At 42.5% G+C, this 57671-nt stretch carries 48 protein-coding genes, 3 tRNA genes and 2 pseudogenes (1 of these 53 running past the window's edge); 30 read left to right on the top strand and 23 right to left on the bottom strand.

Features of this window, described 5'->3' with window-relative positions; genetic code table 11:
• Nucleotides 1-626 carry the 5' portion of a sterol desaturase family protein gene (locus L1D60_RS16255; protein WP_239842033.1) on the bottom strand. 223 nt of this gene lie to the left of the window's left edge, so only the first 626 of its 849 coding nucleotides appear in the window; the start codon lies at nucleotides 624-626; its stop codon lies off the left edge, out of view.
• Nucleotides 627-690: 64 nt separating this feature from the next.
• Nucleotides 691-1728: a DUF2804 domain-containing protein gene (locus L1D60_RS16250; RefSeq protein WP_239842032.1), complete on the bottom strand. Its 1038-nt coding sequence runs from the start codon at nucleotides 1726-1728 to the stop codon at nucleotides 691-693.
• A 196-nt stretch (nucleotides 1729-1924) separates the two neighbouring features.
• On the opposite strand from L1D60_RS16250, the gene L1D60_RS16245 reads away from it, so the two are divergent.
• The 3 genes from L1D60_RS16245 to L1D60_RS16235 all read left to right on the top strand — a co-directional run bounded on the left by L1D60_RS16245 (nucleotide 1925) and on the right by L1D60_RS16235 (nucleotide 5646).
• A complete protein-coding gene (locus L1D60_RS16245; protein WP_239842031.1) occupies nucleotides 1925-2986 on the top strand; it encodes an AraC family transcriptional regulator in 1062 nt (353 codons plus the stop codon).
• 108 nt (nucleotides 2987-3094) lie between these two features.
• A complete protein-coding gene (locus L1D60_RS16240; RefSeq protein ID WP_239842030.1) occupies nucleotides 3095-3616 on the top strand; it encodes a DUF2058 domain-containing protein in 522 nt (173 codons plus the stop codon).
• Nucleotides 3617-4041: 425 nt separating this feature from the next.
• The gene (locus L1D60_RS16235) at nucleotides 4042-5646 is read left to right on the top strand and encodes a BCCT family transporter (protein WP_239842029.1); all 1605 of its coding nucleotides are present in this window, start codon (nucleotides 4042-4044) and stop codon (nucleotides 5644-5646) included.
• Between the two features lie 208 nt (nucleotides 5647-5854).
• Here the strand turns inward: L1D60_RS16235 and L1D60_RS16230 are convergent, their stop codons facing one another.
• Entirely contained in the window at nucleotides 5855-6052 is a 198-nt protein-coding gene (locus tag L1D60_RS16230; RefSeq protein WP_239842028.1) for a hypothetical protein, read from the bottom strand.
• Between the two features lie 280 nt (nucleotides 6053-6332).
• The gene (locus L1D60_RS16225; RefSeq protein ID WP_239842027.1) at nucleotides 6333-7223 is read right to left on the bottom strand and encodes a LysR family transcriptional regulator; all 891 of its coding nucleotides are present in this window, start codon (nucleotides 7221-7223) and stop codon (nucleotides 6333-6335) included.
• Between the two features lie 101 nt (nucleotides 7224-7324).
• On the opposite strand from L1D60_RS16225, the pseudogene L1D60_RS16220 reads away from it, so the two are divergent.
• Nucleotides 7325-8318, top strand: a pseudogene (locus tag L1D60_RS16220) (aldo/keto reductase).
• A gap of 9 nt (nucleotides 8319-8327) precedes the next feature.
• Entirely contained in the window at nucleotides 8328-8723 is a 396-nt protein-coding gene (locus L1D60_RS16215; protein ID WP_239842026.1) for a heme-binding protein, read from the top strand.
• Nucleotides 8724-8830: 107 nt separating this feature from the next.
• Here L1D60_RS16215 and L1D60_RS16210 read toward each other — a convergent pair whose 3' ends face one another.
• Together L1D60_RS16210 and L1D60_RS16205 are read right to left on the bottom strand one after the other, a co-directional pair.
• Nucleotides 8831-10204 carry an L-cystine transporter gene (locus L1D60_RS16210; RefSeq protein ID WP_239842025.1) on the bottom strand — a complete coding sequence of 458 codons (1374 nt, stop codon included), beginning with the start codon at nucleotides 10202-10204 and terminating at the stop codon, nucleotides 8831-8833.
• 185 nt (nucleotides 10205-10389) lie between these two features.
• On the bottom strand, nucleotides 10390-11085 hold the full coding sequence (locus L1D60_RS16205; RefSeq protein WP_239842024.1) for an NAD(P)H-binding protein: 696 nt from the start codon (nucleotides 11083-11085) through the stop codon (nucleotides 10390-10392).
• Nucleotides 11086-11761: 676 nt separating this feature from the next.
• Here L1D60_RS16205 and L1D60_RS16200 point away from each other — a divergent pair.
• From L1D60_RS16200 to L1D60_RS16155, 10 genes are all read left to right on the top strand, one after another.
• Complete coding sequence (locus tag L1D60_RS16200) at nucleotides 11762-12373, top strand: flavin reductase family protein (RefSeq protein WP_239842023.1); 612 nt, start codon at nucleotides 11762-11764, stop codon at nucleotides 12371-12373.
• Nucleotides 12374-12495: 122 nt separating this feature from the next.
• Nucleotides 12496-13542, top strand: coding sequence for a nicotinate-nucleotide--dimethylbenzimidazole phosphoribosyltransferase (gene cobT / locus L1D60_RS16195; RefSeq protein ID WP_239842022.1), 1047 nt, complete (start codon nucleotides 12496-12498; stop codon nucleotides 13540-13542).
• The gene (locus tag L1D60_RS16190; protein WP_239842021.1) at nucleotides 13542-14351 is read left to right on the top strand and encodes an adenosylcobinamide-GDP ribazoletransferase; all 810 of its coding nucleotides are present in this window, start codon (nucleotides 13542-13544) and stop codon (nucleotides 14349-14351) included. The genes cobT and L1D60_RS16190 overlap by 1 nt, the downstream gene beginning before the upstream one ends.
• A gap of 9 nt (nucleotides 14352-14360) precedes the next feature.
• The gene (gene cobU / locus L1D60_RS16185; protein ID WP_239842020.1) at nucleotides 14361-14915 is read left to right on the top strand and encodes a bifunctional adenosylcobinamide kinase/adenosylcobinamide-phosphate guanylyltransferase; all 555 of its coding nucleotides are present in this window, start codon (nucleotides 14361-14363) and stop codon (nucleotides 14913-14915) included.
• Between the two features lie 10 nt (nucleotides 14916-14925).
• Nucleotides 14926-15549 carry an alpha-ribazole phosphatase family protein gene (gene cobC / locus L1D60_RS16180; RefSeq protein WP_239842019.1) on the top strand — a complete coding sequence of 208 codons (624 nt, stop codon included), beginning with the start codon at nucleotides 14926-14928 and terminating at the stop codon, nucleotides 15547-15549.
• Nucleotides 15550-15625: 76 nt separating this feature from the next.
• Nucleotides 15626-17422, top strand: coding sequence for a M3 family oligoendopeptidase (locus tag L1D60_RS16175; protein ID WP_239842018.1), 1797 nt, complete (start codon nucleotides 15626-15628; stop codon nucleotides 17420-17422).
• Between the two features lie 240 nt (nucleotides 17423-17662).
• Nucleotides 17663-18691: a succinylglutamate desuccinylase gene (locus L1D60_RS16170; protein WP_239842017.1), complete on the top strand. Its 1029-nt coding sequence runs from the start codon at nucleotides 17663-17665 to the stop codon at nucleotides 18689-18691.
• Between the two features lie 117 nt (nucleotides 18692-18808).
• The gene (gene btuC / locus L1D60_RS16165) at nucleotides 18809-19804 is read left to right on the top strand and encodes a vitamin B12 ABC transporter permease BtuC (RefSeq protein ID WP_239842016.1); all 996 of its coding nucleotides are present in this window, start codon (nucleotides 18809-18811) and stop codon (nucleotides 19802-19804) included.
• The gene (gene btuD, locus L1D60_RS16160; RefSeq protein WP_239842015.1) at nucleotides 19791-20549 is read left to right on the top strand and encodes a vitamin B12 ABC transporter ATP-binding protein BtuD; all 759 of its coding nucleotides are present in this window, start codon (nucleotides 19791-19793) and stop codon (nucleotides 20547-20549) included. Before btuC ends, btuD begins: the two co-directional genes overlap by 14 nt.
• A gap of 243 nt (nucleotides 20550-20792) precedes the next feature.
• A complete protein-coding gene (locus L1D60_RS16155; protein ID WP_239842014.1) occupies nucleotides 20793-21287 on the top strand; it encodes a GNAT family N-acetyltransferase in 495 nt (164 codons plus the stop codon).
• 91 nt (nucleotides 21288-21378) lie between these two features.
• On the opposite strand, the gene L1D60_RS16150 is transcribed toward L1D60_RS16155, so the two are convergent.
• A complete protein-coding gene (locus tag L1D60_RS16150) occupies nucleotides 21379-21954 on the bottom strand; it encodes a nucleoside triphosphate pyrophosphohydrolase family protein (RefSeq protein ID WP_239842013.1) in 576 nt (191 codons plus the stop codon).
• Between the two features lie 210 nt (nucleotides 21955-22164).
• Here L1D60_RS16150 and L1D60_RS16145 point away from each other — a divergent pair, with 210 nt between their 5' ends.
• Complete coding sequence (locus L1D60_RS16145) at nucleotides 22165-23244, top strand: sensor domain-containing diguanylate cyclase (RefSeq protein WP_239842012.1); 1080 nt, start codon at nucleotides 22165-22167, stop codon at nucleotides 23242-23244.
• Here L1D60_RS16145 and L1D60_RS16140 read toward each other — a convergent pair.
• Nucleotides 23237-23809, bottom strand: a complete 573-nt coding sequence (locus tag L1D60_RS16140) for a DUF1415 domain-containing protein (protein ID WP_239842011.1) — start codon at nucleotides 23807-23809, stop codon at nucleotides 23237-23239. The genes L1D60_RS16145 and L1D60_RS16140 overlap by 8 nt on opposite strands.
• Before the next feature lie 95 nt (nucleotides 23810-23904).
• On the bottom strand, nucleotides 23905-25110 hold the full coding sequence (locus tag L1D60_RS16135) for an MFS transporter (protein WP_239842010.1): 1206 nt from the start codon (nucleotides 25108-25110) through the stop codon (nucleotides 23905-23907).
• A 108-nt stretch (nucleotides 25111-25218) separates the two neighbouring features.
• Between L1D60_RS16135 and L1D60_RS16130 the strand changes: the two genes are divergently transcribed.
• Nucleotides 25219-26091: a LysR family transcriptional regulator gene (locus L1D60_RS16130; protein WP_239842009.1), complete on the top strand. Its 873-nt coding sequence runs from the start codon at nucleotides 25219-25221 to the stop codon at nucleotides 26089-26091.
• Nucleotides 26092-26542: 451 nt separating this feature from the next.
• On the opposite strand, the gene L1D60_RS16125 is transcribed toward L1D60_RS16130, so the two are convergent.
• Nucleotides 26543-26779: a glutaredoxin family protein gene (locus L1D60_RS16125; protein WP_032549688.1), complete on the bottom strand. Its 237-nt coding sequence runs from the start codon at nucleotides 26777-26779 to the stop codon at nucleotides 26543-26545.
• A 127-nt stretch (nucleotides 26780-26906) separates the two neighbouring features.
• Here L1D60_RS16125 and L1D60_RS16120 point away from each other — a divergent pair, with 127 nt between their 5' ends.
• Nucleotides 26907-27404: a M48 family metallopeptidase gene (locus L1D60_RS16120; RefSeq protein ID WP_239842008.1), complete on the top strand. Its 498-nt coding sequence runs from the start codon at nucleotides 26907-26909 to the stop codon at nucleotides 27402-27404.
• Between the two features lie 3 nt (nucleotides 27405-27407).
• Nucleotides 27408-28592, top strand: a complete 1185-nt coding sequence (gene rlmF / locus L1D60_RS16115; RefSeq protein WP_239842007.1) for a 23S rRNA (adenine(1618)-N(6))-methyltransferase RlmF — start codon at nucleotides 27408-27410, stop codon at nucleotides 28590-28592.
• 124 nt (nucleotides 28593-28716) lie between these two features.
• Here rlmF and pilW read toward each other — a convergent pair whose 3' ends face one another.
• Together pilW and metA are read right to left on the bottom strand one after the other, a co-directional pair.
• Nucleotides 28717-29451, bottom strand: coding sequence for a type IV pilus biogenesis/stability protein PilW (gene pilW, locus L1D60_RS16110; RefSeq protein WP_239842006.1), 735 nt, complete (start codon nucleotides 29449-29451; stop codon nucleotides 28717-28719).
• 175 nt (nucleotides 29452-29626) lie between these two features.
• Nucleotides 29627-30568 carry a homoserine O-succinyltransferase gene (metA, locus tag L1D60_RS16105; RefSeq protein WP_239842005.1) on the bottom strand — a complete coding sequence of 314 codons (942 nt, stop codon included), beginning with the start codon at nucleotides 30566-30568 and terminating at the stop codon, nucleotides 29627-29629.
• A gap of 286 nt (nucleotides 30569-30854) precedes the next feature.
• On the opposite strand from metA, the gene L1D60_RS16100 reads away from it, so the two are divergent.
• From L1D60_RS16100 to L1D60_RS16085, 4 genes are all read left to right on the top strand, one after another.
• Nucleotides 30855-31223, top strand: coding sequence for an ATP-binding protein (locus L1D60_RS16100; protein WP_239842004.1), 369 nt, complete (start codon nucleotides 30855-30857; stop codon nucleotides 31221-31223).
• Nucleotides 31224-31309: 86 nt separating this feature from the next.
• A complete protein-coding gene (locus L1D60_RS16095) occupies nucleotides 31310-31732 on the top strand; it encodes a DUF3859 domain-containing protein (protein WP_239842003.1) in 423 nt (140 codons plus the stop codon).
• Between the two features lie 623 nt (nucleotides 31733-32355).
• The gene (locus L1D60_RS16090; RefSeq protein WP_239842002.1) at nucleotides 32356-32613 is read left to right on the top strand and encodes a hypothetical protein; all 258 of its coding nucleotides are present in this window, start codon (nucleotides 32356-32358) and stop codon (nucleotides 32611-32613) included.
• Between the two features lie 250 nt (nucleotides 32614-32863).
• The gene (locus tag L1D60_RS16085) at nucleotides 32864-33883 is read left to right on the top strand and encodes a DUF4382 domain-containing protein (protein ID WP_239842001.1); all 1020 of its coding nucleotides are present in this window, start codon (nucleotides 32864-32866) and stop codon (nucleotides 33881-33883) included.
• Between the two features lie 74 nt (nucleotides 33884-33957).
• On the opposite strand, the gene L1D60_RS16080 is transcribed toward L1D60_RS16085, so the two are convergent.
• Together L1D60_RS16080 and L1D60_RS16075 are read right to left on the bottom strand one after the other, a co-directional pair.
• Nucleotides 33958-35067, bottom strand: a complete 1110-nt coding sequence (locus L1D60_RS16080) for a M20/M25/M40 family metallo-hydrolase (RefSeq protein ID WP_239842000.1) — start codon at nucleotides 35065-35067, stop codon at nucleotides 33958-33960.
• A gap of 431 nt (nucleotides 35068-35498) precedes the next feature.
• Entirely contained in the window at nucleotides 35499-35684 is a 186-nt protein-coding gene (locus L1D60_RS16075) for a hypothetical protein (RefSeq protein WP_239841999.1), read from the bottom strand.
• Nucleotides 35685-35934: 250 nt separating this feature from the next.
• On the opposite strand from L1D60_RS16075, the gene L1D60_RS16070 reads away from it, so the two are divergent.
• The 5 genes from L1D60_RS16070 to L1D60_RS16050 all read left to right on the top strand — a co-directional run bounded on the left by L1D60_RS16070 (nucleotide 35935) and on the right by L1D60_RS16050 (nucleotide 38616).
• On the top strand, nucleotides 35935-36597 hold the full coding sequence (locus L1D60_RS16070; RefSeq protein WP_239841998.1) for a DUF2726 domain-containing protein: 663 nt from the start codon (nucleotides 35935-35937) through the stop codon (nucleotides 36595-36597).
• Nucleotides 36598-37464: 867 nt separating this feature from the next.
• Nucleotides 37465-37965 carry a hypothetical protein gene (locus L1D60_RS16065; RefSeq protein WP_239841997.1) on the top strand — a complete coding sequence of 167 codons (501 nt, stop codon included), beginning with the start codon at nucleotides 37465-37467 and terminating at the stop codon, nucleotides 37963-37965.
• A gap of 308 nt (nucleotides 37966-38273) precedes the next feature.
• Nucleotides 38274-38350 (top strand) — tRNA-Val (locus L1D60_RS16060).
• Between the two features lie 75 nt (nucleotides 38351-38425).
• A tRNA-Val gene (locus L1D60_RS16055) sits at nucleotides 38426-38502 on the top strand.
• A 37-nt stretch (nucleotides 38503-38539) separates the two neighbouring features.
• Nucleotides 38540-38616, top strand: a tRNA-Val gene (locus L1D60_RS16050).
• Nucleotides 38617-39183: 567 nt separating this feature from the next.
• Here L1D60_RS16050 and L1D60_RS23600 read toward each other — a convergent pair.
• The 9 genes and pseudogenes from L1D60_RS23600 to L1D60_RS16000 all read right to left on the bottom strand — a co-directional run.
• Nucleotides 39184-39849 (bottom strand): annotated as a pseudogene (locus L1D60_RS23600) (transposase); the annotation flags it as partial.
• A gap of 192 nt (nucleotides 39850-40041) precedes the next feature.
• On the bottom strand, nucleotides 40042-42222 hold the full coding sequence (locus tag L1D60_RS23555) for a hypothetical protein (RefSeq protein ID WP_275665717.1): 2181 nt from the start codon (nucleotides 42220-42222) through the stop codon (nucleotides 40042-40044).
• Nucleotides 42223-42834: 612 nt separating this feature from the next.
• A complete protein-coding gene (locus tag L1D60_RS16030) occupies nucleotides 42835-43818 on the bottom strand; it encodes an FHA domain-containing protein (RefSeq protein ID WP_239841994.1) in 984 nt (327 codons plus the stop codon).
• 41 nt (nucleotides 43819-43859) lie between these two features.
• Nucleotides 43860-44204, bottom strand: coding sequence for a hypothetical protein (locus tag L1D60_RS16025; RefSeq protein WP_239841993.1), 345 nt, complete (start codon nucleotides 44202-44204; stop codon nucleotides 43860-43862).
• Complete coding sequence (locus L1D60_RS16020; protein ID WP_239841992.1) at nucleotides 44204-45541, bottom strand: TfuA-like protein; 1338 nt, start codon at nucleotides 45539-45541, stop codon at nucleotides 44204-44206. The genes L1D60_RS16025 and L1D60_RS16020 overlap by 1 nt, the downstream gene beginning before the upstream one ends.
• Nucleotides 45538-46764, bottom strand: a complete 1227-nt coding sequence (locus tag L1D60_RS16015) for a YcaO-like family protein (RefSeq protein ID WP_239841991.1) — start codon at nucleotides 46762-46764, stop codon at nucleotides 45538-45540. Before L1D60_RS16015 ends, L1D60_RS16020 begins: the two co-directional genes overlap by 4 nt.
• A gap of 69 nt (nucleotides 46765-46833) precedes the next feature.
• Complete coding sequence (locus L1D60_RS16010; protein WP_239841990.1) at nucleotides 46834-47751, bottom strand: hypothetical protein; 918 nt, start codon at nucleotides 47749-47751, stop codon at nucleotides 46834-46836.
• A gap of 14 nt (nucleotides 47752-47765) precedes the next feature.
• A complete protein-coding gene (locus tag L1D60_RS16005; protein WP_239841989.1) occupies nucleotides 47766-51839 on the bottom strand; it encodes a protein kinase in 4074 nt (1357 codons plus the stop codon).
• A gap of 381 nt (nucleotides 51840-52220) precedes the next feature.
• Entirely contained in the window at nucleotides 52221-53960 is a 1740-nt protein-coding gene (locus L1D60_RS16000; RefSeq protein WP_239841988.1) for an FAD-dependent oxidoreductase, read from the bottom strand.
• A 481-nt stretch (nucleotides 53961-54441) separates the two neighbouring features.
• Between L1D60_RS16000 and L1D60_RS15995 the strand changes: the two genes are divergently transcribed.
• Nucleotides 54442-55188 carry a tail fiber protein gene (locus L1D60_RS15995; protein WP_239841987.1) on the top strand — a complete coding sequence of 249 codons (747 nt, stop codon included), beginning with the start codon at nucleotides 54442-54444 and terminating at the stop codon, nucleotides 55186-55188.
• A gap of 707 nt (nucleotides 55189-55895) precedes the next feature.
• Nucleotides 55896-56984 carry a hypothetical protein gene (locus L1D60_RS15990; RefSeq protein WP_239841986.1) on the top strand — a complete coding sequence of 363 codons (1089 nt, stop codon included), beginning with the start codon at nucleotides 55896-55898 and terminating at the stop codon, nucleotides 56982-56984.
• Nucleotides 56985-57671: the final 687 nt, after the last annotated feature.

Raw genomic sequence — 57671 nt, 5'->3', positions numbered from 1 at the left:
ATGTATTGTGGATTACGACCATGATGAACACGATGGTGAGAAGGCGTGTTGAACACCCACTCTAAGGGACCTAATGTGCGTATCCATTGTGTATGAACGAAAAACTGTAAACCAAGGTTGAGAAGTACGACGAATACTACCCACTTAGGCTCAAATCCGATGATCACTAATGGTAGCCAGAAGACCCACATGCCAGAGATTGGGTACATCAAACTCTGGCGAAACGCAGTGCTGAAGTTCATTCGTTCAGAGCTATGGTGTGCCACATGTGAAGCCCACATCCAGCGTGTTCGATGACTGGCTCGGTGGAACCAGTAATAGCAAAAGTCTTGCAGTACCATTAATAATAGGAAGCTAGCTAGCCCCATTTCTATATCCATTAACCTCCAACCAAAGAGCCAAAGGTAGAAGTGTGCGACCAATAAACCTGTGAGCAAATCCGATAGTTGATGCATTCCAGCTAGCGTAAAATTGCAGGCAACTTCTGGAAGGGTGTAGCGAGAGTTTTCCGGTAGATGGTTTTGTTTTTGTCCAATGAAATACTCTGCCAGCATACAAACGATAAAAAGTGGTGCAAGTACCACGAGCAACCATTCTGGATTATTAATGAGTGACTCTATATTCATCTGATGCCTCAGTGTGTAGTAGTAACAGTTGGGTTATTGCGTGGGTTAGTGAATTGATATGGGCTTACCAACGAGCAAAGTGGTCTTCGGTTAAACCAAGCACATGATCAAGCTGGTGGATGACTCCATTGTTGTCTTTTATTGAACCTGAAAAGTGGCCGATGAACTGACGAAAATTGCTCTTGAGTACGAGGAAGTTCAGTTTTTCGCTGCGTTTATTGCAAGGCGTGAAAGTGAGATCAATTCGGCGATCTTCAGAGTGAACCTGCCAAGGTTGCGTGATGTCATCGCGATCAAATTCAAAGTAGACCGAAGGAAGTAGGTGCTTAATACCATTCACCCACAGTGCGTTCTCGCAGGTTCCGGTTTCATTAACTCCTGCAGCCAGGTTCAACCCTAAACGAGTGGATTGAGAAGATTCATCGAAAAGGTGTGTGTTTATGCTCGCCCAGCGCCAACTGGTTTCTCTGCGCATATAACCAGCAGAAAAGTCATACCCTCCCAATGCGTTGTCGAGATTTACGTCATTCCCATCAACGATTAGCTTTCCTCTGACTGCAAGGGCATTGTGTTTCTGGGTATAGGTCCAACCTGAGTAACCCGTTGGCGTTGTCATTGAGAGTGGGTGGCTATTGTTTTCGGATAAAAATTCGAGGCTAGCTTGTACCTGTTTGGTCTTTATCTCTGCCGTCCATTTACCTTGGTTAATGCTGAATAGAATCTGACCGCATGCTATGTGAGTGTCGCCTTGAAAGGGAGAAGAGGTCGTAACTTTGTCGAATGACAATGGTCGAAGCCAAGACTGCTCTTCGATTCGGTTCTCTTTGATGTTGTATACATAGCAGAAGGCTGAACCTAGATAACGAATGTCAGCAATGGCAACACCAATGACATGGCTTGATGTCACTACGCTAACGAATTGAAACTGCTTGTAATGAAAGTAGCGCTGTAACTTATTGGCACGATTATCCATGGCGTTACGATAATCGAACCTCTCTATGTTCAGTTGGTGAGGGATCGTATCAAACTGACCAAAAACAGGTTTGCCATGAGCGTCAATAATACTGGTGGGTGCGTGTCGGATGATTTCAGGTTTAATCATGATGATATTTACATGGTATTAACATAATAGCTATTCTAGTTAGCCGAAAAGCCCAACGTTAGGTCATTAACGGACATTAGAGGATTTGTTGTCACGCTTTTGCCTCAAACTGGAAATACACAAATTGAGTGAAACACAATAAACCGACTTATGTTGTGGATGAGAAAAGCAGTGGAAAAGTGATTAAGGAAGAGCAATGACAAAAGAGAAAATACTCGCTGCTTATGAGCCGAGTAGTGTCCATCAACCATTGGGGACATTAGACATTGCACTATTGTTTGATGGTTTGGAGTTGCGTGGTATCGACTGTAAAGCGTTGTTGTCTTCGCTTGGTTTGTCCAACATTGATTGGCAAAATCCTAATACCCAACTGAGTTTCGCCGACAAACTGATGGTGTTTAAGGCAGTAAATCGTCTATTACCACAGGAAGGGTTGGGGTTATGGCTTGGTCAACAGGCAAAGCTTAGCCATTTTGGGGTGCTTGGCTACGTGCTAGCGACGAGCGAAAACGTTCTGGAAGCGATAAAAAGTGGCTTTAAATATCTTCGTCTAAATGGCCCTATCTTCTCTGTCGTACTTATCCAAGATTCAGATGAAGCCGTTATCCGAATTGAGAACTCCTTAGATATCGGCGAAATGCTGCCATTTTGTTGTGAGTACTTCTTTAGCTCATTGGTTTCTCTGTTTTATCAGTTAACCCGCCAAAATTTACAGCTCAATGACCTGTGTTTTTCTTACCTTGAGCCCACGTACTCTTTACCAGTAAATGGGGATAAGTATCGGCAGCGCTTTGGTTGTAATGTGACGTTTGCTCAAACGTTTTGTGAACTGCGTTTTAGCAGTGCAGTACTTTTTGAACCACTACCTAGCCATGATGCGACAACCCTGGAGCATTATTTGGCGTCCTGTCATAGCATTATGGCAAGTTTAGGCTCTTCTTCTGTTCTCAGTAATCAAGTGAAAGCGATGCTTTATCGAGAATTGGGTCAATTTCCTTCGATTGAGCAATTAGCTCACGAGTTTGGTTGTTCTTCACGAACATTGCGTCGTGACTTATCCAAAGAGAAGACCAGTTATCATGAACTGCTTGCGGAAGTTCGCAAAGAGCTTGCCAAAGAGCTGTTACTGAGCAGCGATATGAGCGTAGAAGATATAGGAGAGCGTCTTGGTTACAGTGATTCCGCCAACTTTAGACGAGCATTCAAGCGTTGGATGAATCAGTCCCCAGCCGAGTTTCGCCAGCGCTTGTCGAATTAGTTTGGCATTTTCACCGTTTATCCTTGTCATAAACCCGCTCTGAGATATAAACAGAGTGACAAAAAACAGGTATGATAGTGCCGTTTTTAATCCTGAACTGGGAAAGTCATGGCAAAGTTAACACTCCAAGAGCAGATGCTAAAAGCTGGCTTGGTTAATGAGAAAAAGCTGAAAAAAGCAAAGAAAGGCTCTAAAAAATCACGCGTTCAAGCTCGTGAAGCAAAAGCAGCTGCGGAAGAGAATCGTCTAGCGCAGCAGGCGAAAGACAAAGAGCTTAATCAACAGATGAAAGAGAAACAGCTGAGCAAAGAGATCAAAGCTCAGGTGAAACAGTTGATAGCAATGAACAAGATCGAGCAAAAAGATGGCGAGATCAAATATAACTTTACTGATGGTACGTTAGTTAAGCACCTGTACGTTGAAGAGTTGACTCAAAAGCAGCTGAGCAAAGGTATTTTAAGTATCGCCCGTGACGGTGAAGGGTATGTGATTATCCCAACCAGCGTTGCAAACAAGATTGCGATGCGTGACGAAGAGTCGATCGTGGATACTCAGGCAGCATCGGAAGAAGCGGTTGATGAAGATGATCCGTACAAAGATTTCGTAGTACCAGATGATTTGATGTGGTAACACGGTAATAAGCCAATTACGAATAAAAAATGCAGTTGCACTCGAATGAGTCAACTGCATTTTTTTTATGCCTCGGCTAAGGTAATCGTTCCAAATGCGATGACATCATTAACCGCTTACTGAGGTGATTTTGAGCAAGAAATTTAATTTGTACTCTAACTATTTTTCAAAAAAGTAACTACTATTTAGTTCTTTATAATCAGTTGGTTATGCTGTTGTTGGTGAGATTGTGCGCAGAGGTTGCCAAAAAAGTATTTTATTTTGTGTTATAATAGCGCCCTCGGGATTGAGTAAGACGTCATAAGTGATTGATTAAATTCACTTATTTTTAACCATGTATATGGTATGGCGCGCTGATCAAATTTTAATTGGATATGGAGTTGGTCCTTATATTCGGATTGTCGAATATGTGTACATCATAATTTATGAGTTTTAAGTCAAAAAAATACAGTATAGATTCAACAGATTATCAAGTCGGTCAAGACAACATCAATAAGTGGGGCATGGATGTCCACAACACGGTTTTCACTGCTTCGGCAGGCCTTTCAATTCTCTTCATTGTAACTCTTCTCGCAATGGCACCCGGCGATGCAAAAGCGGCTATCGACGCGGTGAAAGGCGCAGTGCTCGCGAATTTCGATTTCCTATTCATGTGGGGCGCGAACCTTTTCCTTATTTTCGCTATTGGCTTAGCATTCTCTCCACTAGGTAAAATTCGCTTAGGTGGTGAAAACGCAACGGCTGACTACACTATGGCATCTTGGATTGCGATGCTGTTTGCTGCAGGCATGGGTATCGGCCTTATCTTTTGGGGTGTAGCCGAGCCAACAGCGTTCTTTACCAACTGGTATGGAACACCGCTAAACGCAGAAGCTTACACTGCTGCAGGTCGTGAAGCTGCGCTGGGCGCGACTGTTTTTCACTGGGGTTTGCACGCATGGGCTATCTACGGCATGGCGGCGCTGTGTCTTGCTTACTTTGTTTACAACAAAGGTTTACCGCTATCAATGCGTTCGGTGTTTTATCCAATTCTTGGAGACAAAGTTTGGGGTAAAACAGGTGACGTTATCGATGTAATGACGGTACTAGTAACACTGTTCGGCTTAGCGACATCGCTTGGTCTAGGTGGTACGCAAGCAGCAAGTGGTATTAGTCATGTATTTGGTTTAGAGAACAATCTGTTCTTACAACAGCTAATTATTGTACTGATCATGGTACTGGCTATTGTATCTGTACTGCGTGGTATGGACGGTGGTGTAAAACTGTTGAGTAACCTAAACATGGTTATCGCGTTTGTTTTCCTTGGTCTGATTGCGGTACTTAACTTCACCACTGTTTTGGATTCGCTTGCGACAGCGGTAACGGGTTATGTGAAGAACATTATCCCGCTGAGCCAAACTACAGGTCGTGAAGACACAACTTGGTTGCATGGTTGGACAGTATTCTACTGGGCATGGTGGGTAGCATACGCACCGTTTTTCGGTATGTTTGTTGCGCGTATATCTAAGGGGCGTACGGTTCGTGAGTTCCTATTGTGTGTGCTGATTATTCCTACGTTAGTAACGACGGCTTGGATGTCTATTTTCGGTGGTGTCGCTATTGAGCAAGTGATCGACAAGGTCGGTCAGTTGGGAATTGATCAAGGCATTGCAGACGTATCTCTGAGCTTGTTCTACATGCTAGATGCTTACCCTCTAGGTAACATTCTATCGGTTATTGCTGTGGCGCTGATTATCGTATTCTTTGTAACGACGCTCGACTCAGGCTCTATCGTTATCGATGGCATGACTGCTGGTGGCAAACTAGAAGTTCCAGTTCGTCAAAAGGTTATCTGGGCAGTCATCTCAGGTGCAATCGCAATGGTAATGCTATGGATTGGTGGTACGCAGTCGATTCAAGCACTGCAATCGATCACCATCATTGCGGCACTTCCGTTCACAATTATCCTGCTATTGGGCTGTGTTAGCTTAATTAAAGGTCTTTTGACTGAAGTGGATCAGCCAACGGTGGCTGCTGATACTGCGAAATAATGACGAGTGGGTGCTTAGGCGACTATTTGTCGTCTTAAGTGACACTATTAAAAATCGTAACATCACATAGATGACAAACGCCCTTGTTTCTGCAAGGGCGTTTTTATTTGTCTAGCCATCGCTATCAAGTATGTCTAAAAGGGCGATGGTCAATCGAAAATGTCAGTGGCACTAAGCTTGAACCTTATGGGAGGGCTTTAGCGGAGAGTTACCTTTCAGGGACTCGACTGTAGACATTGTTATTCACGTTAAGGCTGTCAGACGAGAGTTCGGCCAACACACGCTGTTCGTACTGTTCGTACTGTTCATAGCCATCGAAGCGGCATTCGCCAATCTCATTTCGTGGGCACACCTGCACATGGTGTCTTTCGATTAACTCGGTCGAGCAGAACGGGCAGTATTTCATACATCCTCCTGATTGTACTCATTGTCTCAATGGGTAACTCCAGTAACGCAAATTGATATTTCGATTTGATGGCACTTTTAAGTCACAACTTAATCTAGTGATGTGCATTCAAATGTATACATATCTACTTTGGCTATCGTTAGTTTATTCGCTACTGGGAGAACAGGCGATCACTTCAGTCCGATTGCAAAGGTAACAAAGTATGTCTTTATGATTGTTGTGTCCAAGTTCGATAAGGCTTCAGGGGGCAATCGAGCCTATGTCTGATGCGCTATATAAGCTAATCTCCGCCTTGAAGTTGTTCGAAGTAGTCTTGCACGAACTGTACAAACGCTTTGTGTTTTCTGGCTGGATAGATCATTTGAGGATAGAACAGGTAGATGGAATTGCCGTTTGCAATACACTCATCGGTGAGCAGCGGTGTTAGGTGACCTTGTTTTATCTCTTCAGCGACATAGTAACTTGCGATACGAATGATGCCACTGCCGCGCATAGCCTGCTGCTTTAATAGGTGGTTTTCATTGCTCGATAGCCAACCCGAAACATGCACATTGCCACTCTTAAAAGGCCATTCATGTTGATGCAAAGTTGCAAGACACTGGTGATTTTGAAGATCGTCTAAAGAGGTAGGCAAACCGAACTTATCAATATAGCTCGGCGCTGCGACCAAATCATGCTGATACGAAAACAGTTTTTTGGCCACCATGTTTTCTGGTGGGGTATTCGTGGCGCGAAATGCGATATCGATATCTTCTCGATTGAGATTATAGGTGGTATAGCTGCTGTTGATCTCAAAATAGATCTCTGGGTAACGTTCTTGGAAGCGTTGGCATAGGTCGGACAGATATACCTCAGTGAACATTTTTGGTGCGGTGATTCTTAATACCCCTTTAATCGCTTCATGCTCGTCGGATACGCTGCGTTCTAAGTCGAGCACTTGTGATCGAATCACCAATCCTTGAGCAAGTGCACGCTCGCCTTGGAGTGTGAGCCTAACACTGCGTGTGGTTCGAACGAGTAACGGACACTCTAAGTCGCTCTCCAATCGTTTTATCTGTTCAGATAAGTAACTTTTTGAAATTCCAAGCTGTCCTGCAGCCTTAGTGAAATTTAAATGCTGAGCAAGCTCAACAAATAACATCAACCTTTCAATCCGTTTGTGCTCATTCATACTTAAATCTCCAGTTTTTGTTTGTTCATTATAACGAACAATAATTTCGGATTCAGGCTATTCTGTTTTTCTTGTAGAACAATATGATTAAGACTGATTTTATGAATACGAGAATGACTAATGAAAAACGTACTTCCTTTGTCTAAATATCTGACCAATGTCAGTGAGATTGCCTACGGCTGTATGGGGCTGGGTGGCGGTTGGAACGATAGTCCAGTTTCACAAGATGATGTCTACCAAACGCAGAGCATTATTGAAACGGCAATGGCTTCAGGTATCAATCTTTTTGACCATGCTGACATTTACACATTTTCCAAAGCAGAACAGGCATTCGGCCAAGTATTAAAGAGCCAACCTGCATTGCGAGATCAAATGTTCTTACAATCAAAATGCGGTATTCGTTTTCAAGGTGAAGGCAACGTAGGACGTTATGATTTTTCAGCACAATGGGTACAAGGCTCAGTTGAAGGCATTCTTGAGCGATTAAACACAGAGAAGTTAGATGTACTCTTATTGCATCGTCCTGATCCATTGATGGAGTTGGATGAGCTAGCACGTACACTGCAAGATCTGCATGCGGCGGGTAAGGTGGAGCATTTTGGTGTCTCTAATATGAGTGGTCACCAGATCGAATATCTACAATCAGCGCTTGATAAGCCGTTAGTGGTAAACCAAATGGAGATGAGCCTTGCAAAACTGGATTGGCTTAACGATGTTGTTTTAGTTAACTCTCAGGGTTTGAACGAGTCTGACTGGGCGCCTGGTACATTAGAATACTGCCGAGCTAAGGGTGTTCAACTTCAAGCGTGGGGGTGTCTGGCACAAGGACGCTTCTCGGAGCAAGGATTAAACGCTGAGGATGAAAGTGTGCGAACGACTTCCAAATACGTTCAACAGCTCTCTGAGAAATACAGCGTGACTAGCGAAGCAATCGTATTAGCGTTTTTGTTACGCCACCCTGCGGGTATTCAGCCAGTAATCGGCACAACCAACCTTGAGCGAATCCAAGCAAGTGTTGCGGCGACTAAGGTTAATCTTACTCGAGAAGAGTGGTACAACCTATTTGTTTATTCTCGTGGCCAAGCTCTACCATAGGTGATAATCATGCTGACTTTAAATAAGGCTCAACAAGCGGTCTCGGCAGCAATTGAAATCGCCACTCAGAATCAACAGCAAGTCGCGGTTGCCGTTTGTGATACTCATGGCGAATTAATCGCATTCGCCAAAATGGATGATGTGAGTGTTCAGGCGGGTGTGCTGGCAAAAAGTAAAGCTTACACTTCCGCGCGCGATCGCCAACCAAGTGGCCACTTAGGTGAGTGGGCGCGCTCGACAGGGAAGGATATTAGTTATTGGAATGACTCTAAGATCACAGGCTTTAAAGGTGGTTTGCCTATAGTTTGTGAGGATCGGGTCGTTGGAGCAATTGGGATCAGCGGGCTGAGTGAGGAAGAAGATGAACAGCTTGCTCAATCAAGTATCTCTGTTCTAGAGCTATAGCTTTTTGTTTCTCTTTAACTAAAAAACCGATGCCATGCGCATCGGTTTTTTGGTTTAAATCTCAGTGAGCGTTAGCCACTTAATCTAAGTCGAATTGCTTTAGTGAATTACGCTTGAGCTTGTTGTAGATCTTTCTGTTCTTCTTTCTTACCTAGGATACGACTTGTAATAGTACCTGCAGTCATCGCTCCTGAAACGTTAAGCGCAGTACGAGCCATATCGATAAGTGGTTCGATAGAGATAAGCAGTGCCGCGATAGTTACAGGCAGCCCCATTGCTGGCAGTACGATTAGAGCTGCAAACGTTGCGCCACCACCGACACCAGCGATACCAAATGAGCTTACGGTAATGATAGCAATCAGCGATAGAATGAAGTTAATGTCCATAGGGTTGATGCCCATTGTCGGTGCAACCATTACCGCTAGCATTGCAGGGTAGATACCAGCACAGCCGTTTTGACCGATTGTTGCGCCGAAAGAAGCAGACAGGTTAGCAATCGCTGGTGGAACATTAAGCTTAGTGATCTGCGCTTCGACGTTTAGCGGAATTGTTGCCGCAGAGCTGCGCGAAGTGAATGCAAACGTTAGTACTGGCCAGATCTTCTTGAAGTATTCTTTCGGGTTAACGCCCACAAAAGAAACCAATACGCCATGCACAACAAACATCAGTAGAATAGCCACGTAAGAAGCTACGATGAAGCCAAGTAGACTTAGAATGTCAGATGCGCTTGATGTCGCGACAACTTTCGCCATTAATGCTGCGATGCCGTATGGCGTTAGAGCCATGATCATTTTAACAAGGCGCATAACGATTGATTGAGCCGCTTCTACAAAAGTGCGGATTGGCGACTCTAACTCTTCTTTTTCAGCCATTACCTTACGCGTAGCAATACCCGTTAGTACACCAAAGATAACAACCGCGATAATAGACGTTGAGCGAGCACCAGTAAGATCAGCAAATGGGTTGGTTGGGATGAAGCTTACTAACATCTGAGGGATAGTCAGATCAGAGACACGATCAGCGCGAGTTTCAAGTGCTGCTAGGCGAGCCGTTTCACGTGCGCCTTCTGTTAGACCTTCAGCAGAAAGACCAAATGCCTGTGTCACAATGATACCAACGATTGCGGAGATTGCTGTTGTTGCAAGCAATACTGAAATGGTGATACCTGAAATCTTACCCAGTGAACCACCTTTCTCTAGTTTCACAACAGCTGCGATCATAGAGACCAGTACCAGCGGCATGATGACCATTTTTAATAGGCCAACATAACCTCGACCAACGATGTTAACCCAGTCTAAGGTTTCCTTGATGATTGGGTTGCCTTCGCCGAATAGCAGTTGAAGGCCTAGACCAAAACCACTACCAAAAACAAGACCAAGCAGTACTAGACGTGAAAGTGTGTGTTCTTTCTTCTGCTGTCCGTAGAGAAAAAAGAGAATACCAGTAAATACCGCTAAGGCAGCGATAGCAGGGAATGACATTGAATTTCCTTATGAATTACTTCAGAACAATAGGAAGCCTAGATATATAGGCATGAGTACTGTTAGGTAAAATAACGTTCTGTAACAAAACGTAAAATAAGGAAAAGTAATTTGATAGATCAATTAGTCATATCTAAAAGAGTGGTTGTTCGGATATTCAACAGAGTGATGGTTCAGCCACCAATTTAGCGATATTTCGCCAAAAATTTAAGCATCTCACTCGAACTGGAAATTTCGACATTTTTAAAATTATTTTCGAATAATTTAAACAGCATCGTTTTGGCAACCCATTCTGACTCGATTGGGCGAAGGTTTTTCAAACGACCGATCATAAAAGGTTTGAAAAGAGGTGAGAGCGTTTGCAGGAACTTTTCATCGGATCTTGGCTTTGTTCTATTGCCAAGCAGTGGTCCAGGCCTTGCAATAAACAACTGCTTGAATCCAATACGAATGAGGTTTTGCTCCATTTGTCCTTTACACTTCAAGTAGTGTGAATAGGACGTTGGGGATGCTCCGTAGCTGGATACTACTGCAACGCGTTCTACGCCCAAAAACTTCATGGTTTGAGCTACGTGAGTAACCAACTCGACATCAACTTTACGCAAGGCTGCCTTTGAGCCCACTTGCTTGATGGTCGTTCCCAAACAGATAACACCAAGAGTCGGCCTTGGATGCCCTTCATCCCACTGTGTTATATCCAGGTCATTGTTGATGATTTGAATCAGCTTACTTGAAGTTGGCTCTCTTTTAATTTGAGAACGAGTGAGAGCATAAACAGTTTGAACTGATGGTTCAGCAAGTAGCTGCTCGATTACATGACCACCAATCAATCCTGTAGCACCGGCTACGATAACGGAAGAGTTATCTCCTTGAATGGACATGCGAGCTCCTTAGTGAGTGGCGGAATAATCAGCTTTTGATGTTGAGTCTTTTAGTTTTGGCTCAATCTACGCATAAGATCCAGAAAATTCCGTGAAGAACTCTACAAATCATTCATATTTACAGTGAGTTGGCGCTGAGGATTGACCGAATAGGCACTGAGTAATAGTAAGATCTAAACTGGTTTGGATATTAGAAAGTGTGTCGTTAAAAAGAACAAAAGCCCGCAGGGTGGGGCGGGCTTTCTGGCTTGCGCTGGAGACTAACGCTTGCCTAAGTGAAGGAGAGTGGGATTTTCTTCACCTTTTTGCTTTGTTTTCCAGATTTATTCGGTTTTTTTCTACTTTGGTTAGCGAACATAAAGACCTCCTAAATCTTATACTGCTAAATGTGTACCTCAGCTTTCGTTCCCTGATAGCCGTACACTTGGCTTTTCATAGTGAGTGAGTTAAAGCACTTTAAATAAAGCATAACTAATGCCAACTTTTAAGTGTTTGATTTTATTAGAATGCGTTTTCTAATGGGTCACTATTGTTCAAATTGACAGTCAAATTGAGATTTTTGAGTCGATTTTGTTCAATTCGACAACAAACACGGGTTCAAAGGCGAGTTATCGATAGATAGATAAGACGATAGCAAGTAAACTGGTTATTAATTTGTCACAGCCAAGGATGCGCGATGAACCTCCAGTTCGATACTCTCTCTGCAAATGAAATCTACCACCTGATGACTCAAACGGTTATCCCTCGTCCGATAGCGTGGGCACTCACCAAATCAAGTGGTGATGTGTATAACCTAGCCCCATTTTCATATTTCACCCCAGTATCGAGCCAGCCACCCCTTTTGATGCTTTCTGTAGGTAAAAAGCCGACAGGTGAGATCAAAGATACCGCTAAGAATGCGATAGAAACCGGCAAGTTAGTGATCCATATTGCGTCTGAATCTTGTGCGGAAGTTATGACGGCTACGGCAGCAACGCTGGATCACGATCAATCTGAAGTACAAGCGAATGACATTGAGCTAGTAGAGTTCGATGGTTTCTCCTTACCGCGTGTTAAAAATTGCTCGGTTGCGTTCGGCTGTACGCTGTTTGAGGTTAAAGAGGTCGGCGATGTGCCTCAAAGTTTGGTATTTGCCAAAGTTGAAACGGTATATATCGCTGAAGAGATCATCGATAAATCCAGTGAGCGATTGAAAATAGATGCACTAGCGCTGAACCCGTTGTCACGCCTAGGTGGTGGTGAATACGCGACGCTCTCTAATGTTTTTTCGGTAGCGCGACCAAAATAATCGAAAGCTGAGTCGACGATCGGCTCAGTCTTTCAGTTATGCGCTCAATCAAAATGCGCTTTGCTATAAAACAGTCAATTAGTTATTAAATCTTCAGAACATCACATTGGTAAGTCACGTCCATGCTAGACACTCAACACTCTGCGTTTATCCAAAATCGAATTGATCAGAAAACCAAACCACTGGGCGCATTAGGCCTCTTAGAGAAGACCGCTTTTCAACTGGCACTTATCCAAAGCCAACAAAGCCAAACACCACCTGAAAAAATTCAAATCACTCAGCCCTCAATGTTTGTTTTTGCCGGTGACCATGGCATTGCGGATGAAGGGGTGAGTATTGCTCCGAGTGCCGTAACGCAACAAATGGTATTGAACTTTTTATACGGCGGCGCGGCGATCAATTGTTTCTGTCGACTCAACGACATCAACTTAACGGTTGTCGATGCAGGCATTCTAGAAGCCATCGATACGAGTGCGATTTCAGGTAGCCACTCTGAGTTACTGGTGACGCAACGATTGGGCAACGGTACTCGTAATTTTAACCAACAAGCAGCGATGTCACGTGAACAGGTCGAGAAAGGGATCAACTATGGTCAGTCACTGATTGAAAGCAGAATCGCGCAAGGCTGCAATCTGGTTATGTTTGGCGAAATGGGAATTGGCAATACGAGCAGCGCCTCAGCAATACTAAGTGCATTATCAGGTTTAAACTCAAAAGAGTGTGTTGGACTTGGTACTGGTATTGATGACGAACAGTTCAAGCGTAAGCAGAAAGTGGTTGCCAATGGTGTTGCTCGTTGTAAGGGCAAAGCCATCGAAGAAGTGCTTGCTGAAGTGGGTGGCTTTGAGATTGTACAAATGATTGGTGGATTCCTAGGCGCGGCAAAGATGCAAACTCCGGTTCTGGTTGATGGCTTTATTGTCTCAGTAGCGGCGTATGTGGCGAACTTAATTAATCCATCATGTCGCGACTACATGCTGTTTGCGCATAAATCTCAAGAAAACGCGCATCAACACGTATTGAATGAGCTACATGCCGAACCGTTGTTGGATTTAGGTCTAAGACTGGGTGAAGGCACTGGCGCAGCATTGGCACTGCCTCTGATCAAGGCCGCTGCAGAGTTTTACAATGATATGGCAAGCTTTGAGAGCGCTGGAGTGACGGTGTAATGAGTCAGCTCGAAGCGGACCGCGGCATTAAATATCAATGGCAACTATTTTTGTTGGCATTGGGCTTTTTCTCTCGCCTACCGGTACCACACGATACGCCATATTCTGAAGAGCGAATGAATCGAGCAGGACGTTACTTTTCGACGGTCGGTATCTTGCTGGGTCTATTGTGCGCCACGGTTTATGTTTTACTGAGCTTGTTCTTTCCGGCTGATGTCGCATTGATACTCATGATGGCGTTTAGTTTAATGCTGACGGGGGCATTCCACGAAGATGGCCTAACAGATATGGCTGATGGCATTGGTGGTGGCATGACGATTGAGCGACGCCTAATCATCATGAAGGACAGCCGTATTGGTACCTACGGTGCTTCAGCATTGATCATGGCTCTATTGGGCAAATGGGTTTTTCTAAGCGAGCTTATCGAACAGACCCGAACCGCAGATCTCTTTATGATATTGGTTTCTAGCTACGCATTTAGCCGAGCCATCGCAGCGTCACTTATTTACGATATGCCTTATGTCAGTGACCCTGACACCAGCAAAAGTAAGCCATTAGCAAATAAACAGACCCGCTCTGAAACCCTATTTTTGATTGCTATCGGATTATTTCCAAGTCTTTGGTTTGGCATTGAATTCAGCATTGTGTTGCTAGCCATAGGCTATGTCGCTCGTACACTGCTTAAACGCTGGTTAACAGTACGTATTGGTGGTTTTACTGGAGATTGTTTAGGTGCAGCGCAGCAGTTGGTCGAGCTCTCAATGTACTTGTTGTTTATTGCCGCGTTTTATAACGGTTTTATTGGGTAACTACGAATCATGAAGCAGGGGAAATCCACTCATTTAATTCTCGGCGGAGCGCGTTCAGGAAAGTCGAGCTTTGCTGAAACACAGGCGATCACAATATCGGAAAGTCAGCAGTGTCAACTGCACTACATAGCAACGGCCATTAGTTTTGATGAAGAGATGGAAGCGCGTATTCGTCATCATCAACAACGACGTGATCATCGTTGGCAAGAGCATGAAGTGCCACTTGAACTCGCACAACACTTGCGCAGTCTGAGTTCATCTGATGTGGTTTTGATCGACTGTTTGACGCTGTGGCTGAATAACGTGATTTATCAGCTTGGAGAGAAGGCGACTAACGAGCAGATCGAAACGTCGATACAAGAACTCGTCAGTGCGGTCGAAGCAAGCCCTGCAAGTATCATTATGGTCTCCAATGAAGTTGGTCTTGGAGTTGTTCCAATGGGGCCAGTGTCTCGTTTATTTGTCGACAACGCTGGCAGAATGAATCAAGCCTTGGCCAAAGTGGTTAAGCAGGTCACTTTCATCGCCGCTGGGCTACCTATGGTTTTAAAAAACGAAGGTTGATGAGCTCACATTGAACAAGATACGCACCAAGCACATATACCTCGTTCGTCATGGCAAAGTACTCGGAGAGGCTGCATTGAATGGCCGAACAGACGTGCTGGTTGACTCGTCAATTCAAGATAAGATTTGTACAGCAATAACATCGCTGCCGTTTAAATTGGATGCGGTCGCCACATCACCGCTGCGCCGCTGTCATGATTTGGCAGAGCGAGTCGCGCAGACTAAGTTATTAAACTTAGAGAGTATTAATGAACTGCAAGAGATGAATTTCGGTGATGTGGATGGGGTTCCGTTCGATCTTCTTAGTGAACAGTGGGAGAGTTTGGAATCATTTTGGCAAGATCCAGCAAATCATCAGCTAACTGGAGCGGAAAGTTTACAGGCGTTCCAGCAGCGAGTAATTCAAGGTTGGTCGCAACTTATAAGCAGCACCAATGACAACATCTTATTGGTTACGCATGGTGGCGTAATCCGAATGATTTTGGCGCACTGTTTGGATATAGATTGGAGAAAGCCAACGCTCTACTCCAACCTAGCCATCGGTAATGCGTCTTTGACACACATTCAAATCACACAAACAGACAATAACTACATCAGTGTGAAGGTGATAGGGCAGCCATTGTTAGCGACCTAGCACCAACCAGTGAAAACTGGATTTAAATTTTTACCAATTTATCGATAGAACATCGCACAGAATAAGGACAGAACTCATGACAACGCCAAGTTGGGATTTGAGCATTGCATATCGTGGACTAGACGATACAAAGATTGAACAAGATATTGAACTTATTGAGCAGTGTATTGAACTGCTTTACCTTCATGTCGAAAAGCGCGACACAGTGATCGCTATGCAGAATGCGATCCAAACCTCTGAAGCAGCAGGCACACTACTTGGGACGATTCACACGTTCGCAAACTGTCACGCTTCTGTGGATGCGACGCATACTGAAGCGAAGCAGCTTTTAGGACGAGTTGCAAAGCTCAACTCGGAGATGTCTCAAGCATTTAGCCCATATGAAGACACTCTCGTTCACGCTGATGTTGAGTTCATCACAAAAGTACTAGACCACACCAGCCCAGACGTTGCGGGTCAAGGTTTTGCTATCGAGAGTTCTCGTAAACTCGCCGCAACTCGCCTAAGCATTGTCGAAGAGCAATTGCTTGCTGCGATGGAAGTCGATGGTCGTGATGCGTGGGGACGTCTATACGACAACCTGACAGGCTCACTAAAGCTTTCACTGCAACTTGAAGGTGAAGAGGAACAGCTTGGCTTTTCACAAGCTGCGAGTCTTCTTTACGGCAGTGAATTTGATAAGCAAGAACCGGCTTGGCGCGCGGTTCAACAAGCAATGGCCACTCACCAAGAGTCATTTGCATCCATTCTTAATGCACTGGCAGGTTGGCGTTTAACGGAAAACAAAAAACGCTCGAAGATCTGTGATGTGCATTTCTTAGCGCCAAGTCTGCATGGCAGTCGTATTGTTCCTGAAACACTAGACACCATGATGGCGACAGCAAAAGCCAATCGCTCAGTAGGTCAAAAAGCGGGTTTGTTGATGGCAAAGGTTCATGGTCTTGACGAGATGAAACCTTGGAACCATCTTGCTGCAATGCCACCGCTTGGTGATGCCGAATCTAAGGTCTACCCGTATGATGAAGCGATCGATGTGATTAAAACAGCCTTCGCTGAAGTGAATCCGGAGATGGCACAGTTTGTTGATCTAATGGTTGAAAATGGCTGGATTGACGCAGCTCCAGCGCCAAACAAACGCCTAGGTGCATACTGCACTAAGTTCGCAGCAACGCGTTCTCCACTGGTATTCATGACGTGGAGCGGTAGCCGTTCTGATCTTATGACACTTGCTCATGAGCTTGGCCACGCATTCCACAACTGGGTCATGCGCGATATGCCATTGTGTCAAACTCGTTATCCGATGACATTGGCGGAAACGGCTTCGATCTTTGCAGAGAACATTGTTCGTGACTACTTGCTCAAACAAGCAGAAACGCGTGATGAAAAGCTGGAAATGCTATGGGAAGAGCTCTCTTCTTCTTTGGCATTAATGATCAATATTCCAGTGCGCTTCGAGTTTGAAAAAGCGTTCTACGAACAGCGCGAGAAAGGGGAATTAACAGCCAAGCAATTATGCGACTTAATGGAGAAAACTTGGAAGGCGTGGTACGGCGATGCGATGAGCGAAGCTGATCCATACTTCTGGGCGAGTAAACTGCATTTTAGCATCGCTCAGGTCAGTTTTTATAACTACCCATATCTGTTCGGTTACCTATTCAGTAAGGGCGTATACGCGCAACGTGAAGTGAAAGGCGACAGTTTCTACAGCGATTACGTAGCCCTGCTCAGAGACACAGGCAGCATGATGGCAGAGGATGTGGTTGCGAAACATATAGGTATGGATCTAACAGAAGCTGACTTCTGGCAACAGAGTATCGATATGGTGTCTGCACAAATTGATGAGTTTGAAAGACTGCTCAATCAGGAAGATTAATTGATCTTAATCGGTTCATACTCAATAAGAGCTGTGGTAGGTTACACGGCTCTTATCTGATTGATATAGCTTAAAAACCTCGCAAGGTTTAATTCTCCCTGCTTTGAACAGGGCCAATATAACTATTTATGGGCAGTATTTGTGAGTGATAACGGAGTTTCTGTTGATAAGTGCGATCATAGCAACACAATTTCTTTGTACAATTTATTAACATACGGCCGTGCAATTAAGGAGTAGCGCATGACGAAATCTCTCTTTCGCCAATCATTTCTTTTGGACAGCCTAGATCTTGAACAAGAAGTGCTTGCAGGACAAACCGTACTAAGTAATGGAGTACAGCTAAAAGTCCATCAACGTGGTGTTTTTGAAGTAATTCCAGCGGATTACGATCAACAGACCAAGAACATCATTTTCTCAACAGGCGTTCATGGTGACGAAACCGCACCAATGGAGCTGGTTGATAAGATAATCGAAGACATTGAAACAGGTTTCCAATCAGTAAAAGCTCGCTGTTTGTTTATTATCGCTCACCCAGAAGCGACCAACGCTCATACTCGTTTTCTTGATGTAAACATGAACCGTCTTTTTGATGACAAAGAGTATGAAGCAAACCGCGAAACCAAGATTGCGAACCATCTGAAGTATTTAGTCACCGAGTTCTATAAAGATACTCAACCGGAGACGCGTTGGCATTTAGATCTTCACTGTGCGATTCGTTTGTCGAAGCATTATTCATTTGCCGTGAGCCCTAAAGTTCGTCACCCCGTTCGCAGCCAAGAGCTCATTGATTTTATCAACAGTGGGCACGTAGAGGCTTTGCTGCTTTCGAACTCTCCGACCAGTACATTCAGCTGGTACAGTGCGGAAAACTTTGGCGCACAGGCGCTAACAATGGAACTAGGGCAGGTCGCGCGTATTGGTGAAAACCAACTGGATAAACTGACTGCGTTCGATCTCGCGATGCGTAACCTTATCGCCGAGTGTGAACCCGAGCACCTTCCAAAGAAAACCATTACGTATCGCGTAAGTCGTACTATTGTTCGCTTACATGACGATTTCGATTTTATGTTCTCTGACTCAGTCGAAAACTTCACCGCGTTTAAGCATGGTGAAGTATTTGGCCACGACGGTGATAAGCCGCTGATGGCGAAAAATGAAAACGAAGCGGTAGTATTCCCAAATCGTAATGTAGCTATCGGTCAACGTGCTGCACTGATGGTGTGTGAGGTTGAAACTCGCTTCGATCACGGTCAGTTAGTTTACGATTAAAACCACACGTAAATAATCCCAAACGATTGATATCACAAGGTTCGCACGTTATTGCGAACCTTGTTTTTATTGGGGGATACAGGTAAGGTTACGCGAACTTAGTTAAAGTAGCTTGATATGGATTTCCAACACCTTATTCAACAAAAACAGCGACGCTGGACTCGTGCCATCTTTCTGATGCTTACTGCGTTGATTGTCCTCAGTGGCCTTTACTTGATGGTAGGTGACCTGTTTATTTCACCGTTGAATACACTCTCTCCACTTGAAGAAAAGTTACTTGTCGATTTACGATTACCACGCCTGCTTGCCGCGATTGCGATAGGTGCTGCACTCGCGGTTTCTGGGGCGAGTTTACAGGTCTTACTCGGGAACGTACTAGCTGAGCCCGGTGTGCTCGGGATCTCGGGCGGCGCAAGCCTAGCGATGGTTATTGTGCTGTTTTTCTTACCATTTGCCCCTACGCCCGAACTGTTCATGATAGCAGCCGTGATAGGCTCACTCTGTTTTACAATCCTGCTAGTGGGCATGGTGAGAGCAATGCATTTAACCACGGCAAAACTCTTGTTGATTGGTGTTGCGCTTGGCATTTTGTCAGGTGCAATGGTGACTTGGGCATTCTATTTTAGTGATGACCTAAGCCTTCGCCAACTTATGTATTGGTTGATGGGCAGTTTAGGCGGTGTTGCTTGGTATCAACACACACTCACTTTAGTGATGATTCCTGTGATCATTTGGTTGTGCTTACAAGGGAGTAAACTCGATAAATTGATGATAGGCGAAGTACACGCTGCTCAGTTGGGAATCAACGTACCAGCACTGCGTTGGCGCTTGATTTTCGCCGTCTCAATACTTGTCGGGTGTGCCGTCGCCCTTGGAGGGGTGATAAGCTTTGTTGGCTTAGTCGTTCCGCACCTATTGCGCTTAGCGATTGGCACGGATAACCGATATCTGCTCCCGCTCTCTGCTGTGTCTGGCGCTGCACTCTTGGTGTTTGCCGATATCTGCGCGCGTACACTTTTAGATTCGGCTGAATTGCCGCTGGGTGTGATGACAACCACGATTGGTGCGCCAATCTTTATTTGGATGTTGGTGAAAAATCATGATTCAAATTAAAAGCTTAAGCGTCGGTTCAAGGCTGCTACCACTCTCTTTTAACCTAAAACCAGGGCAAGTGACTCACGTGATAGGGCCAAATGGAAGTGGAAAGAGCACGTTGTTAGAAGCCATCTCTGGCATCGGGGAAGGTTACACAGGGGAGGTTGTTTGGCATGACAAGCCGCTATCAGAATTTTCATTGCAAGACCTTTCTTTGCAGCGGGCCTATTTAAGCCAAAGCGCAAAGCCTGCATTCAATCTTGAGGTGTTTCAGTTTCTTGCTTTGTCGCTGCCAAGTTCTACTGATCCTCATAGTGCGATTGTATCTAAGGTGCTGACAGAGGTGAGTCAGTTGCTTGAGATAAGCGATAAATTGCATCGCTCAATACAGACTCTTTCTGGCGGGGAATGGCAGCGTGTTCGCTTAGCGGGTATGTGCTTACAAATTTGGCCGTCTCTTAATCCTTATTCCAAATTACTCATCTTGGATGAACCGGCTGCTCCTCTAGATATTGGTCAGGAGGCACTGCTTTATAAGCTTATTGGCCGTATCGCGGAACAGGGGATCTCCGTGATAATGGCAAATCATGATTTGAATCGCACCTTAAGGCATGCCGATCAAGTGCTATTGCTGGATCAAGGTGTGTTGCAAAAGGCGGGTACGGCTGAAAAAGTGATGGTTCCAGAGCAGCTAGAGCAGGTGTTTAATACACGAATTAAAAGTATTACTGTCGATAACGCGACTTATCTACTGTTCGAATGACCGATCATCTGGTTGATTTTCAATTGGGCGAAATCGTGTTTCTCTTACGCCTGAATTGAGAGCTAAAACCCGACCATTATTGGCTCGTCTCCTCAACTAACAATGCTCGCTAGCACCTTTTACTATGTAACTTGTTAATTTTATTATTTTTCTTCTGACCTGTTGTTATTTAACGCTATTTTGTTACTGTGAAAGGAACAGTAATTAGAGCGATAAAACAACATGAACTAAGAAGGAAATGAAATGGAAATACAAGTAAGACGCACAGAACCGAGTGATGCAAGAAGTGTTAAAGAGATCTATGAGTGCCCAAACGCGTTTCGCGGTACCCTGCAACTCCCACACCCTTCGCTCGAACTCTGGGAGAAGCGTCTCACCCATATTCCAGAGCATGTCTATTCTTACGTCGCACTGTATCAAGGTGAGGTCATTGGTAATCTTGGCCTAGAAGTCTGTGTTAACCCAAGACGTCGGCACGTTGCCTCGTTGGGTATGGGAGTTAAAGATAACTTCGCAGGAAAAGGTGTTGGAAGCGCGTTATTGAAAACAGCCGTCGACCTTTGTGATAACTGGATTAACATTAAGCGCCTTGAACTGACGGTTTACACCGACAACGAGCAAGCGATTAATCTTTATAAGAAGTTTGGTTTTCAAATTGAAGGGGAGTCAGCGGCATTTGCATTCCGTGATGGCGAATATGTTGCGGCTTACCACATGGCTAGAATTCAACCAAGCTAACAGAGCCCACTTACTGAAGCACTGAACCCAATAAAAAGCGCCTCAGGATTTGAGGCGCTTTTTAACAAGTTCCGCTCGTAGGAAAGTGTTTTTAAACCGTTAGTGGCGCAAGGTCAGCTGGACGGTAGTAAACCGACTTAAGTACTTTACCTTGGCGAATGGTTTTCTCTTCTGAAACGAAATCTTCGGCGCACTTCGCGATGATGTAATCACCTTTCTGTACAGCCATCAGCTTGATGTTTTGTTCAGCGTAGAAGGCTTCAGTTTCTGCGTACTCTTTCTCGTTGCGACATACTTTGCTCATGTTGCTTGAGTGTACTTCATCCCAACATGGTAGGAAGTCAATCGCACGGCTCTTCGCGACGTTAAGCAACAAGTCAATCAGGTAGCTGATCGCTAGGTTATCTTCAACTTTGTCTTGGCCCATGTGGACTAAACGACCCATCAATACATAGACGCTGTCTACGATTGCATCGGCTTGTTCTGTTTTTGAGTCTGCTTCTGCAAGTTCAGTCAGCTCTTCGATAGCTAAAGAGGTGTGAAGCGTATCGCCTTTTTCGTCCATAGTCTCTGGCGCTGCAACAGGCAGGTCAAAGGTACTACGGAATTCTTTGATGTCGCGATAAAGGTGATCGAAGATGGTTTGGTTTAGTTGAGAAAGGGTCATATTCCTATCCATTTGTATTTGGTAGGTCGGCATTTTAGCAAAGCTGGAACTAGCGCGCTATTCGTAACGCGCACTCTCTCGCTTATATTCTTCGTATCAATGTCTCTGATTGCTATTAAAATGTTTGAATATTAGTTGGTTTTCCTCTTTACTCGTGAAATATATAAAATGGTTAGATGAGTGCCGTCTACGAGCTTAGAGAATCGATTTATGAGTAGAGCCAGTGAGAGCGAAGTTGTTATTCGACGCTTATATCAAATTACCAATGACTACAAAAAAGGGTTTGATGTACAGATTGTGCAGCTTTTGGAAATGGGCTTGCAACGATTTGAGCTGGATATTGGTATTCTCTCTAAAGTAGATGGGAGTAATTACACTATTCAGCATTGTGTCACTCCAGAAGATGTAACGCTTAAACAGGGCGACTCTTTTGATTATCGCGCGACGTATTGTGAGATTACTTGTCGCTCAAGCGGTCCTATATCAATCGAGCATTGCGGCGAGCATGACGTACACGCCCGCCATCCCGCTTATCAAGCTTTTGGCTTAGAGTCATATATCGGTATTCCAATTCATGTGGATAATGAAATCTATGGCACCTTAAACTTTTCGAGCCCGACACCTTACTATCGTAAATTCAAAGAGATAGATATCGACGTGATGAAGCTGATGGCCTCTTGGATCGAGGTGGAGTTAGTTAGACGAGCTCAAGAACAACGCCTGCAGCAATTAAATGAAAAACTCGAATATCAAGCGCTTTACGATCCGTTGACAGGGTTGCCTAATCGCCGCTGCTTGTTTAAAAAACTCAATGCTGAGGTAGCTAAGCTTAGAGAGGGAGAGGGGATTGGCAGTCTTGCCGTTATTGATATCGACCACTTTAAAAAAGTAAATGATAAGTATGGCCATCAGATTGGTGATGATGTTCTTAAAAAAATTGCCAAGGTGTTAAAAGAGAATACCCATGAGCACGGAATTGCAGCTCGATTTGGTGGTGAAGAGTTTATTGTTTGTTACCCTCAGTCGACACCTGAGTATGCCGAGAGTCGGATGACACAATTACTGCAGGCCGTAAAGGACATCACGTTAGACAGAGAGCCTGTAACGATATCCGCTGGTGTTTGTCATTTTCAGTTATCAAACCAAGACGAGCAGATTAATAAAATGTCGACATTAGATAACTTGATTAAAGTCGCCGATGAGTGTTTGTATCTCGCCAAAGAAAATGGACGAGACCAATACGTGTCTCGCCCTTATATTATGAATCCGCAGAAGGTTAGTATTAATTAGCACCAAACAGATAAGGAAACAGTTTGCGTCGCTCTTCTGGTGTCAGTGATTCAACGCGTGCGATGTTAGTATCTGGAATCGCTTCCGGGTTTGGGTAGTGCTTCAACACCTTTTCCATGCTTTCTTCACGTATCAAATGATATATAGGGTAAGGAGAGCGGTTAGTTAAGTTCTCATCATCTTCTGGATCGGCACCACCAAAACAATAATCGGGGTGGAATGTCGCCACTTGATAGATACCTTCCCAATCTTGCTGTTTGATCAGTGCTTCGACCCAATCGATAAACATGTTGTAGTCAAAGAAATCTTGCAGCATGTTAGGTACGACAACTAGCGTCGTTTCTAGCTCTTCAGGTGGAGTATTATCGAGTTCGACAAAGTGGGTCATGATGTCTTCTAGCAACATTTCTTCAGTTGTCGCTTCACTGACAAATATTTTAATTTGTTTGTTTCGCTGCGGCTTAGCGGCAAAAGGACAAAGGTTTAATCCAATGACAACATCGTTCAGCCATTGTTGAACTTGATCGTGAATGATCTGTAAATCGTTTGAAGATGGGTTTGACATGACTTATTCCGAATAATTTTTGCGTAGCATAACAAAATCACTCGCAATCAAAACCCTAAATTATTTTTATGTCGATAATCAGCGTTTACTGCTCATCAAACATTCGCCTCTGTCATCGCAGGTTTAGTGCCTTGATGCTGGTGCAACTGATAGAGCCAGATAAAAATCAAACCGTATAACAGCGATCCACCGGCCATAACACCGTTCCAACCGAAATGCTGCCAACAGTACAGAAGTAAGAATCCTCCTAAGCTTCCCCCAATATAATAGTGAACCAAATAGAGCGCCGTAGCGGTTGCTTTCGCTTTTGTGGCCTTCTGACTCACCCAAGCGTACGCCAGTGTATGGGCGAAGAAAGCACCGAAGCTTATCAACAATAGACCTGCAATCATGAATGGAATCTGTTCTACTGCCGAGATAAGCATTCCGAGCAGACTGATTCCTGCACCGAGCGCTATACCCGCGAGCGGATCAAATCTTTGTGTCCAACGACTAGAGAATTTCGAACTGATGGTGCCTGCGAGATAACAAAGGTAGATAAAAGACGCGACACTAACGGCCAGCGAATGAGGCTCTGCCACAAGTCGGAAACCCATCACCGAGTACAGGTTAACGAAGAGCGCGAAGTTTGCGCCACCGATGAGCATTGCGGTCCATAAAATCGGGTTTCTAAGGTGAGTGATCACCGCTCGGTTATGGTGAAAGAACAGACCTTTTTGGGGTTTGAATCCATTTTGATTTGGTAGTTTCCAAGCGATATATAAAGCACCAATGAATGAGCTGACGACAAAGAAGATGATGGCTGACTGCCAATTGTAATAGTCGGTAATCAGTCCACCGAGTACTCGACCAAAAATCCCTCCTAATGAATTAGCGGCAATATAGCCTCCAATTGCGATAGCAAAGGCTTTGGGTGTTAACTCTTCAACCATGTACGCAACAGCAACTCCGGCAAAAGCAGCGACGGCTATTCCCATCACAGCTCGTGCTGCAACTAACTCCCACAACGTCGTGGTGTACACCATAGATAGCCCAACCAGTGGAATCAAAAATAGGCTAAGTAAAATGATGGGCTTACGACCGAAGGTTTCTGATGCAATTGCCCATGGAACAAGGCTGAATGATAAACCCAATGTGGTGGCAGCAAACAACCAGTTCACCTGGGTTTCGCTGACTGAAAAGACTTCAGCCATATGTGGAAGAATAGGTTGGAACACGTAGAGGTTACAAAATATGATAAACGAGCCAATCGCCAATGAACGGGTGATGTTTCTGTACTGTGGCGTTTCTGCGTCAAACATGAGGTGAACCTTGTATTATTATTTACCAACTTGTGAACAAAGTAGCAACTCACCCTTGATAAAAGAAATATATTAAAAATATCACCTCAATATAATTTTTATATCATCATGCTTGAGTCTAAATCACTTCGTCATTTCATTGCCGTTGCCGATCATGGAAACTTTACCCAAGCGGCTAAGTCACTTCATATCGCGCAACCCGCACTCAGTATTTCAATAAAGAAACTTGAGCAAACACTTGAGCTCACGCTGTTTCGTCGTGGTGAAAAACAGGTCACTTTAACGGAAGAGGGTAAAGTGCTTTATGAGCATGCCAAACGCATTGGCCAACAGTTCGACGATGCTCAATTAGCAATGAATGAATTAAAAGGTTTGGAAAAAGGAGAGGTTCGGTTAGGCGCCCCAAGTATGATGGGTAGCTATTTCTTTCCGAGAGTTGTTATGGCGTTTAAAAGCCAGTTCCCCAACCTCAAAATTACCTTGATCGACGCTGGTACGGCTTCTATTCGAGAAATGCTCCTGAATGGCGAACTCGATATCGGCGTGGTTAATCACGACAATGTTCCGGAAGACTTAGAGACAGACCACCTTTTAGCATCAGAAATGCTGGCTGTTGTTGGCAAAGACCATCCTTTTGCCAAGCAGAAAAGTCTGACTTTTGAGCAGTTCTTTGAGCAAGACTTGATCATGTTTAAGTCTGGCTACTTTCATCGTGACTTCATTGATCAAATGCGCATAAAACACGATCTTGATATGAGTATCGCCTTTGAGACCAACCTACTACCGATGATTCTCTCCATCGTTAAGCAAGAGTTTGCAATTACTGCGTTGCTGAGTTTGGTGACTGAGTATGAATCAGATGTTGTGGGCATTCCATTCAGTGAACCGGTAAAGCTCAACCTGTCGCTAGCGTGGAGAAAAGAAGGGTATTTGTCGAGGGCCGATAAAACGTTCATTGAATTCGTTAAACGCTATGTTTAGTTAATAGTTCCGTCAATAACTTGTCATCGGGAACAACAGATGATTTGAGTTGAACTTGTTGAGTAGTTAACTTTTTGATATTTACTGACTGAAAATCACATAAATCCCGCAATTAAAATGAGGTATCGATCGCCTTAGAGCTTGATTTTGTGAAATAAATAGAAAATGAAGTTTACTTTCGGTATTGCTTACGTATAATTCAAATTGTTGACGGTGCGGCATACTTATATTATGAAATGTAAATGTAAAGAACAGCAAGTTGTAAGAGTACACAGAACTTTGTTTGATAAGGTTTTAGGGATTAAAGCGAAGTACAAGTGCGTAAAATGTAACGCGATCTTTAAAATCAAAGGCTAGTTTGACTCTATAACTTTTATTTTCGTGTGACTTACACGACAAAGCCCGCATTATGTGCGGGCTTTTTTATGGGGCAATCTAAACCGACAGGAGTTTAGTTATAGTTGGCGTTATACATTTTATCGAAGTTTTTCTGATTCCATCCAACCATGATCTGATCGCCAATCTTAAGTACTGGGATTGAGCGAGCACCCATTGCTTGTAATTCCTTACGACCACGTTGCATTTTTGCGTTAGTCAGGCGGTAGGTAATGTTCTTTGAATCTAAGTAGCGCTGAGCGTCTTTACAGTGAGGGCATTTATCCGCTACGTACAATACAACACGTTTCATTTAGGTTCTCTCTTGATGGTTCTAGGCAAAGTGTAGCGAATCTGGGGTGATTAGAAAAGTGTGATCAGTTACACTACACGGCTTTGGTTTGTGTCCTCTCTAAAGAGCTCTTTTAAGGCGTAGCTTCATGCACCCATCACTACGTTATATTCAAGGTTATCCGCAACACATTATTGAACCCGTGACCAAATTGGTTGAGTCTGGCCGATTGATAAAGTGGTTCGAATCTCGGTACCCAGAAAACCACACGATTAAGAGCGAGAAAGCGCTATTTGATTACGCGATGGCAATCAAAAATCGCTACATGAAGAAGACACCGCCGATCAGTAAAGTGGTGTACGACAGTAAGATCCACTTAATCAATAATGCATTGGGTTTACATTCGTATGTGGCTAAAAACCATGGTGGTAAAATCAAATCTAAGAATGAGATTCGTATTGCCAGTGTATTTAAGAATGCCCCAGAGCCTTTATTAAGAATGCTCGTGATTCATGAACTCGCACATATTAAAGAGAAAGAGCACGACAAAGCCTTTTATCAACTATGTTGTCATATGGAACCTGAGTATCACCAGCTAGAGTTAGATGCTCGCTTGTTTATGATCTATTTAGACTTAAAGAAATAATCGATGAATCAAAAACCGAAACGCAGCTTTGCCTCTGAAAGCCGTAATGTTAAGAAAAAAGCGTCAGCCACAGTTTCTGACGGTAAAAAGCCTGTCTCTAAAGGTAAAAAAACCACGTCATCAAAGAAGCGTGCTACGTCTAGCAAGCCAAGTAAAAGCAACAAGAGTTCAAATCAAGCTACAGGAAAGAAACCACAAGTTAAAAGTGGTTTACACCCGCGCAACCAACACCGTGGTCGATATGACTTTCATGCTCTGGTGAAAGCCTTGCCAGAACTGAAAAGCCAATTGATCAAAAACCCTGGGGGTGAATCGACCATTAATTTTTCTGACCCGTTGTCAGTGAAGCTATTGAATAAGGCGTTGCTTGCCCATCACTACGGAGTTCAGCACTGGGATATACCTGCTGGCTACCTATGTCCACCAATTCCTGGGCGCGCTGATTACATTCATCGAGTCGCCGATTTGCTAAATAGCGAGAGTCAAGGTAAGCCTTACCAACATGACAAGGTCAAAGCCCTTGATATTGGCGTAGGCGCGAACTGTATTTACCCAATCATAGGAACGACGGAATATGGATGGCGTTACAACGCAAGTGACGTGGATCCGGTTTCGGTTAAAGCAGCGAATTTCATAGCTGAAAGCAACCATAACTTAAAAGGTAAGATTCACTGTCGACTGCAACATGACTCGACGGTTTTCTTTAAAGGGATAATTAAAGAAAATGAACGTTACGACGTCACAACGTGCAACCCGCCATTTCACAGCTCTTTAGAAGAAGCACAGAAGGGGACTCAACGAAAACTGGATAATCTTGCTGCCAACCGAGCAAAGAAGCAGGGTAATCTCGACAATAAAGCTTCGCGTCCGAGTGCAATGGCGAATAAGCAAAGTAAACCTGATCTTAACTTCGGTGGTCAAAAAGCAGAGCTATGGTGTCCTGGAGGTGAAGCAAAATTTGTTACCGGTTTAGCCAAGGAGAGTGTGGAATTTGCCACTCAAGTTATGTGGTTCACGACTTTGATCTCTAAGAAGGAAAATGTTGCGGTGTTAAAGAGTCAACTGACCAAGCTTAATGTGAAGCAGGTTAAAGTCGTTGAGATGGCTCAAGGACAAAAAATCAGTCGCTTCGTTGCTTGGAGCTTTATGGATAAACAGCAGCGTCAGACTTGGATTTCTCTTAAATAACCATAATAAGGTATTTGGCACGTCAAAGTAGAGATAGACATTAAACAAATCGAGACAGTTATTAAAGCCGATGGTTGAATAGTTTCAATCATCGGCTTTTTTAATCACTACTCTCTAACTTTTATTAAGTTTCTTTCATTTCATCAAGCATGGATTGGTATTTATCGCGTAGAGCTTCGTTACCTGACTTCGATTCCAACTCAACTAAGATCTGAAGAGAGGGGATTTGATATCCATATCGCTGGTGGAACTTAAACAAACGTAATCTTGCGTCACGATACTCATCTTGTGATACCTCAATCTTTGTTAATTGGAGGATTGATTTAACACGGTTTGGATCGTGGTCGAGGGCACGCGTGAAGTAATATTTTGCTCTATCACGATCGCCAGATTTCAGTGCGCAAAACCCTGCGTTTTCGTAACTTGCAGAAACCAAATAGTAGAAAGGCTGATTGATCGCCTGATTAAAATAACGGTCGGCTTGTTCATAGTCGCCCTGCTTACAGAGAAAGGTGCCATAGTTATTAAGGACGTTACCGTTATTAGAATCTAGTCTTAATGCGGACTTATATTGTTTTCTTGCCTCATCGGTTTCTCCAACGGTTTCATAATAATGAGCCATAGAGAGGCGAGCTCGGTAGTAGCGGGGAGCATGCTGGATCGCCAGTTCAAGGTTCTCTCGCGCCCGCACCATATTCTCTTGTTCCATATAACCTAGCCCAAGTGCGATTCTCGATTCAGACATTGAAATCGGATCCGCTTCCGCTCTTTGTGGTTCTCCTTCTGTAACCGATACACAACCACTGAGTGCAACAAACAGCAAGAATGATGATGGCTTGAATAACTTGGGTGAGGGCATTGCGAGACTCCTATTAGCTACCAGAACATGATATGAGAACTCGAACTATTGGTTGGCAAAAAGGGGAGGTAATGCGATCCACTCACCATAAAAAGCCGTTCGTTATCAACTCTTAATCGAGTAGTGACAAACGGCTCTAGTGAACTTATCTGTTTGAAAGGGTAACTTAGATGAATTAGTCGTCCTTGGTAAAGTTTTCTTCGCTGAAATGTTCCAAGTCGTATGGTGTTTGTTGGTAAACGCAATAGTTTAGCCAATTTGAAAACAACAGGTGACCATGACTACGCCAACTCGCAACGGGCTTGTTGTCAGGGTTGTTGTTCGGGTAGTAGTTGATCGGAATGACTGGCTCCATACCTTCTCCAAGATCGCGAACGTATTCATTGTGGAGTGTATGAGCGTCATATTCTGGGTGGCCAGTGACAAATACATTTCTCTTGTCTTTGGTAGCCGCCAAGTACACGCCTGCAACATCCGACGTCGCCAGAATATCAAGATCCGTATGTTCAGATAGATATTCAGGTGAAAAATCTGCGTAGCGAGAATGTGGAGCTAAGAAGGTGTCGTCAAAGCCTCGTAAGATTGGATGGTATGGCTTATGGATCTCGTGATGATAAACGCCAGATAACTTCTCTTTTCGTGTGCGCTTTGGTAGATCGTAAAGCAGTTTCAAGCCAGCTTGAGCCGCCCAACAAACGTAAAGAGTTGAGGTAACGTGCTTGTTTGCCCACTCCATGATGGTTTTTAGATGGTCCCAGTAGATAACATCCTCAAACTGAACCAAACCTAGTGGTGCACCAGTGATGATCAGTCCATCAAAGTTGCGGTTTTTTACCATCTCAAACTGACGATAAAAGTTATCAAGGTGCTCAGTGGGTGTGTTTTTACTAGGTCTGTCATCAATGCGCAGTAGCTCTACATCTACCTGTAGCGGACTGTTTGACAGTAGGCGTAAGAATTGAGTCTCAGTTTCAATTTTCTTCGGCATTAGGTTGAGGATCAAGACTCGAAGTGGACGAATTTCCTGTGTCGATGCTCTTGATAGCGGCATAACAAAGATGTTTTCTTCTCGAAGAACATCGCTCGCTGGCAATTGGTCTGGAATGCGAATAGGCACTGCTTTCTCCCTAAGCTAGATATTTAGACGTCTATACTTCTGAATCTATAATATATTGTGACGCTTGTCGACATACAAAACGCACCTTTGTAAATATTTCGTTATCGAATCTGCAGAGTATCCCCGCAGTTTAGCGCGGTTAAATAAGTGATGTTGTGAAAGTGCGCGAGCACAATTGAGTCTTTGCTGCTTAAAGTAGCGCTTAATGATCTAGGTTTATGATTATGACTTCAGATACGTTAACATTCTGCTTTCACGTAATTTTCGGTTGTGGGTGAGTGCGAGTTTGAAACTTATCTTAATACGAGGCTTGCCTGGTTCTGGCAAATCGACCAGAGCAAGATCTCTGGATGCCTTTCATGTTGAAGCCGATATGTACTTCGTGAATAGCGACGGTGATTACTGTTTCGACCCGGCGTTACTCCCTAAAGCGCATGAGTGGTGTCAAAATCGTGCGGAAGATGCCTTAAAACAGGGAAATGATGTGGTGGTATCCAACACGTTTGTTAAACGATGGGAAATGAAGGCGTACCGAAACATGGCACGCAGGCATGGTGCTGAACTAGTGATTGAAGTATGCCGTGAACAGTATGGCAGCATTCACGGTGTGCCAGAGTCTGTTGTAAAGCGCATGAAGAAAGAGTGGCAAGAATAATAAAAGCTCTAACATCGGATTCGAGTATCCAAAATGTCTTGTTTTAATAATACATCCAAAGAAATTAGTTAAAGGTTAAATGATCAATGGCAAAACGTTCTGTGGTCGTGGATATGACGTCTTATGGTATCTACTCAACTTGGGATTCAAAATCTAAAGACCTACCTAAGATTCAGGAATTTACTCATCGAGTAGAAGCGGAGATCGATGTTGAGTTTGGTTACATCATCAACATCAAAAAGGCCAAAGGAGAAAAGATTCGTTACTGCATCTATCACCCAAATATCACCACGGATAAAGGAGAGGTACTTGAGCCGTTTGACGGTGAAGAATACGTTGGCAGCAACGATTGGGATTTCTATCTAGGCGACACTATTTGGGCGCCTATCGACAATAAGATCGGAAAGTGGAGAATGACGGTCGAGCTTAAAGGAAGAGTGATTGCTGATAAGACTTTTGATTTAGTTGCGAAAGACGAAGGTCAATTTTGGAAAAGACGAGGGTTCTAAATCGTCGTCGAGGTTCTCCCAATTCTGTTACACAACAAAGCCAAGTCGTTACGCTTGGCTTTGTTGATCTTGGTCGAGCGTTAAATTTAATCTCAATAAGATACGTTTGTTGTTGATATTAATGTATTGATTTTGCTCGCTTAATTATCTTATTGATATAAAAAAGTCTCTTTCTTTCTATAAATAATAGAGACCCTTGAAAGCAATATGGATACTACACCCTCACCAAGATAGGGCGGCCAAGCCTTATGAATGTCATTTTTTGGGTGAAGTTATGATAACGATAGATACAGCACTGTTAGGATCACTGTCGATCGGAACTCTTCGGTCGGTAGAGCATTCTTCCAAGCGTAGTCACAAAGTAAATAAAACGGCTAAGAATATATTCACTGCAATCTGTGCCAATGATGACCAACCGATCACCATTGATGAAGCTCTGAGATTACGTGATAAAACATGTTTTATTTGTGATGACTGCGGTCACAGATTAAGAGCACATAAACGTTCAAAAAATGGGGCGAATGCACACTTTGAACATTTTATAAAGAACCCATTCTGTAAATATTGATAATATTATCAGAGGCCGATTTAGGGCTAGAAATCAAACCAAGAAAGGAAAGTTAATGTTGTATGTACTTGTTATAGCTATTGCTATAGCGGTCTGTGTCTTTGTCGCCAATTCAAAGAGTAGAATCAAAGCAGCGCAGCTTAAAGATTCATACCTAAAGAGCTATATGACCAATGAAGAGCTTTTTAGTCAGAATGATTTTTTAAGTGTTATCTTCACTCAGCTAGAGAAGGGGAATCAAGTAGCCGCTAAAGATATCAAAGAAGCGTTTGACGTTATGGCAAGAATGGAAGCGTCATCCCAAAAAACTTAGCAATCTTCTCGTGTCACCTCTTTATTTTCATTGCCCTGTCAGTGGCTTGCTTAGCACTGACAAATATTATTGATTTAATTGTCAGTATCTCCCGCGAAATTCGCTCTCCTAATCTAAACTTAGCCTAATACCATGATCCAACGTCACCTCCTGATAGTTAAAAGGTGGTGGTTGAATCGTGTCTTTTGTATTTGGCTGAGGGGAGTCGAAAGTTCAATTTATTCAAAAACGAGTGAATGAGGTACGGAAGATGAATAATAAAGTAGGATTAGCGGCTGCGGCGACAGTGGTACTTGGGCTTGCTGGCTGTGGAGGCGGGTCAGACTCGTCAACAGCGACGACACCGGTAACGTTTAGTGTTTCTGATGCCCCAGTTGATGACGTACAAGATGTCGTTGTGACGTTTGACAAAGTCGCATTACTACCCCAAAACGGAAGTGAGCCGTTAGTTTATGACGTTTATTTGATGGACGAAGAGGGTAACCCAATTGATGAAAATGGTGATCCTATCTTAGACGGAGACGATCCACTTCCATTAAGCGTTAATTTATTAGATTACCAAGGCAGTGATTCACTTGCTCTTATTTCTGGTGAAGTAGTGCCAGTCGGTAGCTACAAGTTGTGCGTATTTGCAAGAGATGGCGATCATGACGAGTATCCTTCTTACGTTACTGAGGACGACAGCACGGTACGAGAGCTGACTGTTAAAGGCGATGGAGCGTGTCCGCAAGGTGTTGGGAAAGAACCCAATACCGGTGTTTTGTATTTCAATAACTCGTTTAATGTTAATCAGCAAACCAACGATTTTACGATCGAGTTTGATTTGAGAAGAGGCTTGAAGAACACATCTGCTTATCCAAACTATACGATTCAACGCACCTCAATTTCTTTGATCAACAATGCAGAAACTGGCCACATCGAGGGTGAAGTGCTAGCCGCGACGAATGACGCGTGTCAAAGTGGTGAACTGGGAATTCAAGCGGTTTATCTGTATGAGGGAGATGTTGCGCAAGAAGACATGGCACCTGTAGGCGGAACCGATGAAGTGAAACCGATTACCACCGCCCTTGTTCAAGATGTTGAAAACTCGTCAGATTTCTCATTCTCTTTAGGTTATTTAGACCCAGGCATGTATACGCTTGGTTACACTTGTAATGCTCAACTTGATACGGGTGATGAAGAAATGGTTGTGCCTGATGAGTTCAGCATCCACAGCATTCAATCAGGAGTGATTGTAAACGCGAATGAAACCAGCAATGTGACTTTCTAATTTGCTTTGAATAGATAAAAAAAGCCGACCTACTTTATTGAGGTCGGCTTTTTATTGTGAGTTTAAGAGACTGATTAGCCTTGAGTAACGTAAGTCATTACAAACTCGGTAATTGAAACCATGTCTTTAACTGCGATGTATTCTTCAGTTGTATGAACTTTTGCCATACCAGTTGAAAGATTCACTGTAGTTAAACCCTTGGCGTTGAAATTGTTTGCATCACTACCGCCGCCAGTACCTTTGGTTGCTGCGGTAACACCGAGTTTTTCAAATGCCGATTTGATTGATAGGATGTGTGGGTGATCGTCAGCAATGACAAATGCGTCGTACGCGCGAGTAGACTCGATTTCCACTTCTGCACCGAACTGCTTAGCACTCTCTTCGAATGTAGAGATCATGTGGTTAACTTGGTTAGTCAGTTTTTCACCATTCAACGAACGGGCTTCAGCAACAACCGTTAGCTCAGGCATTACGATGTTAGTCGCTTGTCCACCTTCAACAATACCAACGTTAGCCGTTGTTTCTTCGTCGATGCGTAGCAAGTTCATCTTAGTGATAGCATCTGCCGCGACTTGAATCGCACTAATGCCTTCTTCTGGTGCTAGGCCTGCGTGGGCTGGGCGACCTTTAATCTTAGCCACAATCTTTTGTTGACCAGGAGCCGCATTAACGATGGTGCCAATCGGGCCACCTGTGTCTAGCACAATGGCATTGTCTGATTGGATATAAGACATATCGAAGTTCAATGACCCGAACAGGCCACCTTCTTCATAAACAGTGAATGCGATTTCAATGGTTTGGTGTTCGCGACCTTCCGCTTGAATGCAACGCACTGCTTCCATGATCGCTGCGATACCAGATTTGTCATCGCCACCTAGGATAGTATTGCCTTTCGAACGAATGATGCCGTCTTCGATGACTGGTTCGATGCCAATTCCAGGTGTTACTGTATCCATGTGGCAGCTAAACACGGTGCTACCTTCTAGCGAGCCTTCTAGGCGTGCGTAAATATTGAAACCATTAGAGACTTCTTCAGGTACAGGCAATTTGTGAACGGTAAAGCCAAGCTCACCCAATTGCTCTGCTAGCATTTCAGCGATTGCTTTCTCGTTACGTGATTCGCTATCGATTCTTACTAGGTCGCAAAAGTGCTCAACTAGACGTTGCTCATTAACTTGGGTCATTTTTAACTCTCATTATGATGACCACTTTTTCGTCTGAAATAGTGGTCTGTAGGAACAGGAAATTCAATATAACGCCAACTACACGGTACAATGTCTGAGTTAAATCAAGAAAATGCTCTGAATCTTCTAGATTTCTAAAAATTCTAGGCTCGAATCTATGAGGGTTATGATTGTAAGGGGATTGCTATCACCTTGGTGAATTATCAACGGCTAGTGAATTACAATGTGCATGAGGCTGACATCTAAAAGTCGCTCTACATTCTTGGTTACGTTTATTTGGTGGTTGATGACCTCGATGATGGTATTCGTGAGGTGTTATCAGATTGTAGCAGTTCAAAGAGATCAAAAGAGTTCAAGAAGGGGAGGGAGTGACAGCAAACCTTACTTGGAGGAAATAAAGTTTGCTGTCAGGTGAAGCCAAAGCCGTTTGACTATTTAGCGATACCTTGCAGCAGTTCAACCAGTTCCGTTTCAGTAGACGGTTCTTTTGCTAGTTCAAAGACTGCTGAAGCACCGCCTTTCAACATGTAAGCACGAGTACTGCAATGGTCATAATGGAACCATTTTCCATCGACACACACATCGGTATAACATCTCGGGTCTTGTTTTAGTTCCATATTGTCTTCCTTAACATTTTTGTAACTAATTTTAAGTTAGTTGATCACATATGATGCTAATTTGATCTACATCAATACTGAGGCGTTTTTCTGTATGGGAATTGTTCAGAACGTGTTCTATATACCGTATTTAGCTTGATAAATGAGTAATAGAGACGTGTTCAGGGCTGTAAAACTGATGCTTTTTCTTGCCTATAACCGCGTTTATACATACGCTAACGGTTCTAGTTCCTAGTTAAGCAATGGCAAAATGACGAATATTTTTATTGTTGTAGTTCTTCTGGTTGTGTTCTTTTACTTCATACAAAAATATGTGGTTAAACATGATGATACGAAAGATCATGCTTACCAAAAGAAAGGGGCATTACTGAACATGCAGCAAGCAGCCTTTTACAATGCGCTGAAATCCGCTGTGGGGAATCATGGGGCGGTTTTTGCTAAAGTGAGCATGACAACTGTGTTGGCTCCAGCCAAGTCAAACTCAAAAAAGAACTGGTTTATTGCCAATAATAAAATCTCTCGTAGTTATTTCGACTTTGTTGTTTGTGACCCACGAACGCTAGAGCCGCGAGTCATCATTGAATTAGACAATGGCAAGGAACTCAACAAGGGTAAAGTGGACCGAGAAAAGCTGCTCATCCATGTGTGTAAGTCGGCGGGTTTGCCTTTAATCGGCGCCTCAATTAAACACAGTTATCAAGTGAGCCGTTTAAAAAGATTGCTTGCCGCACACATAGACCTGATTGAGCCTTCTAAAGAGGTGCGCTTTTGTAAGAAGTGCGGCTCACCAATGATTATTAAACTTGCGAGCCAAGGTGAACACAAAGGTCGTCGGTTCTTCACATGCAGTCGTCAACCTAACTGCACTTATACCGAAAACTACAATGTCGTATTTGAATCTGACGAAGAGTAATCGTTTCTAAATTTTGTTTCCTCTATTTGGGAAGGTGCGCCTTCCCAATAATTGTTAAACCTCACCTCATAATCAAATCTATTCCCTCTCTTTTCTTTAATCTTACATATAGTGTGGATTAGCTTTTCCTTTATTTTTATGAAATAAATTCATAATGGTAATGAAAATTTATCAGTTTAATATTTAAATCATTCTGATATTTAACGTTAAAATTTCGCTTCCTAGCTCTATTGATCTATAGAGTCAATAATTACAATTGTCTGCGTTTGTAAGCGCATGTAAGGGTGGATAAACTTAAGTAAAATCGATTGATTGCATGATTGTTTTTGTAAATAATATTTTCAAACAAAATAAAAATAATAAAACGTCTAGTTGAAAAATATAACTAGGAGAAGTATGAAAAATTGCAACCACAAATCGACAGTTCGAATACATCGGACAAATATAGACAAATTGCTGCTTATTAAGAAAAAGTACCGACGTAATATTTGTAATAAGATTATCAAAATTAGATAGGATAAAAGCACGCTACATGTTATTAACAAATTTTAATAATGTGAAATGATCTTTAATTATTATAATAAGCTCACTGTTCGAGCGTTTCTGCAACTCGCTCAGTAAAACAAAAACAACAACGTCTCGGCATTTAAGGGTAGTCAATTCTACCCTTTTTTTTACTCACTACTTAAGGAGACTTTCGCTAAGAGACTGAACAACAGTTTTGACCAAAAGCATGAAGCCGTCATGTCTGGGTCACTGAATAAACGAACAGAAGCATACGTATTTTAAAATTAACCTAAATGCTTAAGTTTTATTCAAACAAACATCCGCTAGCCATCGAAAAAATAAAATAACGAGAAATTCGGTATGAACACAACAACAAGTGCAGATGCATTGTTTAAAGACAGCTACTTATTGGGCGCAATGAAGCTGATCTATAACTACAAAAATAATGATAAAGAGCGAAACTTCGAATCGATGTATCGTCTGGTCCACAATCAGCAGCTTCTCACCATTTCTAATGAGTGTGATAAAATACGAAAGATCGGAGAGATTTTAGATAAGTACAAACCAACCTCAGAAATGGTTGTCGCTTTTTATATTATCAGTATAGAGAGGCCATCGGTGTACTTTATGTTCATTGATAAGCTGATAAATAGAAGGTGGACACATGCATCCGACCCAGTCGTACACTTAGACAGGCTACTGTCTTCGATTCCTAGCTCAGACCGACTAGGAAGATTTAATCTCATCGTCGGAATCATTACGCTGTTTAACTACTATGATCGTGGACAAAAAATGCAGTCTTTGGTTCTCACAACGCCAAAAGAATATACGCTTCCAAGAATAAAAAATAGTCTGGGCTAATTTTGGATAGAGAGGGTTTTATTATTTGCTTGGCTATTGTGTTTAGTCTAATGGGGATTTACCTAATAGAGTTAGGCTAGCATAGGCCAATCAATAGAAAGGATATAAGTACACACCAAGTCAAAGCACTCTATACGGAGTGCTTTGTGTTTAGGGCTTGTGAGTGTGACCTAACTCAATAAAACCACAAGCTTAAGTCTAAAAAAGCAACGCTTTGTTGATATAAAGAGCAAACAGTTGATTTCAAGCAAATTTATACTTGCACCAATTCATCTCTGTCGTTAATATCTTTCTCGTTCTTAAGGAATGGGTCCGTAGCTCAGTTGGTTAGAGTACTACCTTGACATGGTAGGGGTCGGCGATTCGAGTTCGCCCGGACCCACCATCCCTTAAGTTGTTTCTTGTCAAAACAACCGCTTTAGTCACACGAGACTTAATCAAGCAAAAGAACACAAAATTTGGGTCCGTAGCTCAGTTGGTTAGAGTACTACCTTGACATGGTAGGGGTCGGCGATTCGAGTTCGCCCGGACCCACCACTCCTTACTGCATAGAAATGCAAAGAGTAACATTTTTGGATCCGTAGCTCAGTTGGTTAGAGTACCGCCTTGACATGGCGGGGGTCGGCGATTCGAGTTCGCCCGGATCCACCATATATCAACACAACGCCTCGCATGTTGCGAGGCGTTGTCGTTTCTGAATAGGCAAGACTGTGAGTTTGAACTGTTGGACTTGTTACTTGATATACTAACTGCTCTCTACATATTTATTCTTTTACTTAAAACGACCTCTGTCTTCATATTTATGTTTGTGCCCACTTTGTGACCGTCAAATGACCGGGCAATGCTTCGAGTAATACAACTGCAACGACTTAGCTATAGTTGACGTAATACTATATATATAAAAATAAACTCTAAGACTCATAAGACTTCCCACCAGTACATACGTACTTAATTACGATTATATTGCATATCAACCATAGGGCTGTTCGTTGGTACGCGAGCTACTGACGCTGTGAAAGCCATGATAGACAAAGCGGTCGAAGAAGCCGGTCAAATGCTATCTGGTCGAGAGCATGTAGAAACATACTTATATCAACGACCTTGTTGATGTACCTAGCACAACCCAAATCATGCGTGAGTAGGTTTTTGGTCCTGTTGTACCAATCAAGGTACGTACTTAACCTCGTCTCTCATTATATGAATGCTGCAGAGCTGTTACGGAGTGCTGTATGGAATCGGGAAAGCCCTTGAGGTCATCGACACATTTTATGAGAATATCTTTTACCTCATAGTTTTGTAGCTCTGTTTGCCTCGTTGTGTTTGCGCCTAAAACAAGATAAACAGCTTTGTTGATGACTTGCTTATCTTGCTTTATTTTAAAGGCAATACAGCCGAAGTAAGTGATAGGGTAGACTTCATCTAAAGGGCGTGATTGCCTTTCAACAACCTGCTATAGAACGGAGTCCGTCACCTTTGAATAAAGATTGGTTAGACATCTACATCGTACATTTCCTTGAATGTGGCCACGATTGCTCCAGTCGTCATGCCTTTAGCATAGAGACTTAAGATCTTGCCATCTATAGACTGTAAATGAGTTTGATGCTTATGAAAGAGCTTCGGATCGAAGTATGATTCACGTTCGGGGGGAACATCTATTGTCACTCGGTTATCACTGTTATAATCGGCCTAGAGGAGTACCTATTACGGGAGTTGAAATGGGGTTATAAGAGTGTTTTTCGTAGCCTAGGTGTTCATCAAGCTCGAATTCAATGTCGTCTCTGCAGTCACCTTGGTTAACATTTTGCGGAAGTTATCAAAATCAGATTCCCTCTTAATTGATTTATCTGCTTCACGAGCAAAAACTCCAAGTGCTTTCTTGTCCACACTATCCATCCCTATCATTTAAGGTTTAAGTCTAGACAGTTACACAGAATTTAGGACCGTCTCGGTAAGGTTTCAATTCTAACGTGTCTCTCTATGACTATCATGTCTTTCTCTGTAATTTGAGCCGTGTTCCTGAGTTCTGATTCAATTGAATTAGAACTCAGGAACAATTCTTAGGTCTTGAAGCAAAGCTTAATTGATCGTTTTCCAAACTTTGGCAGCTTCTTGGAAAACTAGAGTAAACGTATAATCGTAGTTATTGCTTCCAGGATCGTTAGTAGAACTATCTGTCGGATTATCAATGATTTGCCCCATACTATAACTATCGTTGCTATCATATGTACAACTGCAATTTTCAAACAGTAAGATGTACTCGGTCCCAGAAGTTAGATTTTTTGTTGACAAGCTAATTTCATTCCAACCGCCATTGATATTTACGTTTGAGGCTAACGAATCAATCGCTGCTAAATCTCCTCTCGGTGCTATTGAAATGTTTATTGTACTTGCAGATCCTGCCATGAGCTTTATTGCTGAGAGTGTAGCGTTTCTATCTAAAATGAATGTTTGAGCGTATTGGAAAGAGTTACTTGCGCTCATACTTCCACTGTTAGAGGTGCCAATCGCTTGCTCGTTAGTGCTTATCAACAACTGAAGTGCAGATATATCTGCATTGAAAACTAACGTACCATTTGGAGTCGAGTCTTTATCCAAACTATCGAGATCTGATTGAGTAAAGTAGTTCACTAAAGCTGCAGCATCATCACCTTTAGGCCCCTGCGGCCCGGTTTCCCCTTGTAAGCCTTGTGGACCAGTATCGCCTTTAGGTCCTTGGGCTCCGGTTTCACCTGTTAAACCTTGTGGCCCTGTATCGCCTTTAGGTCCTTGAGGTCCGGTTTCACCTGTTAACCCTTGTGGTCCTGTATCGCCTTTAGGTCCTTGAGGTCCGGTTTCACCTGTTAACCCTTGTGGTCCTGTATCGCCTTTAGGTCCTTGAGCTCCGGTTTCACCTGTTAACCCTTGTGGTCCTGTATCGCCTTTAGGTCCTTGAGCTCCGGTTTCACCTGTTAAACCTTGTGGCCCTGTATCGCCTTTAGGTCCTTGAGCTCCGGTTTCACCAGTTAAACCTTGTGGTCCAGTATCGCCTTTAGGACCTTGCGCTCCGGTTTCACCAGTTAAACCTTGTGGTCCAGTATCGCCTTTAGGTCCTTGGGCTCCGGTTTCACCTGTTAACCCTTGTGGTCCTGTATCGCCTTTAGGTCCTTGAGCTCCGGTTTCACCGGTTAACCCTTGTGGCCCTGTATCGCCTTTAGGTCCTTGGGCTCCGGTTTCACCAGTTAARCCTTGTGGACCAGTATCGCCTTTAGGACCTTGGGCTCCGGTTTCACCTGTTAATCCTTGTGGTCCTGTATCGCCTTTAGGTCCTTGGGCTCCGGTTTCACCTGTTAACCCTTGTGGACCAGTATCGCCTTTAGGACCTTGGGCACCGGTTTCACCTTTTAATCCTTGTGGTCCTGTATCGCCTTTAGGTCCTTGGACTCCGGTTTCCCCTTGTAAGCCTTGTGGACCAGTATCGCCTTTAGGACCTTGGGCWCCGGTTTCACCTKTTAATCCTTGTGGTCCTGTATCGCCTTTAGGTCCTTGGACTCCGGTTTCCCCTTGTAAGCCTTGTGGACCAGTATCGCCTTTAGGACCTTGAGCTCCGGTTTCACCAGTTAAACCTTGTGGACCAGTATCGCCTTTAGGACCTTGGGCACCGGTTTCACCTTTTAATCCTTGTGGTCCTGTATCGCCTTTAGGTCCTTGGACTCCGGTTTCCCCTTGTAAGCCTTGTGGACCAGTATCGCCTTTAGGACCTTGGGCACCGGTTTCACCTTTTAATCCTTGTGGTCCAGTTTCACCTGGTTCACCAGTATCCCCTTTTAATCCAGCAATATCGCCAACCCATTTGCCATCTTGATTAATGACAATGTCATCGTTAACTTTAAGCTCAGATAAATTAGCACTGCCAACTACAGAGCTAGACATTTCGGCATAGTAGGAGCGTGGAGTGGTATATAATTTTAATCTTGGGGACATTTCTCCATCGTTGTCGATGTTGAGTCCCAAGTACAAATCTGAGTTTTCGAAAATAGAAGTATCAATAGGTAGATCTTCGCCGAGGGTGACGCTGTAGTTACCATCAGTAAATTCGACAATTTTTTCGTTCGCCCAGAGTAATTGACCATCATTCTTATAAATAGAGAAAATTACTGGCAATGTAGCATCAATGGTTGTGTTGCTGTTCGCATCGTACAGAACACCATTGTGATTAAACTCTGCAGCATATGTCGAATAAGAAACGAATAGAGTGGCTAGTAGGGTAATATATTTCATAATAAATCCTATTAGAGTTATTTAACCCTAACTTGGTAATTTTCGGAGCTTGTTTTAACGGAGGGGTCTTCAGAACTTGCGACACTGATGATTTTAAATATGGGAGAGCTAGCAACTTGCTTAGGTTCCTCGAACCCTTGTTCTGCTTCTGGGGTAGAGTAAACAGCCTCTGTTGGTGTAGAACTCTGAGTTTGTTCTGGGTCTGAACATCCGACTAGAATCAAGCAACTGAAAGTGCAACTGACGAAAATTCTCATATTGTTTTCCGTAACCTATCTTGGGTGACCTAATATGTCACCCGGTACATGTATTTAGAAGATTTACGAGATGTGCCTTACTCTAACGAACTGCTTCATTTCTATTGATTAGTTTCAAAGCCAGCCAGATGACACTGCTCTCGCTTGCTACTAACATACTTATTTATGAAACTTCGTTCTATTACACAATATTACACAGCATAAGATCCGAAAGACGGGTGGAGAGGAAGCGGTAATCTGGGAGGTAAAAGGTTCGATTTAATGATTTTCAAAGCTGTAAAGCTAGTGACTGTACACAGGAATGTAATAAGTAAACCAACTAATGCTATGTTGGTTTACTTAAGGGTAATGTTGGTTATGCCGCAATGTTTCTCGAATCTACTTCTAACTTGCTGCCTTTAATTATTTGGTAATCTTTTATTGCTAGCCTAATTCTACCTCGTTTTCTTTCAATAAGGTTGGGTACTAAAACACCTTCGGGCTCTAATAGCTCCGAAAGCTGTTTACGAGCTCTATATATTTGGATATTAATATGAGTCTCTGCAATTCCTAGATCTTTTGTTAGTTGTTCAATTGTTCGCCATCCCTGCATGGGTTCGGCGATATTGTTTTTTAAATCTTCGGCTTTATATCGTGCTAGCAAAGCTGTCAAATAATGATGACTTCGAGCCTGACAATCGATTGATCTTTGTTCATCTGTGATAGTGAGTTCAGTTACCTCTTCATCTAAGCTTAAATTGAAGGTGTAGCAAAGATTATTATTTGACTGTTTTTTAAGACACATTGTTTCGGCGTCTTCAGCCTCAACGCTTTTGAATAACTGCCACGTTTTTTCTGAAAACTTGATTTGTTCACCGTCACTCAGACTACTACATAAATTGTTCTCAAAGTGCTCACATTGCCATTCTTGTTTTATCTGGTCATAAAATACGACTAACTCAGGAGATGTATCGTTAGGCAAAAAGTGGTAGTGCTCTAAATAAATAGGTTCGAGGCCAGATTCAATGTAAGCTTCTTGCTCCGTTGGCAACAGAATGTCTTTTGGTGGCTCAAGACTTTCGATGATGAAAGGATCTGTTTGCGAATTCGAGAATAAAATTTCATCATTGACGTTAAGTAAGTGAGGTCGGTTAGGTTCAATTATCTTGCCATTTATTCTGACTCCGTTCTGGCTGACATCTCGGATAAACCAGTGTTTTTGAAACTCTATGATAGCGTGTATTCGTGAAACATCTGGTAAATTGATAGCTGTGTTTACAGACGACGAAAGCCGGCCAAACTGATGGAATGCTTTCAAGTATATTGGTTTGGTAAATCTTTGATTATTTAAATAAGCCATGTGTTTTCTCACCATTCATGAAACATTAAATGACGCTGCCTCTAAATAGTATAGCTATTTGCATAGTGTAGTGATTCTTCAATAATTAATTCGTCTAGCATCTCCAGTTGCTGTTGGTAACCATCAATACTCTGAGCTAGGTTCTCCATCGCTTTGCTGAGGACCTTTTCAACTCGCTCTGTTGTATCTTCATTTGTTTGCCACTGGTTTTGGATATGTATTATGTCGTCAGTGAGTTCGTTGGAAGTCCATAATGATGTTAGCTTCCAACCTGTTTCATTGGCGAGTGGGGGAAAAATTGTTTTTGACAACTCGATGAACTTGTTCTCTTGTTCACGTTTGATTTTTAAGGTTGCGATGAGGTTTAGGGCTTTTACATAGTTCATTAGTGATTTCCTGATTGCAGATAAAATTGATAGTCCTGGATAGCGGCGTTCTTAAATTCGCTATAGGAAGAAAAGCCAAGTATTGGCCAAAGATCGTTTGGGTCTTGCGCTACGCTGTTTGGATGTTTGGTTGAAAAAAACCAGTTCCATAACTGCTGCTCATTGATGTTAAGGTCAGACAGCGACAATGAAGGGTTATCCCGTTTAAATGTGATACGGGTTTGATAGGCGGAATAGGACTTATTAAGCTTTAATAGTTCCAGTAGCTCCTCGTCAAAATGATCCTGGTTTGTACTTAACCACGCGAGTAAAGATTCATTGTAGACAAGTGCATCAAAGTCCAGGTGGTTGACTTGCTGTGAAGTTAACCACTTGGCCAAGTGCTTAAAATCTAATGCTTGATTTGTATAGGCTGATTGCCTAAATGCAATTTCGAGAAGGGCTCTTTGTATGTGCTCATCCGAAATACTTGGATTATGGAAGGATGCGGTTCTCAAGGCGCTTTTTCGAGAAATTGCTTGTTGTTTTAGATCCCAAAAGCAACCATCAAGTTTAAGCTCTCGGTGAAGCTCTTCGCTTGTTATTGAATGTTCTGAGAGCTTTTTTTGGTGGTTTAGTTGTGAAACTAACCGCTCCCAGGCATCGGTTGGCTTAAAGTGATGTCTGTCTTCTATAGAGAGTGGGAGTGATAGATTTGGGTGCCTATCGAGCTTCTGTAGGAGATGAACGGCATCAGCTTTTTTGATATCTATATAGTTGTTTTCTGTAAACTTACACAATGATAGCGCCTGAACATCTCCAAGAAACTCTATGGCATAGTCATAAAGTTTAGAGAGAGTTCGCTCTGGATAGTGGAGTTTCTTGAATGCTCCTACAATTCGGGCTGAATCTTGTTGGCTCATTATTCGGTTTTTGACGGCATGCTCTAGGGTTGCACGTATGTTAACCATAGGAGTCGAGATATGTGGGTATGCTAATTCTGAAGGGCCATGAACCAGAGCCACCTCGTCGTCGTCTTCTAATACTCCGTTTATGTAGTCTTCGAAAACGCTACCAGACCCTTCCATCCCATAATTGGTGAGTTCTGATGCTCTCAAGGCTCCCATGCTCGAACAGCCGTATACTTTGATACCCAATGATAACGCGTAGAGTATTTCTTTATGCCAAACTGCTGGTACGCTTTCGAAGTAACCGTCAATTAAAACGATCACATTCGGTTGGTCGTGTGTGGCTAAATAAATATCTCCTTGTTTGGCGGGTGGGCGACAATCTGCGCTTACAAGGTTTTTAATGTTGGCTACGGAAAGGGTAGGGCCAGCAAACACGATAATACTCATGCGAATTCTCCCGTGTTTAATGAATCTTGTATAGCCAAAGCTCGCGTTCCCATCTTATAACCTGACTGTTCTTGAATACCTTCCAACCCTGGGACAATGACACGTACAACAGGTATACGATACTCACTTTTTTCTAGGTTTACGAAGACAGCCTGATTAAGACCAACCTTGTTTAGTTGACTTAAAATAAGTTCAATGTCTTTCGTAAAACACGTGTTATTCCAAGATTGGATATCTTTATAGTTTCTTAGCACTTTCGGCGAAATATTAAGTGCTTGCTCTGTATTCTTGGTGCTGATGCTTGAGTAAGCGTTGGCGTCAATATCATCTCTTGAGCCAGAAATCATGGTTAAGCGCGTTTGCGCTGCTTCCGTCAATGCTCTTAATAGGCTAATGGCCTTGCATGGATGAGTGCCAGAGCCAAAAGCTGGGTAAAGGGGGCCTTGCTCCTGTGAATTAGAAATGATTCGACAAAAGAAGCTAGGAAGTGCAATATCGGTTGTGATATCCCAAACTTGAACATCAACGTTAGCCAAACGATATTTTTCTATAATCGTTAGGCAATCCTCATCATCAACGGTTTTTAGGTCTAGTTGGTTGGCATGCTGGTCAACTATATGACGCTGCTTTATTTTCCAAAGTGCCAGGGCATCGCGTTCGATTGTTTCGCAGAGCCCGTGTACTATCGCCTCCTCTAGACTGTTTCCGGAAGCTAAACCATTTGAACTCATGATGAAAGCGCCACTGCCAGTCGGTAGTGGAAGAGTATAGTTGCAATGAACTACCTCATAAGGGACATAGATAGATTGTCGATTAAACAGGTCAGTTCCTTTAATCCATAAACGTTGTTCATGTTCTGAAAACTGACTGAATTCCAGCTTAGGTAAAGCATTGATATTTGCAACTGAATACTTTTTCGAAAGCTGATAAAAATCTGCTAATTTAAGTGGTAGGTCGATATGTTCAGCGTGATACGTTTCTATTGCTTCCATAGCGCCAGAAACTTTTGCTGATATCAAATCCAAGCCTTTCCCCTGAGCAACCGAAATTGCATAAGAGTTAGGACGGCAGACTGTTACGACTGGAATTCCGATATGATCGAGACCTGTAATGTTTGCAATGCGAGTTATTCCCATTTTTATGAAATAAGGGGATATTCTTTCGAAAGTTGCCTCCGGAGAACACTGGCGATGCGTTCCTTTTTGGTGTTTTTTTAATGGCATTTATGTTCCTTCAGTAACTAGGGTTCGGAGCCAAGTGTCCAATTTGGCTCCTTATGAATAACTTGCGTTTTATTTAAGGAAGCTTCGCAAGTTTGCAACGGTGCAAACAGTTCCTACCAGTAAGCTTTCTTCTTGCAGATCTTTCGGGTTGACAGCTCCTACCTGCACACCTGCATCGCGATAGTATCGAGCCAATGATTGAGCAGTTAATGTGTTGCTGTTTTGCTTGATAGAGTTTATGTGAGGAACTAATTCATTTTGATGACGATGAATAGTGGCTTTTAATTCATGAAGCGTCTGTTGTAACTCATTGAGATCTTCACTTGCACCCTCCTCTAGGTTGAGTGTTTCTAACTTGTTTAGATCACTTACGCTGAGATAGTGAACGTGGTAGGGGTAAAACTTGTTATCGTCTCTAACCAATAAAGGATTTACGTAGGAAACGATATAGATATTTTCAGGTACAGGTTCTGCGAGTTCTTTTAACGCTGATGGTGGAAGGTGGTCGTTGACAAACCTCGAGATAGGAGCACCAGAGTTCAGCTCAAGTTTGCTGATTGGAGTGTCTCTGTCAACGTCTGGATGCGGAGTGTCGTGTAGAGGAGCACGTAACCTATTGAGCTGTAAAAGGCGTAGGTCGAGTAAATATCCAGGCTTTAAATCTGATATATTAATACCAGGAGGACACTGAGCATTTTCTAGGTTCCACGGTACGACTTTAGTTAGTGCTGGCCCTATAAGATTCATTTGTTGCAGCTTTTCCCCTTCCTTTTTCGCCCCGAAAAAGAAGTGAAAATCGGTTGCGCTATAGCACCACTCAATGCGTTTTACCGACTTTGAGGTGTAGTCTTCATAATTGATAAGCGTTGCTTGTTGGCCGTTTTGTCTGATCACATAAATATCTTGGGAACGCAGAGTCAGTTGACCTTTATCATCAATGTAAGGGCTTAATTCATTTTGAAGTTCTTCTATCGATTGGCTGTCCATATTTTCTCCTTAAATTACAAGTAGCCTAGCGTTTTTGCATTTTTTAATGCTTCAAGTATTAGTTGTTGCAAATGTTTGTTGCTTCGCTTTTCATCAATTACCTTTTTAAGTGGGTCAATGATGGGGGCGGGAAGTGCATGCTGACTTATGTCTAATAATGTTGTAACGATTTCTATAGTGCGTTCTTGATCGCTACCTGCTGTTGAGTTTGACTGTTTGAGCATTATTAGCTCAAGCTCTACGAGCAAAGCTAACCATTGAAGTGGAAATGGAAATTCGTCTGATAGAGCTCTCCAAATATTATTACTTTTTTGGACTAGCGCCTGACTGTGGGATATATCCCCTTGCCTAAAAGCAAGCCATGATTCATTTGCACTAGCAATAGCGACATAGTCATCCATGCCTGAATTTTTTGCATAGGAAAAAGCCTGTTCTACATAATTACGTGTATTTTCAATATCACCTTTTAATCTGAAAAGTACGGTTAAATAGGCGAGGCAACGGGTTTTTAGTGTTGCATCGGCTTTATCATTGGCGTTTTTTAATGCCGCTAAAAGGTGCTTCTCCGCTTCGGTATATTGTTGGCTAAATAAGTACGTAAATCCTAAACTGAATAAGCTGTGTGTTTGTAGTTGGTGATCGTCAGTTTCTAAAGATATGCTATGGGCTGTTTGAGCTAGATTGATTTGCTTAAGACTTAAATCGTAACGAGTCCGTCGTAATTCAAATTGCAGTTTTGCGTCATAAAATTGTGCTGATGATATTGGATCAGTAAAGTGTTCAAGACATGTTTCAACGTTACTGATGATAGTACTCATACTAGACAATTCGTTACGCCAGTAATGGATATATAACTTCGCTAACTGGACTGTCAACCATGTGTTGTACCAACGCGAATCTTTCACCATATGACTGTTTATAAGAGCTTCGGCTTGGTCATAGCTCTTTAGGGCCTTTTCATGTAAATGATGGGTTTCTAGAGACTTTCCGTATTTCACGTGCAAACTGACACTGGTTAAAATGTCATCGTCTTTAATTTCATTAAGCGCTTCCAAGTAATGAGAGCGTGCTTCGTCGTGTCTTGCTAAACGGATCAAATTATCACCAAGCCCTATAAGAGCAGATAGCTTGTCAGGATTGGTTTCGTCATTTTTTATTGCATCTAACGATATATTTAATGACTTTTCAAAATGTCTAATAGCATCTTCTACCATTGAAGCTTTAGCAGCCTGATCACCAGCTGTTAAATAGTAGGTTGTCGCTCGTATGGGGGTATTAGTTTTTGACCAATGGTCGCCAATAATAGCTGGGGGGTATTCATATCCCTCTTGCTCTTCCATTGCCAATGCGAGCTGTTGGTGACTTATGTGCTGTGTTGTTGAACTTTCGTAGATGGCATCGCGAATTAGAGCGTGCTTGAATTGATAAAGGTTGCCTTCCACGCTACGTTGTTTAAAAACAATATTGTTACGTTGAAGTTCGTCTAAGTCAGCTTGGATCTGTCCTGTGTTCTTATCTGAGGCATGTAGAATTAATGCTTCGCTGAACGTTCGTCCTATTGTTGCAGCAAGCTGAGCTGTATCTTTGGCGAAAGTCAAATCATTGAGTTTCTGTTGAAGGGTACCGCGGAGGTTTTCTGGTACTTGTAGTTCTGGCTCTTTCACGGTGAAGTCAACACAGCCATTTATCTTTTTAACTAGATTGTTCTTTTGAGCGTGAAACACTAATTCTTCAAGAAAGAGTGGGTTGCCGTCACTTCTGGTTGTGAATAATTTTTTCACTTGCTCGCTGACGGTTACGTTGTCGAATAAGTGTTCAATCAGTTGGTGACTCTCGTTTTGTGATAGAGAGGAAAGTCCAATATCGAGCGCTTTGGAGGATTTAAGGGTTTCAGGAATAGGTGTACGTGAGCTGTTGAGCCAATAAAAGCCAAGAAGAGTGGGTAGCTTTTCTTTAATTAGGTAGTCAATAAATTCTAATGTAGTGGCATCAGACCAATGGATATCTTCACAAATAAACAGGCATGAATCGTAACTGCTTTCAGAGCCATTGCAAATTAAAGACAGAAGACGAGACATAGTTAAAAAAAGATATGACTTCTGTTGGGTGAGAGTAAGGTTAGAGATCGCTTGTTGAAATTCTTTTTCACTTTGGTTGGATAACCTTGAGTAAGGTTGTAACCATGCCCAAAGAATAGCTGAACCTCTTTCTCGTTCTAATGTTGAGAGAGAGAGAGAACATATTGCTTTTTTGTAATTGTCCTCAGCATCTTGGCCGTTGAGATCGAAGTACGTGGAAAAAAAGTTTAGTAGAGGGTACAGAGCATTCGTGTGAAACTCAGGTAAACATTGCAAAGAAAACGAACTGGTGTTGCTTAAGCGCTCTTTTAGTTCGAGAAGTAAACGCGATTTACCGATCCCTGCATCACCATAAACATGAAATAGTTGATATTGGCAGTTCGGCTGGTTTAGGCGATAGAGTTGTTCGAGAATGGTTTGACGACCCACAATAGAGTTGTGTGACTGTGTTTTGCGCAGAAATGAAAAAGCTTCAGATAAACGCTCTCCTTTAAGACGATATCCATAAGATGCCACATGTATTGAATCATTGACGACACACTCAAATAAAAGCTGATTGCTTAACATGTCTTTAAATTGTGGTGAACAAATGATTCCTCCTGAGTGACTATTTCGAGCAAGAGTCATAGCTTCAGCTGCTACTCGCCCTTCAGGTGTAGCACCGTCGATGCTTCTCATCATCCCTTTAGATAGACCGATTCTAAGATCGAATTTGAGGTTATGTTGCTCCAAGAGCGAAGTTTGCTTAGTGTGTAGATTATTCCAAATGTCGAGCGCTGCTCTTGCACTAAGTCGACTATCGTTGTCACTGACATTGGGATAGCCGAAATAAAACAACGTAGTGTCACCAACAGACGCCACATGAGTAGCTCCATAACGAAGCGCTATATCGACACTTTGACTTTGCTGATCTGATAAGAGCATTTCCGCTATATCTTGTCTTTCGAGTGTTGACTCGTTAGAAGAGTAGGTTCTATCTTCAGAAAGGATCAAACATAGAGCTGTGATCTGCTTCCTCTCCGTGAATTCAGAGTAGTAAGAGGATGATAGTTCGATCGTGTTTGTCATTGACACTTGTGCTGAACTTGAGCCCTCAGTTGAGAATGAGCATGGGGCTTGTAATACTATGTCGGAAAAATTAAATCGTCGAAACTCACGATATAGTTCAACTGTGTTACCAGGACGGTCTAGTGCTTTTTTATTAAGCACACGACGAAAAAAGTGTGCTGAATGGTGTCCAGAAAGGGGGCCTAACGGAATATTTGCAGCGCTAAGTTGATGAAAAAATATGGACGCAGCACTGTTGCCTTTTATGACCGAAGTACCGGTGAGACACTCCAAAAATACAAGCCCCCAGGAATAAACGTCCGTTTGTGGTAAAGAAGGCTCGCCTCTTAGTTGTTCAGGAGCACTGTATTTTGGAGTTCCTAAGGTTTCATCATTTAATGTTAATGTTTGGAGATCCGACGTTTTGCTATCACTTTTTAGTGTACTTATCCCAAAATCAAGAATTTTGACGTGTTGTTTCGCTCCAACATTGAAGAGCATTATGTTAGCTGGCTTTATATCTCTATGGATAATGCCAAGAGTGTGCGCATGGGCGAGAGCATCCAGTACTGAAGCCATGATTTCTGCGGATTCTGTTGGTGATATCTGACCATTAGAGGCTATATAGTCTTTCAATGTTATGCCATCGACAAATTCATAAACGGCGTACAAGATGTAATCACCTTGTTGACCTTTGTCCAATAGCGATACGATGTTAGGGTGATTTAAACGACGTACTAAATCACATTCTCGATTAAAGCGAGCGATTTTCTTTTGTCTTTTATGAGGACATTCAGAATTTGTTAATCTAAGAAATTTTATCGCGACGAACCTTTGAGTGTTGAGTTGTACCGCTTTGAAGACTTTTCCGAAGCCCCCTTCGCCTATAGATTCAAGCAATGCGTATTTTTTGGAACGAAACTGCTCTTCAATTGCTTCAGCGGTGGTTTCTTGTAAGGTCATTTATCTACTCTGGATGTCCATCTCAAGGAGTTTGATGTTAGTACTTAAGGGGTATGAGAGGATATTTAATTATCATTTATTTTAATGACTAACCAGTAATCCATATGAGTTATTTTTTGTTTTCGTGATTTAGGTTTCGTTTTATATTTATCATATGTAAAAACTTGTAACTCTGACTTTCTAATGCGAACGATAATCGCGTCAAAAATTGATCGTTAAATATAAAATCATCAATAACTATCTTGTGATTCCTTTGCTTGTTCTTACGAGGTTTCTTTTAAACTACTGAATATTCTAGGGGCTTACCATAATTTAGTCGGTTTTAGACGCCATAAAAATATGTTCTGGTAAGCCCATTAAAGCCTCACAATGAAAAGAATATTAATAGATCGTTTTTCTTGATCTGAAGTGGTTACACCCTACTACTAATCGTGAGCTTGTCGGAGTCTTAAAATTTAGATCACTGTACATTTCTTTTGTTTTTATTAAACGCTGGTAATGTTGCTGGAAATATTCCCTCGTTGGGATTGAGCTATCTTTGAAGCTTATAAATGCCCCTTTAGTCCCACAAATGTATACATCTCGACAGGTTTCCATCCAATCTAAAGCTCGATTGACATAGTTATAGATTGGGTTATGTTGAAAATTTCCGACTTCGTATATTTTTTCGTTCCACCACGTTTGATATTGAATAGTGTATTGAGATGTCGTGTAGGGAAAAGCGACTCGTTTACTGGCTTTTTCGCTCGTGTCGTTAGCGTAAAATGGCCCGGAAATAGCACCTAGAGTAACGTAGCTGAACAGGCCTAATGATTCACTATTTTCATTAATGAGTGTTGAGGTTAAAGAGCGAATCAGTTGCTCTTTGCCCACGCTGTTGAGACCTTGGCTTGATACAACCTTAGAGGTTATTTTATGCGGGGCAGGGGAGTCAAAGTCTGGAGCAAAGGGCTTATTTTCATCCAACGCCGAAGATAAACGCCTTACATCATACAATGAGTTTCTTCCCCAATGCCCCATCAAGGAAGAATCATAGTAATTCTTGCTATCAGTCCCCGTTATTTTAAGCTTTCCTGAAGGCAAATATTGCTTTACAAAATCTCTAAGTTTTTCTTGGTTACCGTACCAGTACCCATACATAATGCACGGGTGCTGAAGCTCTTTAAAGCACTGCTTGTTATTGGTAGATGTAGAGGGGATGGCATTGATTTTGAGGTTTGTCCCAACCAATTCTATTGTATTCTTATCATTAATCACTGTTTCCCACTGTTCCAAAATGCAGTATGTGGTGTTATCGCCAGTATTAGCTTCTTTTGTGTTCCAATGAAGCTCGAAGCGATGAATTTCACTTGGGATCTCGAACGCGCGAACTGTAAACTCCAATACAATGCCATAACTTAATGGACCGCCACCACGAAGCGCCCATAGGAGGTCTGAATTTTGCTTATCGTTAACAACAACGACCTCTCCATTCTCCAATAAGACTCTTGCTGCAATCAAAGACTCACAACACATGCCATGTAAGCGAGTCCAAGGACCCCATCCCCCACCTTGAATGTAACCGGCTAGCCCAACCGTTGCGCAAGTTCCATGAGGTATAGTCAATGCAGGGCGGGTATCATTTTCGGTGTCGGCCAAAGCAGGGATAAGTTGGTAGAAGCGATAACCAGCGCCAATATTGGCTGCGTAGCCGTGAGAGTCTTGCTTTACACTCAGCGTTTTTAGCCCACTTAGATCGAGCAGAACAACATCATTTCCAGTACATTCACCTTCATGATCATGTCCCCCAGATCGTACCTTTACGGGTAAGTTAAATTTAACGGCTAATTTATATGCGGTCACAACGTCTGTTTCACTTCGACACATTACAATCACTGATGGGTAGGCGATAAAACGTGTATTAAAAATGAGTGTTTGAGCTTGATACTGGCTAAGTCCGGGACTTTGGGACGGGCGAGAACGATGTGAAACCAAAATTTGTGTTTTGTCTACACCAAGTTCGTACAGCTCGTGGTAATAGCGCAAAGCATTGTTTTGATATATTGCCATTAGTCGTTGTGCTTTTAACAATTGTTCATGAGGTGTGTCTGAAAGTTCGAACTGTGTATCAATATCATTCATGATAATTCCTTTTTAGTGAATTCAGAGATCCTTTAAGTGCTAGTAGGTAGAGTTTTTTTTTACTTGCTCTATTGCTAGACAATGAATAGTTAGAACCAAGTTGTAATTAAAAAATTCTTGGTTGAGCATACTGAGTTGATTTAATTAGGATGGATTGATATTTGCCAAATATTTCTTGGGAAGAGACTTATATCTGTTAAGCGATTGCTTACTTCGAAATCATGAATCATTAGGCCCCTATCAATATTTTTAAAAGGTCAAACAGAATTTACTGGAGTTACCATGTGATGCAATTACACCTTATTACATAGATTTTGTAGAAGGGTGTAATAAGGTGTAATCGAATTGACGTTTGCTCAGCGGTAGATTTACTCGGGACAGAACATACCCCGTAAGCATCACGATAAAGCTTGTATGGAGCACTTCGGTTTATGGGAAGGACGAAGATTTTATGTAACGGTATAAGGCCAAGGAGCTTCAAATGAGTGTGAATAAATGGATGTTTAAGTTGTGTCCAATAGCGGCAATCATTAGTGCATTTTCGCCTGGGAATGCCACGGCTAGTTGCAGCATGGACCCTTATATCGGTTCGATGTGTGTAACAGCAGCATCCTTTTGCCCTGCTCCGTATTACAAGAAAGCGGAAGGTCAAACTTTTCTTATCACTGAATGGCCAACGCTATACTCCTTATTGGGTAAAAACTTTGGTGGTGATGGTAGAAGTACCTTTCAACTACCAGACATGCGTGGTCGCACCGCTGTAGGTCAAGGGACTGGGCTTGGCTTGTCAACGATACGCCTTGCTCAACGTGGTGGTCGAGATTTTATTGAACTTACACAGAACAACCTGCCGCCTCACAAGCATGTCGTCGGGTCAGGTTTTCAAGTTAGTGCGAGTAATGTCGATATTAACGTTGATGTGAAAGTACCACTTTCTACCAGTTCAGGAACCAGTCATAAGGTACCTGGGAATGGCGCAACATTTTTAAACACGGTTGGTAAAGATAACTTTGGGGACAATGAAGAAGTGAAGATTTATGGAAGTGCTGGGAGCTCGGGAGCACATTTAGTCGGAACAGGAACTTCTGAGGTGAAGTTTGGCGATAACATTGTCGTGCAAGGTGAGGTGGAGTCTACTGGACAAGGTGTGGCGTTCGACAATCGACACCCCCATCTCGGGCTTACCTATTGCATTGCAGTGAATGGTGCTTATCCGTCCAGAAATTAACATCTTCTGTAAGGGAGTGATGATTTTGAGTTAGCTTCTTGATGTGCGATAAAAAGGTTATTGCCGTGTACTTGTTAAATTTAATATATCCACTTGAGCAAAAGGTATCTTTCGCCCTAACTGGAAATGTGAAGCGTTAGGATAGCTTATTATTAACAATACTATAGCTCTCGAAGGGATGTAAGTAATTCTGATAAAAGTTAATGGCTAACTATACGGAATAATGGATTATTAGAAACGCCGCTGACATAGCCTCTCCAAAGGCGAGCTGACGGGGTATGAATAACGAAAATGCCTCAAAGTATTCCAGTCATTGATTACATGCTTTTTTATAAAGATAATTATGTAAAAAATATACGAACGACTTAATTAGAAAGTGTTCCTGGATATATATTACATAAGGAATTAGATATAGGTTCAAATGGTTGTAATAATGAAATTACCCAAGTTTAAAATCTATACACACATTGGATTTATATAGTTGGGTGCAAAAGGTGGGGCTATTACATCAATTGTTAATGAATATGAAATATCTTTAAATTGTCAGTTCTGGTATATCAAGGACGGAGGGTTAATAGATTTTAATTCCCATAATTCAAAAGGAAAAATTCAATTTGTTTACATTAACAACCTATAGATTTCAACGGATTATAATTTAAACTGCTATTAATTTTGGTTGGAATATTTAAAAATTCATGGAGAATATAATGTATAATACACAAGTTAAACAAGCCATCATAAAGTATGCGGAAGAAAATCTAGTTTACAAAAAATATGCTGTCCAAGTTCAAGGTTCATTATCAAATGACGAAAGTGAAGTTACTTCCTGGATTGAACTAGGTGGTCATACAATGGTTGTAACACCGAGTAGTGAAAAAATATCTACAGATGGTAAAGATACTCTCAATAAAATGAAAGTTCTTTGGTCAGCTATGACAGTGGCCTTAACTGAAGAGGGTAAAGACCTGACAGATGAGATCGCAGTCAGTAAGATTATTTCTGGAAGCAACTGGTTTGCTCCGATAGCACACTTTGAGCGTTTGGTTAAGGTTGAAGAAAACTCTGTAGAGCTCGATATGGGCTTCATAGGTTCAGTTGTTGGTGGCGCTATAAGTGGGGGTAGTGTTGGGGCTGCGAAAGGTGCGGTGAACGCAATGGGCGAATCAGTTCGTTTAGCGAACAGAGAAGAAAGAACGACAGAAAAATCTGCTCATGTAATGATGGTAGTTGACGATACGGGCCCAATTGTTGGAGCTCAATTGCGAGTTATATCCACAAACGCAGAAGAGTGCAGTGACGTAATTGACCTAGATTGTGCCCAAAAGACCAGTAAAGATGTAGAGTCAAAGTATGTAGATAAGCTCTTCATGTTTGTAGACCCAACTATTTTAAATGATTGGGGAGACGCCTTTCCTGAGTCTGATGGATTTAATGACCTAGTAGAACGTTTGCGTAGTCTTATCAAAGAACCCAATGTTCAAAATGCCAAAACAGAGTCCTTTGAGGTCCTTCAAGGTGTCGCTACTTTAAAAGCGATTTACGATCACCCTCAAGCAAATAATAATGTATTGTTTTATGAAGGGAGTCCGGAACATTGGTCTGACACATATGAGACTATTAAAAAGGTGTATGATAACAAAGATGTATCTGTGCATAGCAAGAGTGATATGGCTGGTAGAGGTCTGTTTAGTATCGGCAATAAGAAAAGGTGGTATTACTCTCACTCTTTGTTCTCAACCCCACAGGAGTTGGAAGACAAAATCTACGGGCTGCTTAAATTTGCAATATCTAGCTAAATAAAATGCGAGGCCTCCGATTTGTAGCGATAGCGAAATGAGTAGCAAATTATGGGTGACTGTAGTGCCAGTAAGTTGAATAAATATGCCGGATGATGCTGATGGTTGGGTTGATTGCGAAGCAAAGAAATCGGGTTCGCTTTTGCGTAGAAACTAGTAAGAATTTCGTCAGCAACAAGCTGCTCGACATTGACATTTTGCCATGTTACTTGCTCAAACAAATCACGGTGAAACTTCGCTTATATGTCCACACTAAACGCCCATTTAAATCGCTTTAATGAAAAAAGTAAGCTCCAGATATATCCTAGATAGGAACTTTAAAATATGTGACCATCTTGTGTCCAAATATCAGTTGGTTAGATATTGACCTATAACAGGTAGGGTCGCTTTCAAGCTAAAGTGTTGATTTTAATAATTTACAATGACTTACGTGTTTGTTAACTAGTAATGACATGTCTTGACATGGTAGGGGTCGGCGATTCGAGTTCGCCCGGACCCACCAAATTTTCATACCTCGGTATGGCGAAAAGCCCGCAGTTATGCGCAATGTAGATCAGATAAGGATCGGTTGACCGATCCTTCTGATGAGAGACAATCGGAAACCTATTTCTAGGTTTCCGATTTTTTATGTCTATTCAAAACTGTTTTACTGATTTTCTCGAAGAATGCGCTGTTGATGTTGCTCAA

Origin of the sequence: Vibrio sp. Isolate30 (genome assembly GCF_022397975.1) — a bacterium.
Lineage (GTDB): Bacteria > Pseudomonadota > Gammaproteobacteria > Enterobacterales > Vibrionaceae > Vibrio > Vibrio fortis.
Note: the sequence above shows the minus strand (reverse complement) of the source record. Positions and strands in the feature narration are given on the sequence as shown.

Coding starts and splice junctions, on each gene's coding strand:
- L1D60_RS16250 (WP_239842032.1), bottom strand. CDS start 1,728: ATGATTAAACCTGAAATCATCCGACACGCACCCACCAGTATTATTGAC.
- L1D60_RS16245 (WP_239842031.1), top strand. CDS start 1,925: ATGACAAAAGAGAAAATACTCGCTGCTTATGAGCCGAGTAGTGTCCAT.
- L1D60_RS16240 (WP_239842030.1), top strand. CDS start 3,095: ATGGCAAAGTTAACACTCCAAGAGCAGATGCTAAAAGCTGGCTTGGTT.
- L1D60_RS16235 (WP_239842029.1), top strand. CDS start 4,042: ATGAGTTTTAAGTCAAAAAAATACAGTATAGATTCAACAGATTATCAA.
- L1D60_RS16230 (WP_239842028.1), bottom strand. CDS start 6,052: ATGAAATACTGCCCGTTCTGCTCGACCGAGTTAATCGAAAGACACCAT.
- L1D60_RS16225 (WP_239842027.1), bottom strand. CDS start 7,223: ATGAATGAGCACAAACGGATTGAAAGGTTGATGTTATTTGTTGAGCTT.
- L1D60_RS16215 (WP_239842026.1), top strand. CDS start 8,328: ATGCTGACTTTAAATAAGGCTCAACAAGCGGTCTCGGCAGCAATTGAA.
- L1D60_RS16210 (WP_239842025.1), bottom strand. CDS start 10,204: ATGTCATTCCCTGCTATCGCTGCCTTAGCGGTATTTACTGGTATTCTC.
- L1D60_RS16205 (WP_239842024.1), bottom strand. CDS start 11,085: ATGTCCATTCAAGGAGATAACTCTTCCGTTATCGTAGCCGGTGCTACA.
- L1D60_RS16200 (WP_239842023.1), top strand. CDS start 11,762: ATGAACCTCCAGTTCGATACTCTCTCTGCAAATGAAATCTACCACCTG.
- cobT (WP_239842022.1), top strand. CDS start 12,496: ATGCTAGACACTCAACACTCTGCGTTTATCCAAAATCGAATTGATCAG.
- L1D60_RS16190 (WP_239842021.1), top strand. CDS start 13,542: ATGAGTCAGCTCGAAGCGGACCGCGGCATTAAATATCAATGGCAACTA.
- cobU (WP_239842020.1), top strand. CDS start 14,361: ATGAAGCAGGGGAAATCCACTCATTTAATTCTCGGCGGAGCGCGTTCA.
- L1D60_RS16175 (WP_239842018.1), top strand. CDS start 15,626: ATGACAACGCCAAGTTGGGATTTGAGCATTGCATATCGTGGACTAGAC.
- L1D60_RS16170 (WP_239842017.1), top strand. CDS start 17,663: ATGACGAAATCTCTCTTTCGCCAATCATTTCTTTTGGACAGCCTAGAT.
- btuC (WP_239842016.1), top strand. CDS start 18,809: ATGGATTTCCAACACCTTATTCAACAAAAACAGCGACGCTGGACTCGT.
- btuD (WP_239842015.1), top strand. CDS start 19,791: ATGATTCAAATTAAAAGCTTAAGCGTCGGTTCAAGGCTGCTACCACTC.
- L1D60_RS16155 (WP_239842014.1), top strand. CDS start 20,793: ATGGAAATACAAGTAAGACGCACAGAACCGAGTGATGCAAGAAGTGTT.
- L1D60_RS16150 (WP_239842013.1), bottom strand. CDS start 21,954: ATGACCCTTTCTCAACTAAACCAAACCATCTTCGATCACCTTTATCGC.
- L1D60_RS16145 (WP_239842012.1), top strand. CDS start 22,165: ATGAGTAGAGCCAGTGAGAGCGAAGTTGTTATTCGACGCTTATATCAA.
- L1D60_RS16140 (WP_239842011.1), bottom strand. CDS start 23,809: ATGTCAAACCCATCTTCAAACGATTTACAGATCATTCACGATCAAGTT.
- L1D60_RS16135 (WP_239842010.1), bottom strand. CDS start 25,110: ATGTTTGACGCAGAAACGCCACAGTACAGAAACATCACCCGTTCATTG.
- L1D60_RS16130 (WP_239842009.1), top strand. CDS start 25,219: ATGCTTGAGTCTAAATCACTTCGTCATTTCATTGCCGTTGCCGATCAT.
- L1D60_RS16125 (WP_032549688.1), bottom strand. CDS start 26,779: ATGAAACGTGTTGTATTGTACGTAGCGGATAAATGCCCTCACTGTAAA.
- L1D60_RS16120 (WP_239842008.1), top strand. CDS start 26,907: ATGCACCCATCACTACGTTATATTCAAGGTTATCCGCAACACATTATT.
- rlmF (WP_239842007.1), top strand. CDS start 27,408: ATGAATCAAAAACCGAAACGCAGCTTTGCCTCTGAAAGCCGTAATGTT.
- pilW (WP_239842006.1), bottom strand. CDS start 29,451: ATGCCCTCACCCAAGTTATTCAAGCCATCATCATTCTTGCTGTTTGTT.
- L1D60_RS16095 (WP_239842003.1), top strand. CDS start 31,310: ATGGCAAAACGTTCTGTGGTCGTGGATATGACGTCTTATGGTATCTAC.
- L1D60_RS16090 (WP_239842002.1), top strand. CDS start 32,356: ATGTTGTATGTACTTGTTATAGCTATTGCTATAGCGGTCTGTGTCTTT.
- L1D60_RS16085 (WP_239842001.1), top strand. CDS start 32,864: ATGAATAATAAAGTAGGATTAGCGGCTGCGGCGACAGTGGTACTTGGG.
- L1D60_RS16080 (WP_239842000.1), bottom strand. CDS start 35,067: ATGACCCAAGTTAATGAGCAACGTCTAGTTGAGCACTTTTGCGACCTA.
- L1D60_RS16075 (WP_239841999.1), bottom strand. CDS start 35,684: ATGGAACTAAAACAAGACCCGAGATGTTATACCGATGTGTGTGTCGAT.
- L1D60_RS16070 (WP_239841998.1), top strand. CDS start 35,935: ATGACGAATATTTTTATTGTTGTAGTTCTTCTGGTTGTGTTCTTTTAC.
- L1D60_RS16065 (WP_239841997.1), top strand. CDS start 37,465: ATGAACACAACAACAAGTGCAGATGCATTGTTTAAAGACAGCTACTTA.
- L1D60_RS16030 (WP_239841994.1), bottom strand. CDS start 43,818: ATGGCTTATTTAAATAATCAAAGATTTACCAAACCAATATACTTGAAA.
- L1D60_RS16025 (WP_239841993.1), bottom strand. CDS start 44,204: ATGAACTATGTAAAAGCCCTAAACCTCATCGCAACCTTAAAAATCAAA.
- L1D60_RS16020 (WP_239841992.1), bottom strand. CDS start 45,541: ATGAGTATTATCGTGTTTGCTGGCCCTACCCTTTCCGTAGCCAACATT.
- L1D60_RS16015 (WP_239841991.1), bottom strand. CDS start 46,764: ATGCCATTAAAAAAACACCAAAAAGGAACGCATCGCCAGTGTTCTCCG.
- L1D60_RS16010 (WP_239841990.1), bottom strand. CDS start 47,751: ATGGACAGCCAATCGATAGAAGAACTTCAAAATGAATTAAGCCCTTAC.
- L1D60_RS16005 (WP_239841989.1), bottom strand. CDS start 51,839: ATGACCTTACAAGAAACCACCGCTGAAGCAATTGAAGAGCAGTTTCGT.
- L1D60_RS16000 (WP_239841988.1), bottom strand. CDS start 53,960: ATGAATGATATTGATACACAGTTCGAACTTTCAGACACACCTCATGAA.
- L1D60_RS15995 (WP_239841987.1), top strand. CDS start 54,442: ATGAGTGTGAATAAATGGATGTTTAAGTTGTGTCCAATAGCGGCAATC.
- L1D60_RS15990 (WP_239841986.1), top strand. CDS start 55,896: ATGTATAATACACAAGTTAAACAAGCCATCATAAAGTATGCGGAAGAA.